General features: G+C 71.7%; 55 protein-coding genes and 1 pseudogene (1 of these 56 running past the window's edge). 30 read left to right on the forward strand and 26 right to left on the reverse strand.

Annotated elements, in window-relative coordinates; all coding sequences use genetic code 11:
• On the forward strand, positions 1-1152 hold a 1152-nt coding region (gene groEL / locus AB0J42_RS31760; protein WP_364300979.1), incomplete at its 5' end, for a chaperonin GroEL.
• Positions 1153-1316: 164 nt separating this feature from the next.
• Here the strand turns inward: groEL and AB0J42_RS31765 are convergent.
• The 3 genes from AB0J42_RS31765 to AB0J42_RS31775 form a co-directional block, all read right to left on the reverse strand.
• Positions 1317-1742 carry a GNAT family N-acetyltransferase gene (locus AB0J42_RS31765; RefSeq protein WP_364300981.1) on the reverse strand — a complete coding sequence of 142 codons (426 nt, stop codon included), beginning with the start codon at positions 1740-1742 and terminating at the stop codon, positions 1317-1319.
• 61 nt (positions 1743-1803) lie between these two features.
• Positions 1804-2334 (reverse strand): YbhB/YbcL family Raf kinase inhibitor-like protein, encoded by a 531-nt coding sequence (locus AB0J42_RS31770; RefSeq protein WP_364300983.1) that lies wholly within the window; start codon positions 2332-2334, stop codon positions 1804-1806.
• A 433-nt stretch (positions 2335-2767) separates the two neighbouring features.
• On the reverse strand, positions 2768-4765 hold the full coding sequence (locus tag AB0J42_RS31775) for an AAA family ATPase (protein WP_364300985.1): 1998 nt from the start codon (positions 4763-4765) through the stop codon (positions 2768-2770).
• A 120-nt stretch (positions 4766-4885) separates the two neighbouring features.
• Between AB0J42_RS31775 and AB0J42_RS31780 the strand changes: the two genes are divergently transcribed.
• Positions 4886-5209 carry a hypothetical protein gene (locus AB0J42_RS31780; RefSeq protein ID WP_364300987.1) on the forward strand — a complete coding sequence of 108 codons (324 nt, stop codon included), beginning with the start codon at positions 4886-4888 and terminating at the stop codon, positions 5207-5209.
• Positions 5210-5416: 207 nt separating this feature from the next.
• On the opposite strand, the gene AB0J42_RS31785 is transcribed toward AB0J42_RS31780, so the two are convergent.
• The 4 genes from AB0J42_RS31785 to AB0J42_RS31800 form a co-directional block, all read right to left on the reverse strand.
• Positions 5417-7069: a DNA repair helicase XPB gene (locus tag AB0J42_RS31785; RefSeq protein WP_364300989.1), complete on the reverse strand. Its 1653-nt coding sequence runs from the start codon at positions 7067-7069 to the stop codon at positions 5417-5419.
• A gap of 62 nt (positions 7070-7131) precedes the next feature.
• Entirely contained in the window at positions 7132-7470 is a 339-nt protein-coding gene (locus AB0J42_RS31790) for a hypothetical protein (protein WP_364300992.1), read from the reverse strand.
• A 60-nt stretch (positions 7471-7530) separates the two neighbouring features.
• Positions 7531-9012: an AMP-binding protein gene (locus AB0J42_RS31795; protein ID WP_364300994.1), complete on the reverse strand. Its 1482-nt coding sequence runs from the start codon at positions 9010-9012 to the stop codon at positions 7531-7533.
• Positions 9013-9106: 94 nt separating this feature from the next.
• On the reverse strand, positions 9107-11437 hold the full coding sequence (locus tag AB0J42_RS31800; RefSeq protein ID WP_364300996.1) for a helicase C-terminal domain-containing protein: 2331 nt from the start codon (positions 11435-11437) through the stop codon (positions 9107-9109).
• Between the two features lie 45 nt (positions 11438-11482).
• On the opposite strand from AB0J42_RS31800, the gene AB0J42_RS31805 reads away from it, so the two are divergent.
• Complete coding sequence (locus tag AB0J42_RS31805; RefSeq protein WP_364300998.1) at positions 11483-12253, forward strand: hypothetical protein; 771 nt, start codon at positions 11483-11485, stop codon at positions 12251-12253.
• On the opposite strand, the gene AB0J42_RS31810 is transcribed toward AB0J42_RS31805, so the two are convergent.
• Complete coding sequence (locus AB0J42_RS31810; RefSeq protein ID WP_364300999.1) at positions 12244-12912, reverse strand: TetR/AcrR family transcriptional regulator; 669 nt, start codon at positions 12910-12912, stop codon at positions 12244-12246. The genes AB0J42_RS31805 and AB0J42_RS31810 overlap by 10 nt on opposite strands.
• Positions 12913-13055: 143 nt before the next feature.
• Between AB0J42_RS31810 and AB0J42_RS31815 the strand changes: the two genes are divergently transcribed.
• Both AB0J42_RS31815 and AB0J42_RS31820 read left to right on the forward strand, forming a co-directional pair.
• Positions 13056-13676 carry an HAD family hydrolase gene (locus AB0J42_RS31815; RefSeq protein ID WP_364301001.1) on the forward strand — a complete coding sequence of 207 codons (621 nt, stop codon included), beginning with the start codon at positions 13056-13058 and terminating at the stop codon, positions 13674-13676.
• A gap of 90 nt (positions 13677-13766) precedes the next feature.
• Entirely contained in the window at positions 13767-14162 is a 396-nt protein-coding gene (locus AB0J42_RS31820) for a cold-shock protein (RefSeq protein ID WP_364301003.1), read from the forward strand.
• On the opposite strand, the gene AB0J42_RS31825 is transcribed toward AB0J42_RS31820, so the two are convergent.
• A complete protein-coding gene (locus tag AB0J42_RS31825; protein ID WP_364301005.1) occupies positions 14159-15685 on the reverse strand; it encodes an MFS transporter in 1527 nt (508 codons plus the stop codon). The genes AB0J42_RS31820 and AB0J42_RS31825 overlap by 4 nt on opposite strands.
• Positions 15686-16051: 366 nt before the next feature.
• Between AB0J42_RS31825 and AB0J42_RS31830 the strand changes: the two genes are divergently transcribed.
• Positions 16052-16852, forward strand: a complete 801-nt coding sequence (locus AB0J42_RS31830) for a DUF3027 domain-containing protein (RefSeq protein ID WP_364301007.1) — start codon at positions 16052-16054, stop codon at positions 16850-16852.
• 115 nt (positions 16853-16967) lie between these two features.
• On the forward strand, positions 16968-19997 hold the full coding sequence (locus tag AB0J42_RS31835) for a hypothetical protein (protein WP_364301009.1): 3030 nt from the start codon (positions 16968-16970) through the stop codon (positions 19995-19997).
• Positions 19998-20202: 205 nt separating this feature from the next.
• Here the strand turns inward: AB0J42_RS31835 and AB0J42_RS31840 are convergent, their stop codons facing one another.
• Positions 20203-21705: an alpha/beta hydrolase gene (locus tag AB0J42_RS31840; RefSeq protein ID WP_364301011.1), complete on the reverse strand. Its 1503-nt coding sequence runs from the start codon at positions 21703-21705 to the stop codon at positions 20203-20205.
• Between the two features lie 93 nt (positions 21706-21798).
• Positions 21799-22011: a DUF2530 domain-containing protein gene (locus tag AB0J42_RS31845; RefSeq protein WP_364301013.1), complete on the reverse strand. Its 213-nt coding sequence runs from the start codon at positions 22009-22011 to the stop codon at positions 21799-21801.
• Between the two features lie 84 nt (positions 22012-22095).
• Here AB0J42_RS31845 and AB0J42_RS31850 point away from each other — a divergent pair, with 84 nt between their 5' ends.
• From AB0J42_RS31850 to thpR, 4 genes are all read left to right on the forward strand, one after another.
• Positions 22096-23538 carry an NCS2 family permease gene (locus tag AB0J42_RS31850; protein WP_364301015.1) on the forward strand — a complete coding sequence of 481 codons (1443 nt, stop codon included), beginning with the start codon at positions 22096-22098 and terminating at the stop codon, positions 23536-23538.
• A gap of 142 nt (positions 23539-23680) precedes the next feature.
• Positions 23681-24109 (forward strand): MarR family transcriptional regulator, encoded by a 429-nt coding sequence (locus AB0J42_RS31855; protein WP_364301017.1) that lies wholly within the window; start codon positions 23681-23683, stop codon positions 24107-24109.
• 23 nt (positions 24110-24132) lie between these two features.
• Positions 24133-25365 carry an MFS transporter gene (locus tag AB0J42_RS31860; RefSeq protein ID WP_364301019.1) on the forward strand — a complete coding sequence of 411 codons (1233 nt, stop codon included), beginning with the start codon at positions 24133-24135 and terminating at the stop codon, positions 25363-25365.
• Between the two features lie 19 nt (positions 25366-25384).
• Positions 25385-25942, forward strand: a complete 558-nt coding sequence (gene thpR / locus AB0J42_RS31865) for an RNA 2',3'-cyclic phosphodiesterase (protein ID WP_364301021.1) — start codon at positions 25385-25387, stop codon at positions 25940-25942.
• A gap of 98 nt (positions 25943-26040) precedes the next feature.
• On the opposite strand, the gene AB0J42_RS31870 is transcribed toward thpR, so the two are convergent.
• Positions 26041-27009, reverse strand: a complete 969-nt coding sequence (locus tag AB0J42_RS31870) for an aldo/keto reductase (protein ID WP_364301023.1) — start codon at positions 27007-27009, stop codon at positions 26041-26043.
• A 50-nt stretch (positions 27010-27059) separates the two neighbouring features.
• Between AB0J42_RS31870 and AB0J42_RS31875 the strand changes: the two genes are divergently transcribed.
• From AB0J42_RS31875 to AB0J42_RS31895, 5 genes are all read left to right on the forward strand, one after another.
• A complete protein-coding gene (locus tag AB0J42_RS31875; protein WP_364301025.1) occupies positions 27060-27680 on the forward strand; it encodes a hypothetical protein in 621 nt (206 codons plus the stop codon).
• Between the two features lie 27 nt (positions 27681-27707).
• Entirely contained in the window at positions 27708-28037 is a 330-nt protein-coding gene (locus AB0J42_RS31880; protein WP_364301028.1) for a hypothetical protein, read from the forward strand.
• On the forward strand, positions 28034-28432 hold the full coding sequence (locus AB0J42_RS31885; protein WP_364301030.1) for a hypothetical protein: 399 nt from the start codon (positions 28034-28036) through the stop codon (positions 28430-28432). The genes AB0J42_RS31880 and AB0J42_RS31885 overlap by 4 nt, the downstream gene beginning before the upstream one ends.
• A 62-nt stretch (positions 28433-28494) precedes the next feature.
• Positions 28495-29043: a sigma-70 family RNA polymerase sigma factor gene (locus AB0J42_RS31890; RefSeq protein WP_364301032.1), complete on the forward strand. Its 549-nt coding sequence runs from the start codon at positions 28495-28497 to the stop codon at positions 29041-29043.
• Positions 29040-29939: a hypothetical protein gene (locus tag AB0J42_RS31895; RefSeq protein WP_364301034.1), complete on the forward strand. Its 900-nt coding sequence runs from the start codon at positions 29040-29042 to the stop codon at positions 29937-29939. Before AB0J42_RS31890 ends, AB0J42_RS31895 begins: the two co-directional genes overlap by 4 nt.
• Positions 29940-30029: 90 nt before the next feature.
• Here the strand turns inward: AB0J42_RS31895 and AB0J42_RS31900 are convergent, their stop codons facing one another.
• Positions 30030-30158: a hypothetical protein gene (locus AB0J42_RS31900; RefSeq protein WP_364301036.1), complete on the reverse strand. Its 129-nt coding sequence runs from the start codon at positions 30156-30158 to the stop codon at positions 30030-30032.
• Between the two features lie 44 nt (positions 30159-30202).
• Here AB0J42_RS31900 and AB0J42_RS31905 point away from each other — a divergent pair, with 44 nt between their 5' ends.
• Positions 30203-31180, forward strand: a complete 978-nt coding sequence (locus AB0J42_RS31905; protein WP_364301039.1) for a hypothetical protein — start codon at positions 30203-30205, stop codon at positions 31178-31180.
• Between the two features lie 2 nt (positions 31181-31182).
• Here AB0J42_RS31905 and AB0J42_RS31910 read toward each other — a convergent pair whose 3' ends face one another.
• Entirely contained in the window at positions 31183-31545 is a 363-nt protein-coding gene (locus AB0J42_RS31910) for a hypothetical protein (RefSeq protein ID WP_364301041.1), read from the reverse strand.
• 94 nt (positions 31546-31639) lie between these two features.
• Here AB0J42_RS31910 and lhgO point away from each other — a divergent pair, with 94 nt between their 5' ends.
• The 6 genes from lhgO (at position 31640) to AB0J42_RS31940 (ending at position 39261) form a co-directional block, all read left to right on the forward strand.
• A complete protein-coding gene (gene lhgO, locus AB0J42_RS31915; RefSeq protein WP_364301043.1) occupies positions 31640-32830 on the forward strand; it encodes an L-2-hydroxyglutarate oxidase in 1191 nt (396 codons plus the stop codon).
• Positions 32831-32844: 14 nt separating this feature from the next.
• The gene (locus AB0J42_RS31920) at positions 32845-33540 is read left to right on the forward strand and encodes a response regulator transcription factor (RefSeq protein WP_364301045.1); all 696 of its coding nucleotides are present in this window, start codon (positions 32845-32847) and stop codon (positions 33538-33540) included.
• A 38-nt stretch (positions 33541-33578) separates the two neighbouring features.
• A complete protein-coding gene (locus tag AB0J42_RS31925) occupies positions 33579-34970 on the forward strand; it encodes a HAMP domain-containing sensor histidine kinase (protein ID WP_364301047.1) in 1392 nt (463 codons plus the stop codon).
• A gap of 65 nt (positions 34971-35035) precedes the next feature.
• Complete coding sequence (locus AB0J42_RS31930) at positions 35036-35692, forward strand: response regulator transcription factor (RefSeq protein ID WP_364301093.1); 657 nt, start codon at positions 35036-35038, stop codon at positions 35690-35692.
• A 9-nt stretch (positions 35693-35701) separates the two neighbouring features.
• Complete coding sequence (locus AB0J42_RS31935) at positions 35702-37486, forward strand: ABC transporter (RefSeq protein ID WP_364301049.1); 1785 nt, start codon at positions 35702-35704, stop codon at positions 37484-37486.
• Positions 37483-39261: a GTPase gene (locus AB0J42_RS31940; RefSeq protein WP_364301051.1), complete on the forward strand. Its 1779-nt coding sequence runs from the start codon at positions 37483-37485 to the stop codon at positions 39259-39261. Before AB0J42_RS31935 ends, AB0J42_RS31940 begins: the two co-directional genes overlap by 4 nt.
• 10 nt (positions 39262-39271) lie before the next feature.
• Here the strand turns inward: AB0J42_RS31940 and AB0J42_RS31945 are convergent, their stop codons facing one another.
• Complete coding sequence (locus AB0J42_RS31945) at positions 39272-40189, reverse strand: LysR family transcriptional regulator (protein WP_364301053.1); 918 nt, start codon at positions 40187-40189, stop codon at positions 39272-39274.
• 97 nt (positions 40190-40286) lie between these two features.
• On the opposite strand from AB0J42_RS31945, the gene AB0J42_RS31950 reads away from it, so the two are divergent.
• Complete coding sequence (locus tag AB0J42_RS31950) at positions 40287-40856, forward strand: GNAT family N-acetyltransferase (protein ID WP_364301055.1); 570 nt, start codon at positions 40287-40289, stop codon at positions 40854-40856.
• Between the two features lie 79 nt (positions 40857-40935).
• On the opposite strand, the gene AB0J42_RS31955 is transcribed toward AB0J42_RS31950, so the two are convergent.
• Both AB0J42_RS31955 and tdh read right to left on the reverse strand, forming a co-directional pair.
• Positions 40936-42105, reverse strand: a complete 1170-nt coding sequence (locus AB0J42_RS31955; protein WP_364301095.1) for a glycine C-acetyltransferase — start codon at positions 42103-42105, stop codon at positions 40936-40938.
• Positions 42105-43136 (reverse strand): L-threonine 3-dehydrogenase, encoded by a 1032-nt coding sequence (tdh, locus tag AB0J42_RS31960; protein ID WP_364301057.1) that lies wholly within the window; start codon positions 43134-43136, stop codon positions 42105-42107. Before tdh ends, AB0J42_RS31955 begins: the two co-directional genes overlap by 1 nt.
• A 204-nt stretch (positions 43137-43340) precedes the next feature.
• On the opposite strand from tdh, the pseudogene AB0J42_RS31965 reads away from it, so the two are divergent.
• From AB0J42_RS31965 to AB0J42_RS31975, 3 genes and pseudogenes are all read left to right on the forward strand, one after another.
• Positions 43341-43442: pseudogene (locus AB0J42_RS31965) on the forward strand (Gfo/Idh/MocA family oxidoreductase); the annotation flags it as partial.
• 24 nt (positions 43443-43466) lie between these two features.
• Positions 43467-44066, forward strand: a complete 600-nt coding sequence (locus AB0J42_RS31970) for a hypothetical protein (RefSeq protein WP_364301060.1) — start codon at positions 43467-43469, stop codon at positions 44064-44066.
• 107 nt (positions 44067-44173) lie between these two features.
• Entirely contained in the window at positions 44174-44530 is a 357-nt protein-coding gene (locus AB0J42_RS31975; RefSeq protein ID WP_364301062.1) for a hypothetical protein, read from the forward strand.
• 36 nt (positions 44531-44566) lie between these two features.
• Here AB0J42_RS31975 and AB0J42_RS31980 read toward each other — a convergent pair whose 3' ends face one another.
• The 7 genes from AB0J42_RS31980 to AB0J42_RS32010 all read right to left on the reverse strand — a co-directional run bounded on the left by AB0J42_RS31980 (position 44567) and on the right by AB0J42_RS32010 (position 51124).
• Positions 44567-45640: an SPFH domain-containing protein gene (locus AB0J42_RS31980; protein WP_364301064.1), complete on the reverse strand. Its 1074-nt coding sequence runs from the start codon at positions 45638-45640 to the stop codon at positions 44567-44569.
• Positions 45641-45645: 5 nt separating this feature from the next.
• Positions 45646-46080 (reverse strand): NfeD family protein, encoded by a 435-nt coding sequence (locus tag AB0J42_RS31985; protein WP_364301067.1) that lies wholly within the window; start codon positions 46078-46080, stop codon positions 45646-45648.
• Between the two features lie 75 nt (positions 46081-46155).
• Positions 46156-47301, reverse strand: a complete 1146-nt coding sequence (locus AB0J42_RS31990; RefSeq protein ID WP_364301069.1) for an Ig-like domain-containing protein — start codon at positions 47299-47301, stop codon at positions 46156-46158.
• 74 nt (positions 47302-47375) lie between these two features.
• Positions 47376-48479, reverse strand: a complete 1104-nt coding sequence (gene fahA / locus AB0J42_RS31995; protein WP_364301071.1) for a fumarylacetoacetase — start codon at positions 48477-48479, stop codon at positions 47376-47378.
• Positions 48476-49249, reverse strand: coding sequence for a hypothetical protein (locus AB0J42_RS32000; RefSeq protein WP_364301073.1), 774 nt, complete (start codon positions 49247-49249; stop codon positions 48476-48478). Before AB0J42_RS32000 ends, fahA begins: the two co-directional genes overlap by 4 nt.
• A complete protein-coding gene (locus AB0J42_RS32005; protein ID WP_364301075.1) occupies positions 49246-50415 on the reverse strand; it encodes a homogentisate 1,2-dioxygenase domain-containing protein in 1170 nt (389 codons plus the stop codon). The genes AB0J42_RS32000 and AB0J42_RS32005 overlap by 4 nt, the downstream gene beginning before the upstream one ends.
• A gap of 79 nt (positions 50416-50494) precedes the next feature.
• Positions 50495-51124: a helix-turn-helix domain-containing protein gene (locus AB0J42_RS32010; protein ID WP_364301077.1), complete on the reverse strand. Its 630-nt coding sequence runs from the start codon at positions 51122-51124 to the stop codon at positions 50495-50497.
• Between the two features lie 92 nt (positions 51125-51216).
• Between AB0J42_RS32010 and AB0J42_RS32015 the strand changes: the two genes are divergently transcribed.
• Complete coding sequence (locus tag AB0J42_RS32015) at positions 51217-51846, forward strand: hypothetical protein (protein WP_364301079.1); 630 nt, start codon at positions 51217-51219, stop codon at positions 51844-51846.
• A 4-nt stretch (positions 51847-51850) separates the two neighbouring features.
• On the opposite strand, the gene AB0J42_RS32020 is transcribed toward AB0J42_RS32015, so the two are convergent.
• Complete coding sequence (locus tag AB0J42_RS32020) at positions 51851-53098, reverse strand: MFS transporter (protein ID WP_364301081.1); 1248 nt, start codon at positions 53096-53098, stop codon at positions 51851-51853.
• Positions 53099-53233: 135 nt separating this feature from the next.
• Here AB0J42_RS32020 and AB0J42_RS32025 point away from each other — a divergent pair, with 135 nt between their 5' ends.
• Positions 53234-54499, forward strand: a complete 1266-nt coding sequence (locus AB0J42_RS32025) for a hypothetical protein (RefSeq protein WP_364301083.1) — start codon at positions 53234-53236, stop codon at positions 54497-54499.
• A gap of 106 nt (positions 54500-54605) precedes the next feature.
• On the forward strand, positions 54606-54965 hold the full coding sequence (locus AB0J42_RS32030; RefSeq protein ID WP_364301097.1) for a phospholipase A2: 360 nt from the start codon (positions 54606-54608) through the stop codon (positions 54963-54965).
• 166 nt (positions 54966-55131) lie between these two features.
• Here the strand turns inward: AB0J42_RS32030 and AB0J42_RS32035 are convergent, their stop codons facing one another.
• Positions 55132-55598, reverse strand: the 3' portion of a protein-coding gene (locus AB0J42_RS32035) for an ATP-binding protein (protein ID WP_364301085.1). Its footprint extends 25 nt past the window's final position; the window shows 467 of its 492 coding nt (coding positions 26-492); the start codon falls outside the window, past its right edge; it ends in the stop codon at positions 55132-55134.

The following is a 55598-nucleotide window of genomic DNA, read 5'->3' on the forward strand; positions in this document are numbered from 1 at the left end:
CTCATCGCCGAGGCGATGGACAAGGTCGGCAAGGAAGGCGTCATCACCGTCGAGGAGAGCAACACCTTCGGCCTGGAGCTGGAGCTCACCGAGGGTATGCGCTTCGACAAGGGCATGACCTCGATGTACTTCGTCACGGACTCCGACCGCATGGAGGCCGTGCTCGAGGACCCGTACATCCTGATCGTCAACTCGAAGATCTCGGCCAACAAGGACCTGCTGCCGCTGCTCGACAAGGTCGTGCAGTCCGGCAAGCCGCTCCTGATCATCGCCGAGGACATCGAGGGCGAGGCCCTGGCCACCCTGGTGGTCAACAAGATCCGCGGCCTGTTCCGCTCGGTGGCCGTCAAGGCCCCCGGCTTCGGCGACCGCCGCAAGGCCATGCTGGCCGACATCGCGATCCTCACCGGCGGCCAGGTCATCGCCGAGGAGGTCGGCCTCAAGCTGGAGAACGCCACCCTCGACCTGCTGGGCCGGGCCCGCAAGGTGGTCGTCACCAAGGACGAGACCACGATCGTCGACGGCGCCGGTGACGCCGACGCGATCGCCGGCCGGGTCAACGAGATCCGCGCCGAGATCGAGCGTACCGACTCCGACTACGACCGCGAGAAGCTCCAGGAGCGGCTGGCCAAGCTGGCCGGCGGTGTGGCCGTCATCAAGGCCGGCGCCGCCACCGAGGTCGAGCTGAAGGAGCGCAAGCACCGCATCGAGGACGCCGTCCGCAACGCCAAGGCGGCCGTCGAGGAGGGCATCGTCCCCGGCGGTGGCGTGGCCCTGCTGCAGGCCGGCGCCAAGGCCTTCGACAAGCTGGAGCTGTCCGGCGACGAGGCCACCGGTGCCGCCATCGTCCGCAAGGCGCTGGAGGAGCCGCTCAAGCAGATCGCGGTCAACGCCGGCCTGGAGGGCGGCGTGATCGTCGAGCGCGTCCGCAACCTCACCCCGGGTGAGGGCCTCGACGCGGCCAGCGGCGAGTACGTCAACATGTTCGAGGCCGGCATCATCGACCCGGCCAAGGTGACGCGCTCCGCCCTGCAGAACGCCGCCTCGATCGCGGGCCTGTTCCTGACGACCGAGGCCGTCATCGCCGAGAAGCCGGAGAAGACCCCGGCTGCTCCCGCCGGTATGCCCGGCGGCGGCGACATGGACTTCTAATCGGGTCCGACGTTCGCGTAGAACGGCCCGTACCGGTGTTTCCGGTACGGGCCGTTCTGTTTTTTACGGGCGGCCTTTCCGCGGGCTGCCACTTTCCGTAGACGGCCGATAACGTTCCGATATACCCGACTCCGCAGAAAACGTATTCTGTTTGCCGGGCGGGGTCACTCCGAAAGGGGTTTGACCCACCGGGCCCATTGTGGTTGCGGCGCGTATCCGGCGGCGCCCCACACGCGGTGCGCGAGCGTGTTCTCGTGCAGCACCATCGCGTCCGCCCGGAAGGCCCCGAACGCGGCGAACCGCTCCCCGGCGGCGGCCAGTAACGCGGTCGCGATGCCCCTGCGGCGCAGGCGGGGATGCACGGCCAGGCGGTAGAGGTGGGCGCGCCACCCGTCCCATCCCGCGATCACGGTTCCGGCGAGCTCCCCCTCCAGCTCGGCCAGGAACAGCGCCTCCGGGTCCCGGTCTATCAGCGCCCGCACCTTCTCCGGCGAATCGTGGCGGTCGGTGCCCTCGGCTGCGTGCTGCCAGAACTCCAGGACGGCTCCGACGTCCTCTCGGCGCCCCGTACGGATCATGAGATCACTCACGGGCCGGAACCTACCCACCGCGGCACCGCCTCCCCGTGTGGGGAGGCGGTGCGCTCGCGGGTCACACTCCGAAGTGGGTGATGATGTGGCCGCGCGCCAGGGTGTTGGCGGTGATGTTGAAGCCCACCACGGCCGGGCTGGCGTCGGAGTCGACGCCCAGCGTGTCGACGCTGAGCGCGTGCACGGTGAACACGTAGCGGTGCGGGTCGCCCGGAGGGGGAGCGGAGCCGCCGTACGCCTTGACGCCGTAGTCGTTGCGGGCGTGCTTGGCGCCCTCCGGCAGGCCCTTGAAGTCCGGCGCGGTGCCGGCGCCCGTGGGCAGCTCGGTGACCGACGCCGGGATGTCGAACAGCACCCAGTGCCAGAAACCGCTGCCTGTCGGCGCGTCCGGGTCGAAGCACGTCACCGCGTAGCTCCGCGTCTCGGCCGGGGCGTCGGACCAGCGCAGGCTGGGGGACAGGTTCTGGCCCGTCATGCCCCAGTCGTTGAAGACGTGCAGGTCGCTGAGGCGCTCCCCGTCCTGGATGTCGTCGCTGCGGACCGTGAGCGCGGGAACCTGCGGCAGGTGTTCGTGTGGCAGCGGTGCTGGCACGGCATCCTCCTTGGTGAGACTTCTTTGAAGGTCATCCTAGAAGTCGACCCCTACCCCGCCACCGCCCGCTCACGACCCCAGCCGGGCGGGAGGGTGTGTGCCCGCTCACGTCGCGAACTGGGGTTGGGGGTTGTGCCCGCTCACGCCGCGAACTGGGGTGGGGGTTGTGCCCGCTCACGCCACGAGCTGCGTGGGAGGGGCTGTGCCCGTCCACGCCACGAGCCGCCGTGCGAGGGGTTGTGCCCGCCCACTCCGCGAGCTGGGTGGAAGGGCTTGCGCCCGTCCACGACGCGAGCTGGGGTGGGAGGGGTTGTGCCCATCCACGGCGTGAGTTGGCGTGCGAGAGGTTCGTGCCCGTTTACGAGGCGAGCTGCCGTGCGAGGGGGTGTGCCCGTTCGTGGTGTGAGTTGGCGTGCGAGGGGTTTGTGCACGCTTACGACGCGAGCTGGGGTGGGAGAGGTTTGTGGTGGAGGACCGTGAGCGAGGTGACGGCACGGGTGAGCGCCACATAGAGGCGGGCCAGGCCGCGGGGCTCGGCGGCGACGATGTCGGCCGGTTCGACGACGATGACGTGGTCGTACTCCAGGCCCTTGGCGAGGGTCGCCGGAACGATCAGGAGGCGGTGTTCCTGGACGGAGTCGGGGTCGAGGACGGCGTGCGCGACGCCGGCGAGCGACGCCGAGACCGCGGTGACGGCGGTCTCGGGGACGATGACGCCGATGGAGCCCTCGCGGCCGAGCGCGTCCAGGACCGCGTCGCGCAGGTCGCCGCTGGGGCGGACGGAGAGTGAGCCGGCGCCGGGCCGCAGGGACTGGGGCGCGGCGAGGCCGGGGGCGATCGCCGGCAGCAGGCGGGCGGCGTAGTCGAGGACTTCGCGGGGCACGCGGAAGCCCAGCGTCAGCTCGGTGACCTGGCCGTCCTGCCCCAGGTGGGTGAGGACGGACTGCCACGACGTGGTGGACCAGGGGGTGGTGCCCTGCGCCAGGTCGCCGAGGACGGTGGCGGAGCCGTTGCGGCAGCGCCGCCCGAGCGCGCGCAGCTGCATCTCCGACAGGTCCTGCGCCTCGTCCACCACGAGGTGGCCGAGTGAGGGCGTGCGCTCGATCAGGTCGCCCAGTTCGTCGAGGAGCGCCGCGTCGGCGGCGCTCCACTTGGCGGACTTCCAGCTCCGGTACGGTTTGCGCCAGATCAGGAGCCGCTGCTCGTCGGGCGTCAGGTCGGATCTGGCGGCCCTGGCGAGGAAGTCCTCGTCCGACAGCAGCCGGTAGAGCACCTGTTCGGGCACCAGCTTCGGCCAGACCGCGTCGACCAGCTGTTTGACGGGCTTGGACCGGGCCACCGCGTCCTGCACCCGGTCGTCGGGTGACTCTCCGCGCTGTTCCATCCGTACCAGCACCTGGTGTGCGAGACGCTGGGCGAGCGCGGCGCGGCCGGGAGCGTAGCGGGTGGTGCCGCGGAGCGAGGCGACGATCTCGCGCACCTCGTAGTCGGCGACCCGGTGGCGGTAGGAGCCCTTGGCGTAGACGAGCCCTTCCTCCGGTTTGACGACGTGCAGCCAGAGGGCGCGGTGCAGCACCTTGGCCATCCGGGCGTCGCCTTTGACGGCGGCCACCTCGGGGTCTTCCGGGGCGGCGTGGTCGCCGAGCAGGGCGGCCACGGTGGTCTGGTCGACCTTCACCTCGCCGAGCGCGGGCAGCACGGAGGAGATGTAGGAGAGGAAGGCCCGGTTCGGTCCGACGATCATGACGCCGCTCCTGGCCAGCCGCTCGCGGTGGGTGAAGAGCAGGTAGGCGGCCCGGTGCAGGCCGACCGCTGTCTTCCCGGTGCCCGGTGCGCCCTGGACGCAGACCGTACGGGCGAGCTCGGCGCGGACGATCTCGTCCTGGTCGGGCTGGATGGTGGCCACGATGTCGCGCATCGGGCCGGTGCGCGGGCGTTCGATCTCCTCGGTGAGGATGCGGGAGGGGCCGAGCTCGGTGGCCTGGTCCAGGCGTTCGTCCTCGTACGCGGTGAGCAGGCCGCCCCGGTAGCCGAAGCGGCGGCGGAGTGTGACGCCCATCGGGTCGGCGGGGCTGGCCTGGTAGAAGGCGCGGGACATGGGGGCGCGCCAGTCGATGACGAGGGGGCGGCTGTCGCCGTCGTGGACGTGGCGGCGGCCGACGTGGATGGTGGGCGGCAGGTCGTCGCCGGCGGCGCGGTCGAGGCGGCCGAAGAAGAGCGGCGTGTCGGGGTGGTCGGCGAGGGCGGCGACGCGCTGGTCGAGCAGCGACTGGAGGATCTGCTGCGACACCCAGTCGCCGGCGGCGTCGGCCGACAGGGACTGCGCGTGGGCGCGCATGGCGGCGAGCGCGGCTCTGGACGCGGCCAGATGGGCCTGTTCGGCGGCGAGGACGTCGGAGGGTATGTCGGGGGCCAGCTGGTCTGTGGGCATGCGGAAGCGCCTCCCGGTGGTCGGAGGTGGTGGTCAGAGGTAGCGAGCCGACCAGTTTAGTGCGGCTGTCAGGAGGGGCCAAAGCATTTAGCCGGTGCGGGGGAGGGGTAGGAAGTGCCCGTGCGCCTGGGTTTCTCGCCGGTTCTGCCCACCATCGCCAGCGTGCTGCTCGCCGTCCTCTGGGCGCTGTCGGTGTTCGCCGGGTGGGGTTTCGAGGCCTTCTGCTCCGGTGACGGGTCGGCGGCGTGTGTGCGGCGGCTCACCGCGTTCTCGTCGGTGTCGTGGCTGTTCGCGGCGGGTGGCGCCTTTCTGACGGTGGCCGCGTGGGTGCTGCCGGTGTCGCGGAACGACGAGCGGACGTTCACCCGGTTCCTGGTGATGGGCGTGGTGTCGTGGGTGGTCGCGGAAGGGGTGCTCTTCCTCGGCGGCCTGCTCGCTAAGTGAGCTTTTATCGCAAACGGCGGACATGTAACGAAATGCCGCAAAATCCGGGCATACCAGGTGGCTTTGCCGGATCATCGGGTATGTCGCAGCCGCACTTAGTAGCGGCGGTGTGAGGACGCAGTGAGGGGGGTGGTTCGTATGTCGGCGACCCGTGGGGTGTCGTGGACATAAGACCCGGCCGCCTGGCCGCTCCGCGAGCGGCCAGGCTCACACCCCGCCCAGCACGTCGTCCGCGTCGACGATCGAGTACGCGTACCCCTGCTCGGCCAGGAACCGCTGCCGGTGCGCCGCGAACTCCTGGTCCACCGTGTCGCGGCTGACCACGGTGTAGAACCGCGCCCCGCCCCCGTCGGCCTTGGGCCGCAGCACCCGCCCCAGCCGCTGCGCCTCCTCCTGCCGGGACCCGAACGTCCCCGACACCTGGATGGCCACGCTCGCCTCCGGCAGGTCGATGGAGAAGTTGGCCACCTTCGACACCACCAGGACCTGGATCTCCTTGTCGCGGAAGGCCTGGTAGAGCCGCTCACGCTCCTTGACCCGGGTCTCACCCTTGATCACCGGCGCGTTCAGGTGCTCGCCCAGCTCGTCGAGCTGGTCGATGTACTGGCCGATCACCAGCACCTGGTCGCCCAGGTGGCGGCGGACCAGCGCCGCGGTGACCCGCGTCTTGGACGGGGTGGTGGCGCAGAAGCGGTAGCGCTCATCGTCCCCGGCCATCGCGTACGCCAGCCGCTCCTCGTCGGTCAGCGTCACCCGCACCTCGACGCAGTCGGCCGGGGCGATCCAGCCCTGGTTCTCCATCTCCTTCCAGGGCGCGTCGTAGCGCTTGGGGCCGATCAGCGAGAACACGTCGCCCTCGCGGCCGTCCTCGCGCACCAGCGTCGCGGTCAGGCCGACACGCCGGCGGGCCTGCAGATCGGCCGTCATCCGGAAGATCGGCGCGGGCAGCAGGTGGACCTCGTCGTAGACGACCAGGCCCCAGTCGCGGGCGTCGAACAGCTCCAGATGGCTGTAGACGCCCTTCCGCCGGGCCGTCATGACCTGGTAGGTGGCGATGGTGACCGGGCGGATCTCCTTCTTGGCGCCGGAGTACTCGCCGATCTCGTCCTCGGTCAGCGAGGTGCGCTTGAGCAGCTCCTGCCGCCACTGGTGGGCGCTGACCGTGTTGGTGACCAGGATCAGCGTCGTCGCCTGGGCATGCGCCATCGCGGCCGCGCCGACGATGGTCTTGCCGGCGCCGCAGGGCAGCACGATCACCCCGGAGCCGCCGTGCCAGAACGCGTCGGCCGCGTCCCGCTGGTAGGGCCGGAGCTCCCAGTCTTCCTGGACGAGCTTGATCGGGTGGTGCTCGCCGTCGACGTAACCCGCCAGGTCCTCGGCGGGCCAGCCCAGCTTGAGCAGCGCCTGCTTGATGTTGCCGCGGTCGCTCGGGTGGACGATGACGGTGTCGTCGCCGACGCGCTCGCCCAGCATCGGCTTGATCTTCTTGGCGCGCAGCACCTCTTCGAGCACGGCCCGGTCGGTGGAGGTCAGCGTCAGCCCGTGGACGGGGTGCTTCTCCAGCCTGAGCCGGCCGTAGCGGGCCATGGTCTCGGCGACGTCCACGAGCAGGGCGTGCGGCACCGGATAGCGGCTGTAGCTGATCAGCGCGTCGACCACCTGCTCGGCGTCGTGCCCGGCGGCGCGGGCGTTCCACAGCGCCAGCGGCGTGACCCGGTAGGTGTGCACGTGTTCGGGCGCGCGTTCGAGCTCCGCGAACGGCGCGATCGCCTTGCGGCACTCGTCGGCCTTCTCGTGGTCGACTTCGAGCAGCAGCGTCTTGTCGGATTGGACGATGAGCGGGCCGTCGTTCACTGCCATCCCTTCGAGCGGTTGAGAACTATCCAACACGCCGGACGGCCGAAACAGTCCCTGAACAGGGGTCAGTCGTCGAATTCGCCGGTGACGCCGAGGTAGACGAAGAGTAAGGCCATCGCCGCGAAGCCCGCCACCATGACCACCCAGCTCGACCTGGTCAGCGTGCGGACCTTCGCCGGATCCTGCCCGCCGCGCAGGGACAGCCCGGCCAGGACCGCGCCGGCGATGCCGAGGACGTTGCAGCAGGAGACGATGCTGAGGAGGTTGAGCACGAGGGAGACGATGCCGCTGACGTTCGGGTCGTTGCGGGGCTGGGGCGGCGGGTAACCGTAGCCGTAGGACGGAGGCGGCTGCTGCCCGTACGGGGCTCCGTACGGCTGATAGGGGTAATCGTCCTGACCCATGCCACCTCCCTGACGGGTCAAGAAATATCACGGATCGGGAGGGTCCCGGTCCGGATCCCGTCAGCCGGTGAACCGCGCCCGCAGCGCCTTGCGGTCCAGCTTCAGCACACTGGTGAGCGGGATCGAGTCGACGAAGGTGATCTCGCGGGGGTACCTGACGCGGCCCACCCGCTGCCTGGCCCAGTCGATCAGCTCCTCGGCGGTGGTCGCGGCGCCGGGCGTGAGCTGGACGAACGCGACGACCTCCTCGCCCAGCCGGTCGTCGGGGCGGCCGACCACGCCCGACATCACCACGTCGGGGTGCTGGTCCAGCACGTCCTCCACGTCGCGGGGGAACACGTTGAACCCGCCCCTGATGATCAAATCTTTCTTCCTGTCGACCACGTACAGATAGCCGTCGTCGTCCAGGCAGCCGAGGTCGCCGGTGCGCAGCTCGCCGTCCACCAGCGCGGTGCCCTCGGGGTCGGGGTCGTGCTCGCCCCAGTAGCCCAGCATCAGCGCCTCGCCGGACACGCAGATCTCGCCCACGTCGCCCTGCTCCACCGGCTCGCCCGACGAGTCGCGGATCGTGATCGTGTAGCCGGGCAGCGGCAGGCCCACGCTGCCGGGCTTGCGCCGCGCCGGCGGGTTGAACGTGGTCACGGCGCTGGTCTCGGTCAGCCCGTACCCCTCCAGCACCGTCACGCCCGGCATCCGGCGCTCGAACTCCGTCAGCACGTCCCGGCCGAGCGGCGCCGCCCCGCAGGTGAGGAAGGCCAGGTCGGGCAGCGGATGCTCCTCCAGCGGCTCGGCCAGCAGCATCCGCAGCATGGCGGGCACCACCGTGCCGTACTGGACCCGCTGCTCCGCGGCGAGCCGGAGGAACAGCCCGGCATCGAACCAGCGCATCAGCACCGCCTGGGGCGGCTCGGCGGCGTGCATCGCCGCCACGGTGACGATCAGCCCGTACGCGTGAGAGAGCGGCACCGGCACGATCGCCCGGTTGATCCCTTCCTGGTGGGACAGCTCGTAGGCGCTCTTGCCTACCCGCCACAGGCCCGCGTGGCTGAGCATGACGCCCTTGGCCCGCCCGGTGGTGCCGCCCGTGTACATCAGCGCGGCCAGGTCGCCCGGGCCGCGCGCCACCGGGCCGTGCTCGGCGGCCCGCTCCAGCTCGGCGGTCCCGACGTACACGGGCACGTCAACCCCGGTCTCCCGTACGGTGTCCACCAGCTCCGGCGAGGTCACCACGGCGACGGCGCCGCTGTCGAGCAGGATGTGCCGCAGCTCGCCGGCGCCCACCAGGAACACCACGGGCGTCACCACCGCGCCCGCCGCCCACAGGGCCTGGCAGACGAGCGGGACCTCGGGGGAGGTGGCCATCATCACGACCACCCGGTCGCCGGGCCGGATCCCGGCCGCGACGAACCCTCCGCAGGCGCGCCGGGACCGCTCAGCCAGGTCGTGGCTGCGATGCCAGACGCCCTCGTAGAAGAGCGCGTCGTAGTCGCCGAACCTGCTCCACGACTCCTCGGCGAGGCCGCCCAGCGTCTGCTCGGTCACATCCCTAACCTCTGCGGCCCGCAGCTTGCCGTCAACCCCGATCAGATACGGGTGCAGGGTGAAGCGATGGATGGCGGCTCGGCGTCAAGGCCGGTCAGATGCCGGATACGCCGGTGATGCGGTGGAGGGCGAAGCGGTGGACGGCGGCCCGGGTCTCGTCGTAGGCGGTCAGGTAGCCGCCCTCCATCCGGGCCGGCTCCAGGATGCGGGAGGTGGCGTTGCCCTGGGAGTCGGTGTAGCCGATCCAGACCCGCTCGCCCTGCCGGATCGCGTCCTGCAGCCTGGTGATCGTGGCCGTCGCGGGGGTGCGGGGGACCTGGCCGTCCGGGGCGCCCACCGGCTCGCGGCGGGACAGGTGGGCCGCGTCGCCGGCGCGCAGCGCCCGCACGGCCGCCGCCGCCACCCCCGGGTCGGGGACGCCGGCCGAGGTCACCTGGCGGACCGGGGCGGGCCCCTCGGTGCGCCTGCTGTCGAGCTGGGAGATGATCACGTCGCCGTCCAGCGACTCCGGTACGGGCGCGTACCCCATGGCGCGGAGCGAGTCGACCAGCACCGCCCGCGACGAGCGGGAGGCGATCACGGTGGGCGCCAGCCTGCGCAGGCGGAGCGCCGCCGAGCGCCGGTCGGCGACGATCTGGTCGAGCATGGCGGGGTCGTCGCAGCGGATGTAGGCGCCGGCGGTGCCGACCCGGATCCGGCCGTGCCGCCGCGCCACGTCGGTGACGAGGTACGAGAGCGCCTGCGGGACCGGCGTGGCCGAGTGGCGCTCCAGCATGGCCAGCAGCTCCTCGGCGGCCTGACCGGCGTCCAGTGCGCGCCGGACCGAGCTCTCGCTGAACCGGTAGACGGTCGCGCCGCCTTTGGACTCCACGTCGGCGGCGAGCGTCATCCAGCGGTTCAGCTCGCTCGTCAGCGGCCCGGGCGCGACCGCGGTCAGGTCGGCCTGGAGCAGCACGTGATCGACCGGTTCGGGCAGCAGCGGGGCCAGCACCGGCGCGGCCTCCTGGCCGCCGGTCAGCGCCCGCCCGTGGCCCGACAGCGCGCCCAGCCCGGTGACGCCGAGCTGCTCGGCCTCCCGCAGCGCGAACTCCGTCAGTTGCTCGCGCAGCGGCCCCCGGCGGCGCGGCTGCTCCCAGGCGAGCCGTTCCAGCACCGAATCGCGCGAGGGCGCGAGCCCGGGCGCGGACGCCAGCACGCCCAGCGTGGCCGCCCGCACCCCGGCGGCCGACGAGCGGCGCAGGTCGGGATGGAGGGCGTTGACCGGCTTGTCACGGTCGTCGCGCTCGCCCACGAGGCCGGGCACCCGGTCCATCGTCAGCCAGGCCGCGGCCAGCGCCACCCACCGGTCGGCGGTCGGCCTGACCCGCCACAGGTCGTAGCCGGAGGTCGGCAGCCACTCGCCGTCGACGCTGCCGCCCGCCGCGATCAGCCCCGCCGCGTACGCGACCTCGACCACCAGCGCGGCCGCCCACTCGGGCAGGTCCAGCTCGGTCGCCGTGCGCTTCATGTCGCGCACGCCCAGACCTCCGGTACGGAGCACGCCCGGCGGGTCGATGCTCCACCGCTCGCACAGCTCCTCCACGGCCCGCACGAACGTGAACGCCTGCCCGGCCGCCGTCCGGTCGGCCAGCACCTGGTCGCGCGCGGTGCCCTCCAGCTCGGGCGGCAGCGCCACCAGGTCGCGGTGGACCTGGCCGCCGCGCAGGTGGAGGCCGACCTCGCGGGGGAGCGTCACGCTCTCGTCGCCGGTGGCCGCCAGCAGGCCGCGGGCCAGCAGCTCCTCGATCGGCGAGCGGGCGGAGGCGACGCTCACCTCGCGCCGGGCGTTCGGCAGCCGGCCGGTCGGCGGGCCCCACGCGAGCTGCTCCAGCGCGGCCCGCGCCTCCGGCGACACCTCGTCGATCAGCTTGCCCGGCTCGGCCAGCGCCGCCGCCAGGCGTTCCCTGCCACTGCCCGGTATACCCGGGGCGACGTCGTCGGCGATCTCGTCGAGCCGCTCCGCCGCATGGTGGCGGAAGGCCACGTCGGCCGGCGGGCCCAGCCCGGCCGGGTCCTCCAGCACCTTCCGTACGCCCGGGGCCGGCTCCAGGGCGGTGTCCGGCCCGTACACCAGCGCCAGGTCGCGCAGCCGGTCGAGGGCGGCCGTCAGGGCGGGCTCGGGCTTGCCCGCCGCGAGCGCCGCCCCGATCAGCTCGCGCAGCGCGGTCTTCCTGATCGGGCCGTCGCGCACGGCCAGCGTCTCGATCACGGCCAGCGTGAAGCGGTCGAGCCGGTCGAGCACCCGGGCGATGGCCGACGGGCTGCTCGCGCGGGCGGCCAGGCCCTCCAGATGCGCGGGCACAGGAGTGATCAGCTCGGGACGCGCGGTCACCAGCGCCCGCAACTGCTCGTCGGTGCGTCCCCTGATCCACTCCGTGAACTCCATCGTTGCCATGGTATGTCCCTGCTGATTGCGGCAGCATTGCCAGGCGTGATCGAGCGAGCCGACCAGATGATCCTCAACTACGTCAGCAAGGCGGCCGACGCGGCCCACGGCGTGCTGAGCCCGGAGCAGCGGGTCGACTTCGCCCGGCGGCTGCGGGCCAGGATCGAGGAGGAGCGGCGCGCCGGCGACGGCGCCGGGGACGTGGCCCGGTTGCTGGCCCGGTTCGGCGACCCGGTGCTGCTGGTGGAGCGCGAGGCCCGCCGGCTCGCCCAGGCCGCGCCCGTCCCCGCCGGGGCGGGAGCGTCAGGGGAGGAGGCGACCGCCGCGCACCCGCGGATCCGCGACGACGTGCCGGAGGACCGGCGGGAGCTCGGGATGCCGTTCGCGGGCCTGCGCAGGGCCGCCATGTCGGTGGCGAACCCGATGGTCACCGAAGGCAGTGACGCCAGGATCGCGGTCAAGCGGCATCCCCGGGAGGCCGCCGCCCTGGTGGTGCTCGCGGTGGCCGCGCTGCTGGTGCCCTTCGACCTGGCGCCGGTGGCCATCTTCCAGGTGCCGGTGATCGCCTGGGCGGCCGGTTCGGTGATGGTGATGGCGAGCGGCGCCTGGGCCCTGCGCGACCGGCTGATCGGCGTCTGCGCCCCCCTGCTCGGCTACACCGCGGGAGGGCTGATCGTGGGGGGTCTCCGGGTCGGCGGCGAGCCCGGTCTGGGGGCGTTCGTGGTCGAGTTCTTCAACGCCAGCGGCGTCATGTTCATGGTCGGCACCGGCGTCGGCGTGGCCTGGCTGGCCTACCGGCTGGTCGATCAGGAGTGAACCGGCGCGGGCGCCGGCAGCATCCCGACGGCCAGCCGCACCCAGGCGGCCACGAACCGGTCCCGCTCCGTGTGCCCGGGCGCGTCGCCCACAGTCTCCTGGAACAGCCCGTACTGCAGGACCGCGCCGCCGAGCACGGCGGCGACGCCCGGCCAGTCGACGTCCGCCGACCGGTACTCGGGCTGCTGCTCGAACCAGGTCACGAAGGCGTCGAACATCGGCTGCAGCAGCCCCTGCCGGACCACCGCCACCAGCTCGGGGAACTGGCTCAGATCACGGAAGAAGATCCGGGTCAGCTCCGACTCCTCGCGCACCTTGGCCAGGCCCGCCCGGCACAGGTGCGACAGCCGCTCCTCCAGGTCACTGGAGGACTCCATGGCGCTCAGCTCGGCGAGGCTCTCGGCGACCTGCCCGCGAGTCCTGGCGGCGTGCTCGTTGATCGCCGCCGACAGCACCTCGTACTTGGACTTGAAGTGCCGGTAGAGCCCGCCGGCGCCCGGCGAGAGGCCCGAGGCGGCCTCGATCTCCGCCACGGACGTGGCGGCGTAGCCGCGTTCGGCGAAGAGCCGCAGAGACTCGTGGATGATCCGCTCGCGGGTGTGGGTGGCGGCCTTGGCGGGCGGGCCACCTGTGGCTCCCGTGCTCGGCGATCTGGTCATGTCGTCTGAGATACCTCCGCAGTGGAGGGTAGCCGCCGGCCCGGTGAGGCCTGGACTGCCGGGGGGATGTGACCTTCCGGGGACTACGGTGCCACGACATCCGCCGTTACGCGTTGCCGAACGTTCTTTGGCATCCTTCGAGTGTGGCGACTTCGGTGGGTTTCGACCTGGACATGACACTTGCCGACACCCGGATCGGCATCGCGGCGGCGATGGACGAGCTGTCGGCGCGGCTCGGCGTGCCCATCGACAGCCAGGTGGTCGTCAGCAGGCTCGGCCCGCCGCTGGAGGCCGAACTGGCCAACTGGCTGCCGCCCGAGGAGATCCCGGCGGCGGCCGACCTTTACCGGGAGATCTATCCCGAGGTGGGGGTGCCGGTGCACGTCCCGATGGCCGGCGCGCACGAGGCCGTGGAGAGCGTCAAATCCCGCGGCGGCAAGGTCATCGTGGTGACGGGGAAGAACCCGCGCGACGCCAAGAGCACCGTGCGGCGGCTCGGGTTCGACGTGGACGAGGTGGTGGGCTCCGTTTTCGGCGCCGGCAAGGGAGCCGCGCTCAGCGCTTTCGGCGCCGCCGCGTACGTCGGGGATCACGTCGCGGACATCGAGGCGGCGCGGGCCGGCGGCGCCCTCAGCGTCACGGTCGCGACCGGCCCCTACACCGCCGGTGAGCTGCGAGAACACGGCGCCGACGTGGCCCTGGACGATCTGACGGAATTTGCCGATTGGTTCACAGATTGGCAACGACGTCACGAACTCGTGTAATTCACCGGCAATTACCTGGTCGCCCTGCCCCGCTACGGGGCATAACCTACTTCCATTCACCCAATCACGACGTTTGAACGAGGTCGTCCTGTGCCGACTGGCAAGGTCAAGTGGTACGACGCCGACAAGGGATTCGGCTTCCTCACCCGCGATGACGGCGGTGAGGTCTTCGTGCATTCCTCCGCGCTGCCGGCCGGTGCCGGGCCTCTCAAGCCTGGGCAGAAGGTCGAGTTCGGCGTCGCCGAGGGCAGGCGCGGTCAGCAGGCGCTCTCCGTGCGGATCCTGGAGCAGCCGCCCACGCTGGCCAAGGTCAAGCCCAAGGGCAGGCGGAAGAAGCCCGACGAGATGGTGGTGATCGTGGAGGACCTGATCAAGCTGCTCGACGGGCTGTCGACGTCCTACCGCCGGGGCAAGCATCCCGACGGCGCGCAGGCCAAGCAGGTGGCCGTGGTGCTCCGCGCGGTCGCCGACGACCTCGACGCCTAGGTCCAGGGCGGGTTCGTCAGGGGTTCGGTGCCGTCGACGGCCTCGGAGGGAGCGTACGGGGCCGTCTCGGCGTGCGCGGCGGCCTGCTGAGCGCGCACGTTGGCCGCCCGGACGCGGGCGCGGCGCCGCACGACCAGCCAGCCGAGCGTGAGCGTGAGCACCGAGGCCAGCGTGACCAGCCCGGCCGCGCTGCTCCCGGTCAGTGACAGCCCGAGCCCGATCAGGCCCCCGAACACCCAGGCGAGCTGCAGGAACGCCTCGACCACGCCGAACGTGGACGAGCGGACCTCCTCGCCGATCTCGCGCTGCACGATCGCGTCCAGCGCGAGCTTGCCGAGCTCCTGGGCGAACGCGGTGATCACTGAGATGGCCACCGCCGCCCAGAGCCCGAACAGGACCGCGGTCGTGACGGCCGTCGCCGCCGTCGTGGCGAGCGTGAGCAGGACGATCAGGCCCGGCGCGTGGTTGCGCGTCCAGTTGGCGATCACCGCGCCGATCAGGCCGCCAAGCCCGGCGGCGAGAGCCAGCAGCCCGATCGTCTTGGGCGTGTCGAAGAACGGGTCGGGCGCGGCCGGCGCCAGCCACGGCACCGCCTTGTCCTGCACCAGGAAGAGCAGGAAGAACAGCAGGAAGCCGGAGAACAGCCGGATGGCGACGTTCGCCCAGACGGCCTCGGCCACCGCCGGGCCCACCTGGAGCAGCGTCCGCCAGCGCGTCGCCCTGCCCTCCGCCGGGGCCTCCTCCTCCAGGTCGGGCGAGTCGACGTGGCGCGGCAGCCGCACCGCGAACACCCCCGCCGCGAAGAACACCACCATCGCCAGGCGCAGCATCGTGGCGCTGCCCAGCCAGAGCGTCAGCCCCGCCCCGATCGGCACCATCACGCCCGCCGTCACCAGCGAGAACAGCGCCACCCTGGCGTTCGCCGACACCAGCGTGATGTCGGCCGGCAGCACGCTCGGCATGATCGCGGCACGCGACACGTTGTACGCCTTCGACAGCACCAGCACGCCCAGCGCGCCCGCGAAGAGCGTCAGCAGGTCCTGCGGGCCGACCGCCGCCGCCATCGCGAAGCAGAGCAGGCCGCGGCCGAACAGCGTGCCCGCCATGACGTAGCGCCGGCCGGACCGGAACCGGTCGAGGATCGGCCCCACGAACGGCGCCAGCAGGGCGAACGGCAGCATCGTGATGACCAGGTAGAGCGCCACCGGGCCGCGGGCCTCGCCGACGGGCACCCCGAAGAAGACGGTGCCGGCCAGCGCGACCGTGACGAGAGTGTCACCGGCGCTGTGGCTCGCGGTGAGCTCGATCAGCCGGCCCAGGCCGGTGCGGTCGGCGCCGCCGGCGTGGGTGAGGCGGCGGGTGGCCCGGCCGACCGCGCGCGCCGCGCCCGCGGTGGCCTTCCCGGCGCGGACGGTGCCGCCCGCGGTCGCCTTGCCCGCGCGGGCGGCTGCCCGGCCCGCGTCGGCGACGCCGCGCCCCGCACGCCGGGAGAGGTCGCGTGCGCGCTCCCAGCCACCCTCCACGCCTACCAGTCTTACCCGATCGCCCCGCCAACCCTCACCCTGTGTTCTGCACCTCTTGTCGACATCTGTCCCTCGCGTACGTCGCCCCGGGAAACGGTCTGGTAGATCTCACGAGAGAGTGACAGGGGCGAGGTTCGCGTGCGGCGGTCTGGTAGACCCCGCCGGGGGTGACGGTGGCCAGGTTTCTGACCTGTCCCTCGCGTGCGGCGCTCGGGGAAACGGTCTGCAGATCTCGCGGGGAGGGTGACAGGGGCGAGGTTTCCTGGTGGACTTCGGGGGGAATGCCGCTTACTCGGCCCCGGCATGCACGGGCATGGGTGAGAATGAAAGCGTGAGCGAACAGCACCTTTCGGCGGAGGCAGGCCGATGAGCCGTGCCAGGACCCGCTCCGCAGCTCCCGACAAGGCATGCGCCGAAGCCGTAGACCTGGCTCGCGAGGCAGCCGAGGAGCTGGCGCGGCCGGGCGAGCCCGGCGAGCACCTGGGTTACGAGAGCGAGGGTGACCGGGTCGTCACCCACTACTTCGCCTGTCAGGACCGCGCCTACCGCGGCTGGCGGTGGGCCGTCACCGTCGTGCGGGCGTCGCGGGCACGGAAGGTGACGGTCAGCGAGGCGGTCCTGCTGCCAGGCCCCGGCGCGCTGCTCGCTCCCGAGTGGCTGCCCTGGAGCGAACGCCTGCGCCCCGGCGACCTGGGCGTCGGCGACCTGCTGCCCACCCCGGAGGACGACGACCGGCTGGTGCCGGGGTTCGTCGAGACCGACGACGAGGTGGAGCGGCAGACGATTTTCGAGTACGGCCTGGGCCGGGCCCGTGTGCTCTCGGCCATCGGCAGAGACCGGACGGCCAAACGCTGGCACTCCGGCGAGCACGGGCCGCACACGCCGATCGCACACGCCGCTCCCGCGCAGTGCTCCACCTGCGGCTTCTACTGGCTGCTGTCGGGTGGGCTCCGGCAGATGTTCGGAGTCTGCACTAACGAGTACGCGCCCGACGACGGCAAGGTGGTCTCCGCCGACCACGGGTGCGGCGCGCACTCGGAGGCCGCGGTGCTGCCGCCACCGGTCGAGCAGGCCGTGCCCATCCTCGACGACCTGGGCTTCGACCTGATGGAGGAGGAGGCCGGCTCGGTCGGGGAGGCCGACTCCGAGGAGCTGGGGCATTCCTGACGCGTTCCTGACCGTGGGGCCTCCGCCGGTGCGGTTCCCGACGGTGCCGTTCCTGACGGTGCGGGCCGCTAACCTACGGTGGCCCCCGTACCGTTCGACCCCAGGATCGTGACCGATGACCGACACCTTTGGCACCGACCGCATGCGAGCCGCCGTGCTCGCCGCGTGGACGGCGTCGCCCGCCAGGTTCCGTGAGGACGCCAACGCCGAGGAGGACTTCGCGCTCGGCGGCTACCACGACCGGCTGATCGTGGAGCTGGCGCAGAACGCCGCGGACGCGGCGCTGCGCGCGGGCGTGCCCGGGGTGCTGAGGCTGACGCTGCGCGGGTCCGTGCTGACGGCCGCCAACACCGGCGCGCCGCTCGACGCGACCGGCGTGGAGAGCCTGGCCACGCTCCGGGTGTCCGGCAAGCGCGACGAGACGGGCACCGCGGGCCGGTTCGGCGTCGGGTTCGCGGCGGTGGTGACGCTCTCCGACGAGCCGGCCATCGGCTCGCGCGACTCCGCCTCGGTGCGCTGGTCGCGGGCGGAGACGGCCGAGCTGGTCGCCGCCGTGCCGGAGCTCGCGGACGAGCTGGCCGCCCGCTCCGGTCACGTGCCGCTGCTGCGGCTGCCGTTCGCGTCCGAGCCGCTCGACGTGCCCGAGGGTTTCGACACCGTGGTGCGGCTCCCGCTGAAGGACGAGGAGACGGTCCGGGTCGTCCGGCGCCTGCTCGACGAGACGAGCCCGGCGCTGCCGCTGGGCATGCCCGCGCTGACCGCGATCGAGATCGACGTCGAGGGCGAGACCCGCACGGTCACCGACGACGGCTGGCACGTCGTCTCCGAGTCCGGGCGGTTCTCCAACGAGCAGGTGGCCGAGCTGTTCGCCGACCGGCCCACCGAGGAGCGGGCCCGCCCCTACTGGTCGGTCCGCTGGGCGGTCCCGGTGACCGAGACCGGCGAGCCGGGGCCGCTGCCCGGCGCGGTGCCGCCGGTCGTGCACGCCCCGACGCCCAGCGACGAGCCCGTCGACCTGCCCGCGCTGCTCATCGCGTCGTTCCCGATGGCCACCGACCGCCGCCACGCGGCCAAGGGGCCGCTCGCCGACTTCCTGGTGGATCGGGCCGCCGACGCCTACATCCGGCTGCTGAAGGAGCTGCCGCGCACGCCCAAGCTGCTCGACCTGGTCCCCTCGTACATGGGGAAGGGCGAGCTCGACGCGCGCGTCCGGCGCGCCATCCTGGAGCGGCTGCCTGACACGCCGCTGCTGCCCGCGCTGTCGGCGCCCGCGCCCGCCGTGCAGACGCCCTCGTTCGCCGACGCCGAGGTCTACGAGCCCGACGCCGAATGGCGGGTCGAGCATCCGCCGCAGGAGCCGGGGGAGGACGGCTGGGTGGTCGCGGGCCGCGAGGCCGCCGTGGTGTCCGGGTCGAGCGAGCTGCTCGGCGCGGTCGCCGCGTTCGTCCCCGGGCTGCTGCCCGCCGGCTGGCCGTCCCGCCACCCCGCGATGGCCTCGCTGGGCGTGCGCAGGGTCGAGCTGTCCGAGGTGGTCGACCTGCTGTCGGGAGAGGCGGTGGAGGGGCGCGAGCCGTCGTGGTGGCGCTCGCTGTACGAGGTGCTGCCCGCCGACGATCCCGAGTCGCTGGGGGCGCTGCCGGTGCCGCTGGCCGACGGGCGGCTGGTGCGCGGCCCGCGCGGCACGCTGATCATGACCGACGGCGGGTCCGGGCTCGACCTGACGCCGCTGGGGCTGCGCATCGTGCATCCGGAGGCCGCCCACCCGGCGCTGCTGCGGCTGGGCGCCGCCGAGGCCACCCCGCGCACCATCCTGGAGGACCCGACCACCAGGACCGCCGTCGCCCAGTCGCTCGACAGCCCCGACCCCGAGCCGGTCGCCCGCGCCGTGCTCTCCCTGGTCCAGGCGGCCGGGCTGGCGCCGGGCGAGGCGCCCTGGCTGGCCGAGCTGGCGCTGCCGGGCGCCGACGGCGAGCTCTACCCGGCGGGTGAGCTGATGCTGGCCGACGGGGCGCTGGCGGGGCTGCTGGAGCCCGACACCCATCTCGGGGTGGCCGCGCGCGAGCTGGAAGAGACGTACGGGCCGCGGGTGCTGGAGGCGGTCGGCGTGCTCGACGGGTTCGCCGTCGTGCACGACTCCGACGTGCTGCTCGACCGTGACGAGTGCGACCACGACCTCGACGGCGAGGAAGACTGGCTCGACTACGTGCTCGACCTGCTGCCCGACCTGGACGTGCCGCCGGTGGTGCCCGAGTTCACCGCGGTGCGCGACCTGGAGCTGGTCGCCGACTGGCCGGCGGCGCTGCGGCTGCTGACCCGGCCGCCGCTGCGGGCCGCGCTCCACCCGCTGCGGATCGAGGGCGTCGAGGTGCCCTCCTACACCGCCTGGTGGCTGTCCCACCACCCGGTGCTGGGCGGGCGCCGGCCGCTGGAGCTGCGGCTGCCGGGCGCCGACCCGCTGCTGCAGGGCCTGTACGAGGACGCGCCGGAAGGGCTCGACGAGGGGGCGCTGGCGATGCTGGGCGTGCGCAGCACGCTCACCGAGCTGCTCGACTCCCACGGCGGGCCGGAGGAACTGCTCGACCTCATGGCCGACGAGTCGATCGAGGTCGACCGGGCCCAGCTGCGGGCGCTGTGGATGGCGCTGGCGGCGGTCGACCCGGAGCGGGTGGCGCCGCCGTCCCGGGTGCGGGCCGTGCTCGGCGGCGACATCGTGGTGGCCGACGCCGAGGACGTCGTCGTGGTGGAGGCGCCCGACCTGCTGCAGCTGGTCACCGACCGGCCGCTGGTGCTCGCCCCGTACGACCTGGCGGAGGCGCTGTCGGAGCTGCTCGACCTGCCGCTCGCCGGCGAGGTGGCCGCGGGCGACGTCACCACCTCCGGCGAGGTCCGGCAGGTGCCGCCCCAGGTGCGTTCTCTCCTCCCGACCGCTCCCGAGACCTACGTCGAGCACGAGAAGCTGCTGGTCGACGGGGTGCCGTGCGCGTGGCGCTTCTACGAGGGGGCCGTCCACTGCACCGGCCTCGACGGGCTGGCCCGCGGTCTGGCCTGGGCCACCGGCCAGTGGAACGACCGGCTGGCGGTCGCCGCCATGCTCCACGACCCGTCGGCGGTCCCCCTCCTCCTGGCCGAAGCGGACCTGACCTGAGGGCTGAAGGCGGGTCTGTCTTGAGGTCCTGAACGGCGGGCGTGTGGCGACCGGACACACGCCCGCTACGGACCCTGTTCTCCGGAACTACGGCGGGTCGGGCAGGCCGAAGGCTTGCTAACGGCGCCCGGGCCCGAGGGGTTTCCCCAAAAGGCTTTCAGCTCTTAAGAGGAAGACCCGAGGACGATTCGGACGGAAAGCGACATCACGCCGCGGGGCAGCTCGCGCCCGACTCGGGGAGCGTGCCCTTGAGGAGGTAGGCGTCCACCATGCGCATGACGCACGCGCTGCCGCTCAGGTAGGCGCCGTGCCCCTCACCCTCGTACGTGACCAGGACACCGGTCTTGAGCCGCGCCGTCAGCGACTCCGCCCACTCGTAGGGGGTGGCGGGGTCGCCCTTGCCGCCGATGACGACGATGGGGTCGGAGCCGGTGGCGTCGATGTGCTTGGCCTGGTCGTCGCCCTCGGCGGGCCAGTGGGCGCAGGCGGTGGAGACGTCCTCGGCGGCCAGCATCGGGAAGATCTTCTTGATCTTCTCGTTGAGCGCGGCGGTGTCGGCGGCCGAGGGGCGCTCGGCGGTGTCGGCGCAGGTGATGGCCTGCTGGCTGGCCATGGCGGTCGAGTAGGTGCCGTCCGCGCGGCGGCCGGTGTAGGTGTCGGCCAGGGAGAGCAGGACGGTGCCGTCGCCCTTGACCGCGGCCGCGACGCCCTGCTCCAGCAGCGGCCAGGTGGCCTTGGCGTACAGCGGGGTGATCACGGCGAACTGGGCCAGGCCGTTGGTGAGCTGCCGGTCGCCGACCTTGAGTGGCTTGGACTGCAGGCCGTCGAGGAGCTTCTCGACCGTGTCGCGGACCGCGTCGGGGGTCTTGCCGAGGTCGCAGCCCTGGGCGACGCAGTTCTCGGCGAACGCGTCGAAGGCGTCGGCGAAGCCCTTGACCTGGGTGAGCGCCCGCTCTTCGAAGGTGACGTTCGGGTCGTAGGCGGCGTCGAGGACGAACCGGCCGACCTTGTCGGGGAACTTGGTGGCGTACACCGAGCCGAGGTGGGTGCCGTAGGAGAGCCCGAAGTAGTTGAGCTTGTCGTCGCCGAGGGCGTCGCGGATGCGGTCGAGGTCCTGGGCGGCGTCGAGGGTGCCGACGTGCGGGAGGACCTTGCCCGAGTCCTTCTCGCAGGCGGCGGCGAACTCGCGGGAGACCTTGTCGGGGTCTTCGCCGGAGGCCATCGAGAGCATTTCCTCGACCTTGCCGCCGCACTTGACGCCCGCGCTCCTGTCGACGCCGCGCGGGTCGAAGCTGACCAGGTCGTAGCTGCCGCCGAGGCCGGCGAAGGCCTGCCGGGCACGTCCCAGCGTGTCGACGCCGGACCCTCCGGGCCCGCCGAAGTTGAACACGAGCGAGCCGATCCGGTCGCCGGCGGCCTGGATCCGGATGAGCGCGAGGTCGATGGTCTCGCCGTCCGGTTGGTCGTAGTCGAGCGGCACGGTGAGGGTGCCGCATTCGAGGGCGGGGTCGGGGGGCATGGTGTTGCCGTCGGGGCCGATGAGGTCGGTGCACGCGGCCCAGGCCACCGCTCCGGTGTCGGTCGCGGCCGGCTCCGCGCTCGGCCCCCCGGTCGGCCCCCCGGTCAGCTCTGCCGCCGGCTGTTCGGCTCCGGCGCAGCCGGTCACCGCCAGGGCGAGCACGAGAGAGGTGAACAGGGTCTTCTTCATGTCCTCAAGCATGGGAGAGCGGGCGTCCGGCCAGATAGTGGAAGGAAACAGCAGTTAGAGGTGACTTCCGTGAAATCCGGAAGATGACAGATGTCAGGTGCGCTGCTGCCGCCGGACGACCAGCAGGCCGATGAGGCCGAAGCCCACGCCGGTCAGGCAGGTCCAGATCCACCAGGAGTTCTCCGGGGCGGGCGGGAAGATCAGGAGGGCGATCAGGGCGAGCGCCCACAGACCGGTGCCGACGGCGACGGCGGCGGTGTCGTTGGTCTTGATCGGCTCGGGGTCGGGGTGCCACTGCTGCGTCACAGCATCCAGCCTAGCTTCCAATCCCATCTCGATACGGTTACCAGCACTTTTGACAAATCATCACGAAGTGTCACAGTTCGCCACGTGAATGACTCTCGTACCGCTATAGATCGGTTTTTCTCCATCACCGAACGCGGCTCGACCATCTCGCGCGAGGTGCGCGGCGGCCTGGCCACGTTCTTCACCATGGCGTACATCGTGGTGCTGAACCCGATCATCATCGCCCACGGTAAGGACATCCAGGGCGAGGTGATCGGCGACGGCACCGAGCCCAAGGTGGCGCTGGTCGCCGCCGGCACGGCGTTCGTGGCCGGGCTCCTGACCATCCTGATGGGCGTGGTCGCCCGGGTGCCGTTCGCGCTGGCGGCCGGGCTCGGCCTGAACGCCTTCGTGACGTTCAACATCGCGCCGCTGATGACCTGGGAAGAGGCCATGGGCCTGATCTTCCTGGAGGGCATCGTGATCGGCATCCTGGTGCTGACAGGGCTCCGGGTGGCGGTCTTCCGGGCGATCCCGTCCCAGCTCAAGACCGCGATCAGCGTGGGCATCGGCCTGTTCATCGCGCTGATCGGCTTCGTGGACGCCGGCTTCGTGCGCCGGGTGGCCGCGGGCGCGCCGCTGGAGATGGGCATCGGGGGCAACCTGGCCTCCTGGCCGATCTTCGTGTTCGTCGTCGGCCTGCTCGCCACCGCCGCCATGGTGGCGCGCAAGGTCAAGGGCGCCATCCTGGTCGGCATCGTCGGCACCACCCTGCTGGGGATCGTCGTCGAGGCGCTCACCGGATCCGGCGCCGCCTCGGAGGAGAACCCGGGCGGCTGGCAGCTCAACGTCCCCGCCTGGCCCACTGAGATCTTCGGCTTCCACAACCCGCTCGTGCTGTTCACCGAGTTCGACCCGTTCGGCGCCTTCAGCTCGGCCGGGCTGCTGCTCGCCACGCTGTTCGTGTTCACGCTGCTCATCACCGACTTCTTCGACACGATGGGCACGATCGTGGGCGTCGGCCGCCAGGCGAACCTGGTCAAGGAGGACGGGACGCTGCCGCGTACCCGGGAGATCCTGCTCGTCGACTCGCTCGGCGCCGTCGTCGGCGGCGCGGGCTCGGTCTCGTCCAACACCACCTACGTCGAATCGGCCGCCGGCGTGGGGGAGGGCGCGCGGACGGGCCTGGCCAGCGTGGTGACCGGTGCGCTGTTCCTGGTGGCGGTCTTCTTCGCGCCGCTCGTGACGATCGTGCCGTACGAGGCGGCGGCGCCCGCCCTGGTGGTGGTCGGCTTCCTGATGATGACCTCGATCCGGGAGATCGACTGGAACGACTACGAGATCGCCATCCCGGCGTTCCTCACCATCGTGCTCATGCCGTTCACGTACTCGATCTCGAACGGTATCGGCGCCGGTTTCGTCGCGTACGTGCTCATCAAGGTCGTCCGCGGCAAGGCGCGGGAGATCCACCCGCTGATGTGGGCGGTCGCGGCGCTGTTCGTGCTCTACTTCGCGCTCGGCCCGATCAGGGTCATGCTCGGGCTCTGACAATCCCGGTACGGGCCGTCGTCCGCGAGGACGGCGGCCCGTCGGGTATCACCAGGTGAGACGACAGCCGGTTTGGAAATTCTTTGCCACTGGCTATAGTTAGCAAAGGTAATGACTCGTGCTAACAAGAACTCAGTATCAGATGGACCTGCGAAGCGACGCGGGTCTGGCTTCGGCGCTGCGCGTCTCCTTGGCCAGGCTCAACAGGCGGCTGCGAAGACAGGCGGCGGTTCACTCGCTGACCCCGACGCAGTTCGCGACCCTCGCCGCCGTGGATCGGCACGGTGGGATAACCCCTGGCGAACTGGCCGAGCTCGAAAAGGTGCAGCCGCCCTCGATGACGCGCGTGATCGCCGCGCTGGAGGAACGCGGACTGGTCTCGCGCAGCCCCCACCCGACCGACCGGCGCCAGGTGACCGTGACCGTGACCGAGGCCGCCAAGAAGCTCCTGAAAGAGGAGCGGGCGCGCAAGGAAGCGTGGCTGACCCGGCAGCTCAAGGAACTGTCGCCGGCGGAGCGGACGATTCTCCGTCAGGCGGCTCCGATTCTGGAGAAGCTCAGCCGGATCTAGAGCCCGACGAACCCAAGGCCGGGATGTTCCGGTCGCTCAAGATCCGCAACTACCGCATGTTCGCCATCGGCGGCGCGGTCTCCAACGTCGGAACCTGGCTGCAGCGCACCGCCCAGGACTGGCTGATCCTCGACCTGACCAACGGCAGCGCGGCTGCCCTCGGCACCGCGACCGCGCTGCAGTTCCTGCCGATGCTGCTGTTCGGCATGTTCGGCGGGGTGCTGGCCGACCGCTACCCGAAGCGCCCGCTGCTGATCACCGCGCAGACCCTGATGGCCACGCTGGCCCTGGCGATCGGCGTGCTCACGGTGACCGGTGCCGCCCAGGTGTGGCACGTCTACGTGATGGCCTTCACGCTCGGCATGATCTCCTGTGTCGAGGTGCCGACCCGGCAGGCGTTCGTGGTCGAGATGGTCGGCCGTGACGACCTGCCCAACGCGATCGCGCTCAACAGCTCCAGCTTCAACCTGGCCAGGGTCGTCGGCCCGGCCGTCGCCGGCATGCTCATCTACGTGCTCGGCGGCACCGGCCCGCTGTTCCTGATCAACGCGGCCACGTTCGCGGCGGTCATCTCCAGCCTGGTGTTCATGCGCAAGTCGGAGCTGTATCCGTCCGACCCGGTGCCCCGGGCCAAGGGGCAGCTCCGCGAGGGCCTGAAGTACGTGGCACGCCACGAGAAGCTGCTGATGCCGATCCTGCTGATCGCCTTCGTGTCGATGTTCTCGCAGGCGTTCTCCATGTCGATCGCGCTGATGGCCCGCGAGGAGTTCAAGGCGGGGGCGAGCTCGTTCGGACTGGCCTCCAGCATGTTCGCCGTCGGCGCGCTCGCCGGAGGGCTGCTGGCCGCGCGGCGGGTCTCGATCTCTCGCCGGACGCTGTTCGCCGGGGCGATCGGGTTCGGGCTGTTCCAGGTCGTGGCGGGGCTGGCGCCGTCCTACTTCGTCTACCTGGCGCTGCTGGTGCCCGCGGGCATCGCGCTGATCACGGTCAACACCGCGGCGAACGCCGCCGTCCAGCTCGCCACCTCGGCGGAGATGCGCGGCCGCGTCATGGGGATCTACGTGCTGGTCTTCGTCGGCGGCGCGCCCATCGGGGCGTCCCTGGTGGGCTGGCTGTCGGAGATCGGCGGGCCGAGAGCGGGCGCGGTCCTCACCGGCGTGTTCGTGCTCGCGGGCACGGCGCTGGCCGTCCTGGTCACCAGGCTGATAACCGGCCGGGTGGCGCGGCGGCGCAGGCCCGTTCCGGCCACCGTCTGAGTCGCGACAGACTGGGGGCATGAGGCTGTTCGCGGCGGTGGTGCCGCCCGACGAGGTGCTGGACGAGCTCGAACGCGCGATCGCCCCGTACGCCGGGCAGGTCCCGGGGCTGCGCTGGCCGGAGCGCGCCACCTGGCACGTCACGCTGGCCTTCTTCGGCGAGGTGCCCGAGCGGGCGCTACCTGATCTGTGCGCCCGCCTGGGCCGCGCCGCCCGCCGCCACCCCGTCCCGGCCCTGGCGTTCACGGGGTTCGGCGCGTTCTCGTCCGTGCGGCGGGCGCGGGTGTTCTGGGCGGGCCTGTCGGGCGACTCGATGGCCCGGCTGGCCGACTCCGTGAGGGCCGCCGGCCGCCGGGCAGGCGCCGCGCACACCGACGAGAAGCGCTTCCACGCCCACCTGACGCTCGCCAGGGCCAAGGCCGAGACCGACCTGCGCCCGCTGGTCGACGCGCTGGCCGGGTTCACCGGCTCGCCTTGGCGGGCGGAGACGATCGAGCTGTTCAAGAGCGAGCCGGGGCCGCGGGTGAGGTACGAGTCACTCGGCTCCTGGGCGCTCGCACCCGCCGAGCCGGGCTAGGCTCCAGGGCGTGGACCGTCCTCGTTCGTGGCTGTTGCCGCTGGTGCTCGGCCTGCTCATGCTCATCGTGATCGTCGGCGCGCTGGTGACCTGACCCCCTACCAGGCGTAGTCCTCCGGCGCGGTGCGGCGGCCCGGGAAGATCTCGTCCAGCTTGGCCAGCGCCTCGTCGTCCAGCTTGATCTCCAGGGTGCGCATGGTGCCGTCGAGCTGCTCCAGCGTGCGCGGGCCGATGATCGGCGCGGTGACCGCCGGCTGCTTGAGCAGCCAGGCCAGCCCGACGTGCGCGGGGTCCTCGCCCAGCTCGTCGCAGAGCTTCTCGTACCGCTCGATCTTGTCGCGGTGCTTCTCCAGCTCCGTGAGCATGCGGTCGGACGCCGAGCGGCCCTTGTCGATCTTACGGAGCACGCCGCCCAGCAGGCCGCCCGCGAGCGGACTCCAGGGGATGACGCCCAGGCCGTAGTCCTGGCAGGCGGGCAGCACCTCCAGCTCCACCGTCCTGGTCAGCAGGTTGTAGTGGCTCTGCTCGCTGACCAGGCCGAAGAAGCCGCGCCGGGCCGCCGACTCCTGCGCCTTGGCGATGTGCCAGCCGGCGAAGTTCGACGATCCCACGTACAGGATCTTGCCCTGCTGGCGCAGCACCTCCATCGCCTCCCAGAACTCGTCGAACGGCGTGTTCCGGTCGATGTGGTGCGCCTGGTAGATGTCGATGTAGTCGGTCTGCATCCGCTTGAGCGAGGCGTCGCAGGCGCGGCGGATGTGCAGCGCCGACAGCCTGCGCTCGTTGGGCCAGTCGCCCATGTCGCCGTAGACCTTGGTGGCGATGACCGTCCTCTCGCGCCGGCCGCCTCCCTGCGCGAACCACCGGCCGATGATGTTCTCGGTGAGGCCCTCGCCTTTCTTCCAGCCGTAGACGTCGGCCGTGTCGAAGAAGTTGAGACCGAGTTCGTGGGCCCTGTCCATGATCGCGAAAGAGTCTTCTTCCGACGTGTGCGGGCCGAAGTTCATCGTGCCGAGGCAGAGAGGGCTGACTTCGAGGCCACTGCGTCCGAGGTGCACATAGTCCATGGATTCACACTAAGGACCTGGAGTGTGCTCCAGGCCATAGGGTCGACATCGTGTTCTCGGGGCTGGTGCGCGCCTCCGCGCCGTTGTTCCTGTCCATGGTCACCACCCTGCTCGGGTCGCTGGTGGTCACCGCGATGCTCGGCCGGCACGCCACCGTCACCCTGGCCGCCTTCGCCGTCATGACCGCCGTGCTCAGCCCGGCCGCCACCGCCGTCGCGGGCGCGTTACGCGGGCTCGCGCCGTTCGTCGCCCCGCACCGCGACGATCCGGACGCGGTGCTGCCGGTGCTGCGGGACGCGCGCTGGCTGAGCCTGTTCGCGCTGGCGCTGCTGACGCTGGGCGGCCCGGTGCTGGGGCTGTTCACCGGCGATCCCGCCGTGCGGGCCGTGGCGCTGGCGCTCCTGCCGCTGATGCTGCTCGCCGCGCTGGCCGACGCCGTCCAGGCCGTGCAGGGGTTCGGGCTGACGGGGCTGAAGCGTACGGGGGCGAGCCTGGCGTATTTCGCCACCGGGTACGGGCTGCTCGCCCTGGCCGCCGTCCCCGTGGCCGCGACCTGGGGTGTCACCGGACTCTGGGCCGCAGTGCTGGCCGGGAACGGGCTGCTCGCCCTCCTCCAGGGCACGGGGTTTCATCGGCACAGTGCCCGGGTCGGTGTCGTTACCGGGGTATAGGCCCCCGGTGGCTGGGATCATCGGGATATGTCCCCGTACGAGCTTGTCACGCACCTGCGGTCGCTGCCGGACGAGTGGCTCATGTACCTGCTGCGGCAGGTCTTCGAGCAGCGGGGCGAGGAGCGCTACTTCATGGCCGTGTCCTCCCGCGAGCGTGACCCGGTCAGCGGGCAGTGGAGCGGCCGGACCGATTACACCGCCGTCGCCCACCCGGACCCCGAGCACTACGACGACCCGCTCGATGTCGACTGGGGACTGGTCCAGCACGGCTCCTGCGCGGGATGCCAGGTGTCCTTGGCAAGCAGCCGCAAGCACGTGCGCTGCCCGCTCTGCGGCGAGCCGGCGTACCTGACATGAGCGAAGAGACTCCGGAGGGGGAGCCTGCCCTGCGCGAGCTGCGCGACGCCGTCTCGCGTGCCACCGTCGACCGGCTTCTGCCGCACCTGCTGGCCCTGCCCGATGACCGGTTGCGGGACGTGCTGGCCGAGGTGCTGGCCGGGCGTTTCCCGTACGGGCACTCGGCGCGCGGCGAGGCGCGGTTGTTCCTCGCGGTGCCCGGCCCCGCCCCGAAGCGGAAGGCTCCCGCGTGGCGGCACCGGGCGGTGGCTCGCGTGCTGGGGGAGCGCAAGAAGCGTGGGCGGTTGGCGTTCGAAGGGCGGTGCGCGGTGTGTGAGACGCTGCTCTGCGCGGACGCGCCCCTCGTCGTCTGCCCGGTCTGCGGCGGGTCGGAGACGAGACTCGGGCGCTTGTGAGTATCGGGTGAAACGAAACGACTTATCCGGACATCTGCTGGGGTGTGTTCACCACTCGAAAAGTGCCTCCTGATCCCGAGCAGCGCTTCGAGGCGCTCTATCTGGATCACTACCAGGCCATCGCCACCTATGTGAAACGGCGGACCGACTCTCCCGACGACATCGCCGATGTGATCGCGGAGACGTTCACCGCCGCCTGGCGCCGCCTTCCCGAGGTGCCGCCGGGCGACGAGGCCAGGCTCTGGCTGTACGGCACGGCCCGGCGGGTCCTGGCCAACCACCACCGGGCGCAGGAGCGCCGCTCCGCCCTGGCCGCCAGGCTCCGCCACGAGGCCGCCACCTGGGCCGCCTCCGATACCGACCACACCGGGGACGCGGCCCACCAGGCGTTCCGGCGCCTCTCCAGCGACGACCGGGAACTGCTCGCGCTGGTCGGCTGGGAGGGGCTGAAGATCGCCGAGATCGTGACCGTGCTCGGCACGTCGCGCGGAGCCGTGCGCCTCCGCCTGCACCGCGCACGCAAGCGGCTGGCCCGCGAACTGGCCGCCGCCGACCTCGACCTGACCACGTACGGCGGGCGCGCCGTCGCCCTCGCGGAAGGACAGCGATGACCTCCACCAGCACCACCGACATCGACGCGATCGTCGCCCGGCTCGCTCCCGAGCCCGCCCCCGCCCCCGGTGAGGGCGCGCGCGACCTGATGCACCAGATCATGGCCACCTCGCCCGCTCCGGCGGCCCGGCGCCGGGTGACGCTGCCGCGGCTGCGTACCGCGGTGTCCACGATCGCCCTGGCCGGTGTCACGGTCGTCGCCCTGAACTCGGTGGTCCCCTCGGGCACCGGACCGGCGGTGGCGCAGGCCCTCGACATCAAGCGCGAGGCCGGCTACCACGTCATCAAGATCAACGACCTGTACGCCGACCCCGGCAAGTACGAGGCGCAACTGCGTGCTGCCGGGCTGGACATCAGCCTGCGCGTGGTGCCGGCCACCGCCGCCTTCGAGGGGCAGGTTCAGCCCACCGGCCCGGACAAGAAGTACCTCACCGATATCAAGGGAATCTACCCGCCCGGCCCGTGCGACCGGCTCGACGGCTGCGCCATCGGCGTGAAGATCCCGGTCGGCTTCCAGGGCACGGCCGACGTGACCGTCGGCCGCAAGGCCAGGCCCGGGGAGGAGTACATGAGCATCACCTCGATCGACGCCAAGGGCGAGCCCCTGCACTGCGTCCCCCACGTCAACAAGACCGTCGGAGAGATGCGGGCGCTGCTGCGGGAGCGTGAGGTGAACATCGGGAAGTTCGTCATCGAGGACCCCGGCGATGACCGCGACGGCGAGACGGTCGCGTCGGTGCCCGGCTCCTGGCATGTGATCGGCGGCTACATGTACGCTCCCGGCCTGGCGACGGTGGTCACGAGCAGCACCGCGATGGCCCCGGAAGAGGCCGAGGCGGCCCAGGACAAGACCGTGAAGCGGTGCGACCAATCCTCACTCAGCCCTCGCGAGTGACCTCGGGCTTGCCGATCAGGTGGCGGAGGGCGACCTCCGCCGGGCCTCGGCTGTCGCGCCGTTCGAGGGCTTAGGCGGCGATGACGGTGATCAGCCAGACCACGGGGGCGTCGGGACTGTCGAGCCTAACCCGGCCAGGTGTGCGGCCGTGAGGGCGACCAGCACCAGGACGAGGTAGCCGAGGCCGATGCCCGCTATCCAGGAAGTCAGCCGGAGCATCCCAGGGACTCCGCCTGAGAAGCCGGTGGGGCATGATGGCGGGCGTGGGGGGACTGCTGATCAGGGTGCTCGCGGTGGCGCTGGCCGCGCTGGCTCTGCTGCCGCCGTCGCCGGCCGCGGCCGACGACGCCGAGCTGCTGTTCAGGTTCCGCGATCCGGCCATCACCGAGTCCAGCGGCCTGGCCGTCTCGCCCACCCACGACGACATCTACTACACCCACAACGACAGCTCGGCCGAGCCGGTGTTCTACGCGGTCGGCGGCGACGGCCGGACGAAGGCGACCTTCCGGCTGGGGAACGCCGAGGCGCGCGACTGGGAGGCCATGGCGGCCGTCAAGGACCCCAAGACCGGGCGCGGGGTGCTCTGGTTCGCCGACATCGGCGACAACCTCGACGGGGCCTGGCCGGACATCTCCATCTACAAGGTGATGGAGCCGCGCAAGCTCGCCGACGCCACGCTCTCCGCCGTCCGCTACCGCTTCCGGTACGCCGACGGGGCCAGGAACGCCGAGGGCATCATGGTCCACCCCCGGACCGGGCGGCTCTACGTGGTGACCAAGGAGTTCGTCGGCTCGGTCTACGCCGCGCCGAAGAAGCTCCGTACCGACAGGATCAACACGCTGCGGCGGGTCGGCAGCGCGCCGATCATGGCCACCGACGCCGCCTACGCGCCCGACGGGTCGTCGTACGTGATCCGCACGTACTTCTCCGCGACCCTCTACAAGCCGTCCGGCGAGGTGATCGCCAAGGTGCGGATGCCGGAGCTCCAGCAGGCCGAGTCCATCGCGTACACCAGAGACGGCACGGCGCTGCTGACCGGGTCGGAGGGGGAGCGCAGCCCCGTCTACCGGGTGCCGCTGCCTACGCAGGAGACGCCGACGCCGTCGGCGCGGCCGGAGCCGGAGCGCACCGAGGCCGCCGCCGAGCCGCAGGGCCTGACGGGGCTGAACGTGCTGATCTGGCTGGGCGCGGCGGCGCTGGCGATCGGCGGCATCGTGTTCCTGGCCCGCATCACGCGCTGAGGCTAGCGGCGCGCGGTGAACAGGTCGCCGCGCAGGGCGCGCTCGACGGCCTCGATCGAGCGGGACAGGCGGACCAGGCGGGGGCCCTCCTGCCGGTAGGTGTCGAGGACCGCCTCGATCGCGTGCGGCGGCAGGTGGCCCTTGAGCTCGACCGCCGCCCCCCGGTAGCCGGCGCGGGCCGCCTCCACCGCGGAGTCGACGTGATGGCGGGCCATCCGGGCCAGCGCGACCGGGTGGCGTCTCAGCACCTGGTAGGCCCGGTAGTCGGGCGGGACCGCGTCGAGGAGCCAGGCGACGGCCGACCGCTCCCAGTCGGGCACGCTCGGCGGGCGCACCTCCGCGGGCCATTCGGGCGGGACGTACATGCTCCCTATCGTACTCACGTTCGATTGGCGGCCGAATGCCGAGGTGAGCGCCGCGCGATGGCGCCCGGGCTCCGGGAGTAGGCACACTGGCCTCGTGACGGAGAAGATCGGAATCGTGGGGGGCGGGATCGTCGGCCTGGCCGTCGCCCGCGAGCTGGCCGAGGCCAGGGGCGCCGAGGTGACCGTGCTGGAGAAGGAGGGCCGGGTCGGCGCCCACCAGACCGGCCACAACAGCGGCGTCGTGCACGCGGGCATCTACTACCCGCCCGGCTCGCTCAAGGCCAGGCTCTGCCGGGAGGGCGTGGCGCTGCTGAAGGAGTACTGCGCCCGGCACGCGCTCCCTTACGAGGAGGTCGGCAAGCTGGTGGTGGCCGCCACCGCCTCCGAGCGGCCCCGGCTGGCCGCGCTGGCCGAGCGGGCGAGGGCCAACGGAGTGCCCGGCATCACCGAGCTGGACGCGCTCGGGCTGCGCGAGGTGGAGCCGCACGCGGTCGGCGTGGCGGCGGTCCACTCGCCGCACACCGCGATCGCCGACTTCCCCGCGGTCGCGCGCCGGCTCGCGCTCGACGTGGCGGAGCTGGGTGGTTCGGTACGGGTGCGGCATCCGGTCAGGGGGATCCGGGAGACGTCCCGGGGGGTGGAGGTGGTGGCCGGGACGCGCCGGTTCGCCTTCGACCGGCTGGTGGTCTGCGCCGGGCTGGGCACCGACGCGGTGGCCGCGATGGCGGGCCGGCCGGGGGAGGTGCGGGTGGTGCCGTTCCGCGGCGAGTACTACGCGCTGGCCGGGGCGGCGCGGAAGCTGGTGCGCGGGCTCATCTATCCGGTGCCCGATCCGCGCTATCCGTTCCTCGGCGTGCACCTCACCCGGCGGGTCGACGGCGAGGTCCTGGTCGGGCCGAACGCGGTCCTGGCGGGCGCGTACGAGGGGTACAGCCGACGGAATTTCCGTGATTTTCACCGTATTCTCGCCTGGCCCGGCACGCTCCGGATGGCCCGCCGCCACTGGCGCACCGGCGTCCGGGAAGTCTACGGCTCGCTGGCCAAGAGCGCCTTCACCGCGGCCGCCCGCCGCTACGTGCCCGAGCTCACCGCCGATGACCTGCGCCGGGCCCCGGGCGGGGTGCGGGCGCAGGCGGTGGCGCGGGACGGTTCGCTGGTGGACGACTTCGCGGTGGACGTCCACGGTAACGTCGTCCTGGTACGGAACGCGCCCTCTCCGGCGGCCACCTCCAGTCTGGCCATAGCCAAGCACATTGCCGGAATTGTCCCAGCACTCTCCCGATGAGGGCATGCTTGATAATGATGGAAGCACGCCTGCTGATCGTTGAAGACGACCCGAACATCCTGGAGCTCCTCGCCGCGAGCCTGAGATTCGCGGGTTTCGACGTGTCCACCGCCAAGAGCGGGGCCGACACCGTCGCCGCGGTCCAACGGCAACGCCCCGACCTCGTGGTGCTGGACGTCATGCTGCCCGACGTGGACGGCTTCGAGATCGTCCGGCGGATGCGGAGCGGCGGCATGCACACTCCCGTGGTGTTCCTGACGGCCCGAGACGAGACCGAGGACAAGATCCGCGGGCTGACCATCGGCGGCGACGACTACGTGACCAAGCCGTTCAGCCTGGAGGAGGTCGTCGCCAGGATCCACGCGGTGCTCCGCCGCACCGGCGGGGACGCCCAGCCGCCCCCGCCCAGGCTGACGTTCGCCGACATAGAGCTGGACGAGGAGAGCCACGAGGTGTGGCGCGGCGGCCACCCGATCGCGCTGTCGCCGACCGAGTTCAAGCTGCTGCGCTACTTCATGACGAACCCCGGCCGGGTGCTGTCCAAGCCGCAGATCCTCGACCACGTGTGGGACTACGACTTCCGGGGCGAGGTCGGCATCGTCGAGTCCTACGTGTCGGTGCTCCGCCGCAAGATCGACAACCGCAGCCCCCGGCTCATCCACACCCTGCGCGGTGTCGGGTACGTCCTGCGACTGCCACCGGGCGGGTAGCGGTGATGGCGGGCAGGTTGCCGCTCAGGGTCAAGCTCATGACGTCGATGCTGGCGCTCCTCGGCATCGGCATGTCGTTCATCGGCGTGGTGAGCGTCTCGGTCCTGCACGGCTACCTCATGGACCGGGTCGACAGCCAGGTCGGCCTGATCTCCGTACGGGTGCAGAAACGGCTGGTCAACGACGCCGAGCGGCGCGAGCGCGGCTGGCCCACGGCCGACAAGCCGCTGCTCATCGAGTCGGACACGATCGTGCTGATCAGGGAGCCGTCCGGGAAGCTCACCCCCACCCAGAGCGAGCGCGACGTCGACCTGAAGCCCGGACCCCGGCTGGAGGACTCCCCGGGCCCGGGTACGTACACCGCGCCCGCCGTCAGCGGCGACGGCGAGTGGCGGGTGCGTGAGACCACCACCCCCTACGGCACGTTCGTGGTCGCCACCGACCTGACCGAGGTCAACGAGATCACCCGGCGGCTCGTCCTCATCGAACTGCTGGGCGGCGGCGGCATCGTGCTCATCCTGGCCGTGGTGGGCGTCACCCTCGTGCGGCGCAGCCTCCGGCCGCTGGTCGAGATCGAGCGCACGGCCGGCACCATCGCCGCGGGCGAACTGGGCCGCCGGGTGCCCGACGGCGACCCCCGTACCGAGGTCGGACGGCTGGCGGCGGCGCTCAACGGGATGCTCGCGCAGATCGAGAGCGCGTTCGCGGCCCGGTCCGCCTCCGAGGAGGCCGCCAGGCGCTCCGAGGACCGGATGCGGCAGTTCGTCACCGACGCCTCGCACGAGCTGCGCACCCCGCTCACCTCGATCCGCGGCTTCGCCGAGTACGCCCGCCAGAACCCCGGCGCCGACCCCGCCGAGTTGATGCAGCGGGTCGAGAACGCGGCCGGGCGGATGAGCCTGCTCGTGGACGACCTGCTGCTGCTCGCCCAGGTGGACCAGCAGCGCCCACTCAAGATGCGCCCCGTCGACATGCTCGCGCTCGCCGCCGACGCCGTGCAGGAGGCGCGCATCCTCGCCCCCGACCGGCAGATCGACCTGGACGTGGTCGGCGGCGCCGCGCTCATCGTCTCCGGCGACGAGGTGCGGCTGCGCCAGGTGGTCGGCAACCTGACCTCCAACGCGCTCATCCACACCGACGAGGGCACTCCGATCACGGTACGGGTCGGCGCCGACGACGAGACCGTCTTCCTGGAGGTGGCCGACAAGGGGCCCGGGCTCAGCCCCGACCAGGTGGACCGGGTCTTCGAACGCTTCTACCGGGCCGACTCCGCCCGATCCCGCAGCCGCTCGGGCGAGGACGGCGGCAGCGGCCTCGGCCTGGCCATCGTGCAGGCGCTCGTGCAGGCGCACGGCGGCACCGTCGTCGCCAGGAGCGCCCCGGGCGAGGGCGCCACCTTCCGCATCGAACTCCCACTCGCCCTGGAGTGAGCGTTCAGGGTTTCCTCAGGTAGCTGGGTCACTCTAGGTATGTGAGCAAACCCGAGGCGCTGATCATGGTGGTGGACGACGAGCCCAGCATCAGGGACCTGCTCTCGGCGAGCCTGCGGTTCTCCGGATTCGAGGTGATCACCGCGGCCGACGGCAAGGAGGCCGTCGAGGTCGCCAAGCGGGCCGGGCCCGATCTGGTGGTGCTCGACGTCATGCTGCCCGACCTCGACGGGTTCGAGGTGGCCCGGCGCATCGACGCGCCGGTGCTTTTCCTGACCGCCCGCGACGCCACCGAAGACAAGATCGCCGGGCTGCGGGTGGGCGACGACTACGTGACCAAGCCGTTCAGCCTGGAGGAGGTCCAGGCGCGCATCCGCGCCGTGCTGCGCCGCACCCAGGGCGAGGGCGTGCCCGCGCGCCGGCTCAAGGTGGCCGACCTGGAGCTGGACGAGGAGACCCGCGAGGTGTGGCGGGCCGGCCGCCAGGTGCGGCTCTCGCCGACCGAGTACAAGCTGCTGCACTACTTCATGGCCAACGCCGGCCGGGTGGTGTCGAAGGCGCAGATCCTCGACCACGTGTGGAACTACGACTTCGGCGGCGACGCCGGGGTGGTCGAATCGTACGTGTCCTACCTGCGGCGCAAGGTCGACGACGTGGAGCCGCGGCTCATCCACACGCTGCGCAGCGTCGGGTACGTGTTAAGGGAGCCGCCTGCGGGCTAGCTACACCGTGTGGACCTGTTGAGCGCGCTCCAGAGGTTGCGCGGGTCGCTGGACCGGGACCTGTTCCCGCTGGCGATCGGCGAGGCGGCCGGCGACCGGCGCGCGCTGAAGGAGCTGACCGGCCAGCTCGACGACTACCTGCTGCCCCGGCTGCGCGCCATCGACGCGCCGCTCCTCGCCGTCGTCGGCGGCTCCACCGGCGCGGGCAAGTCGACGCTGGTCAACTCCCTCGTCGGGGCCGACGTGACCGAGCCGGGCGTGCTGCGGCCCACCACGCTGGTGCCGACGCTGGTCGCCGATCCGGCCGACCGCGACTGGTTCATGGGCCAGAACGTGCTGCCCGGCCTCTCCCGCGCCACCGGCTCCGGCCCCGGCGACCTGCGGATCGTGACGTCCGGCGCGCTCGGCCCCGGCCTGGCGCTGCTGGACGCGCCCGACATCGACTCCGTCGTGGCCGCCAACCGTGAGCTGGCCGCCCAGCTCCTCGCCGCCGCAGACCTCTGGCTCTTCGTCACCACCGCCGCCCGCTACGCCGACGAGGTGCCGTGGAGCTTCCTGCGTACCGCCCGCGAACGCAGCACCGCCCTCTCCCTCGTGCTCGACCGCGTGCCGCCCGAGGCCGCCGAGCCCGTCACCCGCGACCTGGAACGCCTGCTCGCCGAGAACGGGCTCGCCGGCACCCGCCTGTTCACCGTGCCCGAGGCGGCGCTGCCCACCGAACAGGCCCGCCTGCCCGCCGGCACCGTCGCCCCGATCGGCGCCTGGCTCGCCGGGCTCGCCGCCGACGCCGCCGCCCGCTCCCGTGTCGTACGGAAGACGCTGTCGGGCGCGCTCGACAGCCTCGCCACCCGCGTCCCGGCGCTGGCCGGGGCGGTCGAGCGGCAGGAAGCCGGGTTCGGCACCCTGCGCGAGGTGGTGTCGGGCGCGTACGCGGGCGGGATGGCCGACTTCGACGAAGGCATGCGCGACGGGTCGCTGCTCCGCGGCGAGGTGCTGGCCCGCTGGCAGGACTTCATCGGCACCGGCGACCTCATGCGCTCCCTGGAGAGCCGGGTCGGCTGGCTCCGCGACCGGATCGTCGGCTTCTTCACCGGACAGGCCCCCGAGGCCCGGCTCAGGGACGCCCTGGAGACCGGCGTCGAAGCCCTCATCAGAGGCTCCGCCGACGCCGCCGCCGAACGGGCACTCGAAGGCTGGTCCGCCGCGCCCGGCGGCGCCGTCCTCCTCGACCGGCTCGGCGCCATGGAGGCCGCCCGGCTCGGCCGCGCCGCGTCCGACCTGGGCAAGCGGGCCGAGACCGAGGTGCGGGGCTGGCAGGGGTACGTGCTCGACCTCGTACGGGAAGAAGGCGCGGAACGGCGGACCACGGCGCGGGTGGCGTCCTTCGGGGTGAACGGGGCGGGGCTGCTGCTGATGCTGACCGTGTTCGCCTCGACGGGCGGGCTGACCGGGATCGAGGTGGGGATCGCGGGCGGCACCACCGTGCTGTCGCAGAAGCTGCTGGAGGCCATCTTCGGCGACCAGGCGGTGCGTATCCTCACCCTCCGCGCCCGGGAGGACCTGCGGGAGCGGGTACGGCGGCTGATGGACGAGGAGGCGGCCCGCTTCCTGGCCGTCCTGGAGCCCTTGGAACCGCCGCCCGGCACGGCCACCGCCCTCCGCGACGCGGCCCGTACGATCCGCGACCACCAGACGGAGCTTCCCCCGGACCGGACCGCCGTCCTCCGTGAACTGCACGCCGAGACCCGCGCCGCCGACGGCGGGCGCGGCACCTCTCCGGACGGTGGGTCGTGAAGCTGCTGCGGAGGAAGGAGCGGGTGTCGCTGGATTCCCGGCTGGACGCGCTGGTGGAGGCGGCCTCGCTGGGGGAGGGGCGGGTGGCCTCGGAGACGGTCGCGGCGGCGCGGGCCGTGGCCGAGCGGGCGGGGGTGCGGCGGCGGTTGTCCGTGGAGCACACGGTGGTCGCGCTCGCGGGGGCCACCGGTAGCGGGAAGTCTTCATTGTTCAACGTCATCGCCGGGGAGGGGTTGGCCGCTGTCGGGGTCACCCGGCCCACCACCGCCACTGCTCAGGCTGCTCTCTGGGACGGTGCGGGGGCCGGGCCGCTGCTCGACTGGCTCGACGTGCCGCACCGGCGCTCGGCCTCGGCCGGGGACGGGCTGAACGGGCTGGTCCTGCTCGACCTGCCCGACCACGACTCGATCCGGCTGTCGCACCGGCTGGAGGTGGACCGGCTGGTGGAGCTGGTCGATCTGCTGGTGTGGGTGCTGGATCCGCAGAAGTACGCCGACGCCGCGGTCCACGAACGCTACCTGCGACCGCTGGCGGGGCACCGGGACGTGACGGTGGTGGTGCTCAACCAGATCGACCGTCTCCCCGCCGGCGCCGTGGACCGCTGCCTGGCTGATCTGCGCCGCCTGCTCGACGACGACGGGCTGGCGGGCGTCCCGGTCCTCGGCGTCTCGGCCCGGACCGGCGCGGGGCTGGCCGAGTTGCGTGCCCTGCTGGCCGAGCGGGTCGCCGACCGCGCCTCCTGGTCCGCCCGCCTCGCCGCCGACGTCACCGCAGCCGCCCACCACCTGGTCACCGCCTCCGCCACACCGCCTCGTACCGAAGAACCGCGCGTCTCTTCTACCGCCGCCTCCGCCACTCCGCTCCGCGCTGAAGAGACACTCCTCGTTCCAGGAGAAGCCGCGCGCGTCCCTTCGACCACCGCCTCCGCCACTCCGTCAGCCCTCGTTCCACGCGTCCCTGCCGGAGGCGGGGATGTCCCGGCGGCGCTGCCGGCCATCGACGGGCAGGTGGCAGGGCTGGAAGGGCCGCTGGTGAAGGCGTTGTCGCGGGCGGCAGGGGTGCCGATCGTGGTGGAGGCTGTGGCGAAGGGGCACCGGCACCGGGCCGTGGTCGCCACCGGCTGGCCCGTCACCCGGTGGGTGCGGCGGTTGCGCCCGGACCCGCTGCGGCGGCTGCGGCTGGCCAAGGACCGGGAAGCCATCGGTCGTACCTCCGTACCCGAACCGTCCGCCGCGCAACGAGCACAGGTCGACACCGCGATCAGAGACGTCGGCGAAGCAGCGGCGGTGGGCCTGCCCGGCGCGTGGGCGGCGGCGGTGCGGCAGGCGGCCCGCTCACGTTCGGCGGAGCTGGCCGACGCCGTGGACAAGGCGGTGGCCCGGACCTCCCTGGGGGCGACCCGCCGTCCCCGGTGGTGGCGCGCGGTGAACGTGCTGCAATGGCTGGTGTTCGCGGCCCTGCTGGCGGGGGCGCTCTGGCTGGGCGGCCTGTTCGCCCTGAGTTACCTGCGCCTGCCCGAGCCGCCCCTCCCGACCGCCGGCGAGGTGCCCTGGCCGACCGTGCTGCTGCTCGGCGGCGCGCTGTCCGGCATCCTCATCGCCCTGCTGTCCCGCCTCGCCGCCTGGCTGGGCGGCCGCCGCCGCGCCCGCCGGGCCTCTCGTGCGTTGCGCGAGGCCATCCGCGCGGTGGGTCAGGAGTACGTACTCCAGCCCGTCGAGGACGAACGCGCCCGCTACACCCGCTTCACCGACGCCCTCACCCGAGCGAGCGCGTAGCGGGCCCCGGTCAGGTGGGGGTGCGATCGCTCAGGTCGCGGAGGGTCGTCAGAAGCGGGCGGAGCAGGGGGTGGGACTCGGCGCCGCGGCGGACGGCGGCGAAGACGTGGCGTTCCGGTCCCGGCACGTTGCGGACCACGACGCCCTGGAGGTTCATGTCGCGCAGGGCCAGGCGGGGGACCAGGGCGACACCGGCACCGGCCGCCACCAGGGCTACCACCGCGCGGAAGTCGTCCGAGCAGTGGGCGAAACGGGGGGTGAAGCCCGCCTGCTCGCACGCGAAGGCGATCACGTCGTGCACGGGGTTTCCGGGGTACGGGCCGATCCAGGTCTCGTCGGCGAGAGCGGCCAGCGAGGCGGTCGGCGGGTGCGGTGGCTCCGCGGCCAAGGGGTGGGTCTGGGGGAGGACGAGGTCGAAGGGCTCGGCGTAGAGGGGGACGCGGTGGAGGCGGCGGTCGGCGGGGTCGGGGGCGCCTCGGTAGTCGACGGTGATGGCGACGTCGGCTTCGCTGTCGAGGAGCATGGTCAGCGACTGGTCGCCTTCGGCGTCTCGTACGCGGATCTGGAGGCCGGGGGCGGAGGCGCGCAGGGCCGTGATGGCGGGGGCGAGCACGGCGCTGATGGCCGTGGCGAAGCAGGCGACGGTGATCTCGCCCGCCGCGCCGGTGGTGTAGTCGGCGACTTCGGCGCGGGCGCGTTCGAGCTGGGCCAGGACCTCGTTGGCGTGGCCGAGCATGATCTTGCCGACCGCGGTGAGGTGGACACCGCGGCCGTCGCGGACGAGGAGCCGGTGGCCGACCTCGTGCTCCAGCGCGGCGAGCTGCTGGGAGACGGCGGACGGGGTGAGGTGGAGAGCCGCCGCGGCGGCGGTGACCGTGCCGTGGTCGGCCACCGCCTGGAGGGTGCGCAGCCGCCGGGTGTCAATCACGCCGCGAGGATACGCCCTCGGCGGCGGCCGGACGCGGGAGGCACCCGGGGCGAAATGGTGATGCGGGGCACGTCCGTCGGTGCCTAGGGTTGCGCGCATGTCGATGTATCCCCCGCTGAACGTGCAGGTGCACACGCCCCGCCTGTCCTTGCTGGGCGCGTCGGACGAACGGCTGGAGCGCCTGCTTCCGACGGTTCGCAAGGGCGTGGTCACGGAGCCTCCGTGGCCCTTCGACGATCCGATGTCGCTGTACGAGGACAGCCCGGAGCGCGAGTGGGGCTGGTTGCGGGGAGTGTGGCGGGGCCGGGGCCGGGTGAGCGAGAGCTTCTGGCGTCTGTACTTCGTCGTGGTCGTCGGCGGCGAGCCGGTCGGCATGCAGGACCTGATCGGCGCCGACTTCGCCGCGTTCGGCACGGTCACCACCTTCTCCTGGCTCAGCCCGCACGTGCGGGGCGGCGGGCTGGGCAAGGAGATGCGGCAGGCGGTGCTGCATCTGGCCTTCGAGGGGCTGGGGGCCCGGGAGGCGAGCAGCGACGCCTTCCGCGACAACCACGCCTCCAACCGCATCTCGCAAGCCCTGGGGTATGTGCCGAACGGCGTCACCTGGGACACCCGGCGCGGCGAACCGGCGCAGATCCAGCAGTGGCGGCTGACTCGTGAGCGGTAGGCCGAGCGGCGGCGGGACGACATTGAGCTCGTCGCCGTCGACGCCTGTCTGCCGGTCCTCGGGCTCGACCGCGCGCGGGTCAGCCGCGGGCCTGGATGAAGGCGTCCACGGCGCGGTCCACGTCCTCCTGTGAGTGGGCGGCCGAGAGCTGGACGCGGATGCGGGCCTGGCCGTGCGGCACCACCGGGTAGGAGAAGCCGATGACGTAGATGCCCAGCTCCAGCAGGCGCTCGGCCATCGCGCCCGCCTCGGCGGCGTCGCCGATCATCACGGGGACGATCGGGTGGTCGCCGGGCAGGATGTCGAACCCGGCCTCGGTCATCCGGCGGCGGAACCGCTCGGTGTTGGCCCGCAGCCGTTCGCGTGCCTCGCTGGTGGTCTCCAGCAGGTCGAGGATGCGCAGCGAGGTGGCGGCGATGGCGGGGGCGAGCGAGTTGGAGAACAGGTACGGGCGGGAGCGCTGGCGCAGCAGCTCGCAGATCTCCTTGCGGCCCGACACGTAGCCGCCGGACGCGCCGCCGAGCGCCTTGCCGAGGGTGCCGGTGATGATGTCGATCCGGTCGGTCACGCCGTGCAGTTCGGGGGTGCCGCGCCCGGTGGCGCCGACGAAGCCGACCGCGTGGGAGTCGTCGACCATGACCATCGCCTCGTACCGCTCGGCGAGGTCGCAGATCTCGCGCAGCGGCGCGACGTAGCCGTCCATGGAGAACACGCCGTCGGTGACGATCAGCCGCCGGCGGGCGTCCGCCGTCTCCTTGAGCCTGGCCTCCAGTTCGGCCATGTCGCGGTTGGCGTAGCGGTAGCGGCGGGCCTTGGACAGGCGGATGCCGTCGATGATGCTGGCGTGGTTGAGCGCGTCGGAGATGACCGCGTCCTGGCCGTCGAGCAGGGTTTCGAAGACGCCGCCGTTGGCGTCGAAGCACGAGCTGTAGAGGACGGTGTCTTCCATGCCGAGGAAGTCCGACAGGCGGGCTTCGAGCTCTTTGTGCACCTCCTGGGTGCCGCAGATGAAGCGCACCGACGCCATGCCGAACCCCCACCTGTCGAGGGCCTGCTTGGCGGCCTCGATCACCTCGGGGTGGTCGGCCAGGCCCAGGTAGTTGTTGGCGCAGAAGTTCAGCACCTCCTGGCCCGCCACGCTCACCTGCGCGCTCTGCGGGGTGCTGATGACGCGCTCGGGCTTGTGCAGCCCGGCCTCGGTGATCTCGTCGAGCGTCGCACGCAGCTCGTCTCGTACGGTCGTGAACATCAGGCTGCGCTCCAATCGAGGATGACCTTGCCGGTGCGGCCGCTTCCGGCCGTCTCGAAGGCGGCCTCGTAGTCGCGGTACGGGAAACGGTCGGTGATCACGGGGGTGAGGTCGAGGCCCTTCTCGATCAGGACCGACATGTTGTACCAGGTCTCGAACATCTCCCGGCCGTACACGCCCTTGATGGTCAGCATCGAGGTGACCACGGTGGACCAGTCGACGGCGAACTCCTCGGCGGGCAGCCCGAGCATGGCGATCTTCCCGCCGTGGGTCATCGCGGCGATCATCTCGCGCAGCGCCGCGGGGCTGCCGGACATCTCCAGGCCCACGTCGAAGCCCTCCTTCATGCCGAGCTGGCGCATGCCGTCGGCGAGGGAGGCGCGGGAGACGTTCAGCGCCAGTGAGACGCCGAGCTTGCCGGCCAGGTCGAGCCGTTCGTCGCTGACGTCGGTGATGACCACGTTGCGGGCGCCGACGTGGGTGGCGACGGCGGCGGCCATGAGGCCGATCGGGCCCGCGCCGGTGATCAGCACGTCCTCGCCGACCAGCGGGAACGACAGCGCGGTGTGGACGGCGTTGCCGAACGGGTCGAAGATGGCCGCCACGTCGGGGTGGACGGGCACCCGGTGCACCCAGACGTTGGTCGCGGGCAGCGTCACGTACTCGGCGAACGCGCCGTCGCGCTGCACGCCCAGGCCGACGGTGCGGCGGCACAGGTGGCGGCGGCCGGCCATGCAGTTGCGGCACTTGCCGCAGACCAGGTGGCCCTCGCCGCTGACCAGGTCGCCGACGGCGATGTCCTCGACGCCGGGCGCGACCTCGACGACGTGGCCGGAGAACTCGTGTCCGACGATGAGCGGCGGATTCAGGGTGTGTCGCGCCCATTCGTCAAATTTCTGGATGTGCAGGTCGGTGCCGCAGATGCCGGTCCTGAGCACCCTGATCTTCACCTCGCCCGGCCCCACCTCCGGCTCGGGCACCTCGACCAGTGACAGGCCCGGCTCGGCCCTCTCCTTGACCAGCGCTTTCATCGCGAGCACCACCCCTCTCGAACGTAACGCACTGTGCCCGCTCACCGCCGGACGTGTCCATCGAGGAGTTCTTAAGTGCCCCCACAGTTTCGCTTCACGCCGCAGGTGGGAGGCGATCGCGCTGTACTCTGCTCGTGTTTGCGCATATTTCCGGTTTTGTACGCATGAATGCTCACGACCCACGAATAGCTCGCCGTCGAGTGCCTTCAGGCGGGCAAGCCGCTCTACCTGGAGAAACCGCTGGCCATCACCGTCGAGGGCTGCGACGCCATCCTGCGCGCCGCCCGCGACACCGGCACCCGGCTGTACGTCGGCCACAACATGCGTCACATGGGCGTCGTCCGGCTGATGCGCGACATCATCCGCCGCGGCGACATCGCCCTGTACGGCGGGCTACCGCGCCGGGAGCCCGGCACGCCGCGCCCCGAAGGCTGGCTGCGCGACTACACCTGGCCGCCCACCGCCCACCGCGACCTCCACCACGTGGTCGACGTCGAGGACGTGTCGGTCATGAACATGCTGCTCGACAACGGCGTCATCGCCGCCTACCAGCAGTGTCACTTCACCCCCGACTACTGGCGCAACTACACCGTCATCGGCACCGAGGGCCGCCTGGAGAACTTCGGCGACCAGCCCGGCGACACCGTCAAGGTCTGGAACACCGGCCCCGCCGGCTACCGCCCCGACCCCGACATCACCTACCGGGTGCCCGCCGCCACCGGCTACCACGGCGGCGCCGACGAACGCATCATCACGGAGTTCACCCGCTTCGTCCGCGAAGGCGGCCCCACGGACACCTCCCCGGTAGCGGCCCGCATGAGCGTCGCGGCCGGCTACCTGGCCACCCTCTCTCTTCGCTCCGCCGGCACCCCCTACGACATCCCGCCCTTGGACCCCACCCTCCTCACCTACTTCGACGCCCAAAGCTGACCGGAAGAAAGCGGGGGCTCCAGGTTCGGGAGCAACGTTCTCACCGTGCGGCGATGTTGCAGAGTGAGAAGAGGATCAAGGGATCCCGCCGGGCAGGAGGAGAACTCATGACCACGTGGGAGTTCCAGATCAGCCTGAACCGGGAGCCGAGTGACGAGGAGTACGACCGGCTCGTCGAAGCGGGGATGGGCGACTGCGCGCTGGTGAGAGGCGACTCCGCCTGCCTCAGGTGCGACCGGGAGGCCGCCACCCTGATCGAGGCGATCACCTCCGTACTTCTGCAGATCCGCACCGTCGACGGCCTCTGGGGCACCGGCGTCGCGCGGGCAGACGGGGCGACGCCGGGCGACACGGCCCTTGACAGGACGCTGGCGCTGGCCGACCAGGCGGTGAGGCTGGCCGGCCGGGCCAGGACGCAGGCGCGGCGGGACCTCGCGGGCGGGCCTACGACGCAGAACCGGTGACGGCGACCGCCCCCGAGGAGCGGTCGCCGTGCGGGGTCAGCGTTCGGCCTGGTCGGGCTGGCGGTCGAGGTCGGGGAACGGGGACGGCTGCCTGACGCCCTCGGTGAGCTGGCGGGGGCCGGCGGCCGGTTCGGCGCTCTGGGCGTCGGCGACCGCCTCGGCCGCCGCCTCCTCCGCCTTGGCTATCTCGGAGTCCACCTCGGACGGCTTGGGCACCTCGCGGGTGGCCTCCGACCGCGGCAGGGACTCGGTGAAGGCCTTGGAGACGCCCTGGAGGGCCGAGGTGACCTCGCTGGGGATGACCCAGAACGTGTTGCCCTCGCCCTGGGCGAGCTGCGGCAGCACCTGGAGGTACTGGTAGGCGAGCAGCTTGGGGTCGGGGTCGTTGCGGTGGACCGCCTGGAACACCTGGTCGATCGCCTGCGACTGGCCCTCGGCCTCCAGGATGGCGGCGGAGCGGGCGCCCTCGGCGCGCAGGATGCGGCTCTGCTTCTCACCTTCGGCGGTGAGGATCTGCGACTGGCGCTGGCCCTCGGCGGTGAGGATGGCGGCGCGCTTGTCACGCTCGGCCCGCATCTGCTTCTCCATCGCGTCCTTGATGGTCTTCGGCGGGTCGATCGCCTTGATCTCGACCCGGTTGACCCGGATGCCCCACTTGCCGGTGGCCTCGTCGAGGACGCCGCGCAGCTGGCTGTTGATGGTGTCGCGGGAGGTGAGCGTGCTCTCCAGGTCCATCGAGCCGACGACGTTCCGCAGCGTGGTCACGGTCAGCTGCTCGACGGCCTGGATGTAGTTGGCGATCTCGTAGGCGGCCGCGCGCGGGTCGGTGACCTGGAAGTAGAGCACGGTGTCGATCTCGACGACCAGGTTGTCCTCGGTGATCACCGGCTGCGGGCGGAAGGAGACGACCTGCTCACGCAGGTCGATCATCGGGTAGACGCGGTCGATGTACGGGATGACGAAGTTCAGCCCGGGTTTGAGCGTACGGTGATAACGGCCGAGCCGTTCCACGTTGCGCGCTCTCGCCTGGGGCACGATGCGCACCGCTCTCAGCACGGTGAACACCGCGAACAGTATGACGAAGACCCCTACCAGCAGCAGCGCATCCATATTTTTTACTCCCGGGGATAAACGAGGGCGGTGGCCCCGTCGATTTCGATGACGTCGACGGTGGTCCCGGTGGGGATCACGAGTGTCTCGTCATATGCCCGCGCTGACCACTCCTCGCCCGCGAGCCGTATCCGGCCGTCGTGTCCTGTCACCTCGGACAGCACGTAGGCGGGCTTGCCGACGAGCGCCTCCACCCCGAAGCGGGCGGGCGGCGGCTGGCGGATGGCGTTCCGTTTGACCAGTGGGCGGATGACCACCAGCCCGGCTGTGGACGTCACCGCGAAGACGAGCAGCTGCAGCGGCACGGGCAGGCCGATGGCGGCGGTCGCGGCGGTCAGCAGGGAGGCGATTCCGAGAAGGCCGAGCGCGGCGGTGAGCGTGAAGATCTCGGCCACACCGAGGACGACTGCGAGGATTACCCAGATGACCCATTCATCCATGCTCCGCCTCCTATAAGCAACAACGGGCCTAGAGGCGCCATCGTTCCCCCCACTACCGTAATCCCGGAAATGCTCTTATGGCAGAGGCGCGGACGATCTAAGAGCGCTTCCGGCCCGCCATTTCTCCCAGGGGAGTTGCCAGAAACCCCACCCGTTGTCCCATTCGAGCGGCCGGTCGGTGCCCGTGATGACGACGGGGTCGCCGCGGAGCGAGTGGCGGTAGAACCAGGCGGCCTGGTCGGGGCGGGCGTTGACGCAGCCGTGGCTGACGTTCCGGCGGCCCTGGGCCCACACGTTGTCCTTGGCGTGCACGTACTCGCCGCTGTCGGAGATGCGGACGGCGTGGTCGATCATCACGTCGTAGTAGCCGGGGTCGCCCTCGGCCCGGCCTGGGGAGATCATGCGGACCGGGTGGCCCTTGTCCATGGTCAGGTGGACGCCGCTGGTGGTGGTGTATTCGCGGGTGGTGGCCATGCCCGCGCTGATCGCCATGTGCTGCACGGCCCGGCCGTCGCGGCGGACCGTCATGCGGTGGGTGCGGGTGTCGATCTCGCTGGTCTGGTCGCGGCCGACGGTGAAGGCGAACGTCCGGTCGGTCGTGCCGTGGAGGCCGGGAGCTGCCCGCACGCCGGCCAGGTGGGCGGTGACGGTGACCTGCTGCCGGGCGGGCCAGAACCGCCGGGTGCGGTAGACCACCCGGGTGTCGCCGATCCACCGCCAGGCGCCCTCGACCGGCCGCCCGGCCCGGACCTCCAGCGCGCGCTCCACGGCGGCCTTGTCGCGCACCGGGGTGTCGAAGTCGAGGATGACCGGCATGCCGACGCCCACGGTCTCGCCCGGCAGCGGGGCCGTGGCCGCCACCTGGAGCGTGCGCCGGGCGGGTCGGGTGCGGAAGCGGCCCTGGGTCACGGTGCGGCCCGCCGCCGTCACGGTCACCGTGTAGTCGGCGCCGGGCTTCAGCGCCCAGTGGGAGCGCCAGGTGGTGCCCGCCGTATCGAGGCTCCCTCGTACGGGAACGCCGCCGGTGCGGGCGTCCACCCGCTCCAGCGGACCGCCCCGGGCCCGCACCACGAGCCCCAGGTCGGGGCGGGCCCGCTCGGCGCCCAGCGGCGGGAAGACCCGCACGGCGGGCGGCGGCGGAGGCGGAGCCGGAGGCGTCGAGCAGCCGCCCGCGAGGGCGAGGAGGGCGGCCAGGCGGATCGTCGCGGCACGCCGCAGCATGTCACTCCTGACATTCCTGGGGAAGGGGAGACCCAAGGGTAGCGAGGAGTCACAGCGCAAGCACGCGGAGTCGCCTATCCGACTTTTCCGGTGACCTCCCCGAGGCTGACGCCGCCCGCGGTCGCGCGGATCGTGACCGTGTCGCCGTCCTGGAGGAACGTCCTGGTCTCGCCGCTGCTCAGCTTGAGGGGGTCCGCGCCGTTCCAGGTGAGCTCGATCAGCGAGCCGCGTTCCTCGCGCTGCTCGCCGGAGACGGTGCCGCTGGCGAACAGGTCGCCGGTGCGGAGCGAGGCGCCGTTCACGGTGAGGTGGGCGAGCATCTGGTCCGGCGTCCAGTACATGCTCCGGTACGGGGGACGGGAGACGACCTCGCCGTTGAGCTCGATCTCCAGGGTGATGTCCAGCCCCCAGTCGTCCTTCCTGCGCAGGTAGTCGATGGGCTCCGGGTCCTGGGCGCGGCCCGGCACCCGGGGCAGGGCCTCCAGCGGCGTCACCCACGGCGAGATCGAGGTCGCGAACGACTTGCCCAGGAACGGCCCGAGCGGCACGTACTCGAAAGCCTGGATGTCGCGCGCGCTCCAGTCGTTGACCAGCGTCACCCCGAACACGTGGTCCTCGAACGCGCCCGCCGGAGAGCCCAGCTCGGACGGCGCGCCCACCACGAACCCCAGCTCGGCCTCGATGTCGAGCTTCGCCGTCGGCCCGAACACCCCGGCCCGGAGCTGCCCGTGCGGGCGCCTGATCGGCGTGCCGGAGAGCACGACCGTGCCGGCCCGGCCGTGGTAGCCGACCGGCAGGTGACGCCAGTTCGGCTTGAGCGGCTCGCCGTCGGGGCGGAAGATCCGGCCGACGTTGCTCGCGTGCTCCAGCGAGCAGTAGAAGTCGACGTAGTCGGCCACCTCGAAGGGCAGGTGCAGCCGTACCTGGTCCAGCGGGATCAGGTGCGGTTCGGCGATCGAGAAGTCGTCGCTCAGCTTGGCCCTGATCAGCCGGCGGGTGTCGTGCCAGGCCGTGCGGCCGCGCGCCATGAACGGGTTGAGCGAGGGCGCGGCGAACACCTCGTCGTGCAGCGCCCCGGCCAGGTCCAGCACGTGGTCCCCGTAGCGGACGCCCACCCGGGGCGCCTCACCCCGCCGGGAGAAGACCCCGTACGGCAGGTTGTCCAGACCCCAGCTCACTCGTCCTCCTCGATCAGTCCCAGTGCCCGCAGGTCGTCCAGCGGCGTGGTGGTGCTGCAGGAGCCGTAGCTGACCAGGACCTGCCTGGCCCGCTTGGCGGCCTGCTCGGGGACGGCCCGCGCCAACCGGACCAGCTCCCCGACGTCGGTGGTGCGCAGGACGGGCACCGGGTCGCGGCCCTCGACGGCCTCGCACACGGCCAGCAGCAGGTTGAGGAAGCCGTGCCGGTCCACGCCCAGCGCCGGGTCGAAGTGGCGCACCGCGTGGTGCAGCCCCGCCGTGGCCTTGAACGGGATGTCGCCGGCCACGCAGAACCGGATGAACGCGCCGAGCTGCTCCACGTGCGGGAACGCCTCGGGCTGCTCCCCGCCGCAGCGCACCTTCAGGGCCACGCCCTCCGGCACGTCGGGCACGTACTTCGCGGGCGGCACCTCGACGAAGAGCCGCACCCCGCCGGGCAGCAGGCCCAGCAGTTCGCTCGCCAGCTCCGCGAGCCGCCGGTCGGCCGGCAGCCTGGTCTCGGCGAAGTCGACCGGCAGGCCGGACAGGTCCGGCGGTTCCGGCGTGTCGAGGATGACCCCGACGCGGCGCGGCGTATACGACTCCGAGCGCAGGCGGTGCAGCCGGCTGGCCGGGCAGAGGAAGCGGTGCGTCAGCACCCGGCTGCCCTCTTCCTGGTGGCGCCGGTGGCGGTCGAGCGCGTCGGACATGTGCAGCGACGTCGGCGGGAACAGTCCCGCGTCGTCGACGAGAGCGGTGTAGAGCGTCATCGTGACCAGGTCCAGGCGTATCCGGGGTCCTCGCAGGCGAGCGCGCCCTGCCCGAGGTCGAGCGGGCGGAAGGTGTCGACCATCACCGCCATCTCGCTGGTGGTGGTGACCCCCTTGGCGACGGCGTCGATCACCGCCTCGACCGCGCCGGGCTGCGGCCCGTGCGTGAAACCGGCCGGGTGCAGCGAGATCGAGCCCACGTCGATGCCCGACCCCTTGCGCGCCGAGTAGTCGCCGCCCACGTAGAACATGAACTCGTCGGAGTCGACGTTGTGGTGGTTGTACGGGATCGGCACCGATTCGGGGTGGAAGTCCAGCGGTCGGGGGCAGAACGAGCAGATCACGAAGCCCGGCCCCTCGAACGTCTGGTGCACGGGCGGCGGCGCGTGCGTCTTCTTCACGATCGGTTCGAAGTCGTCGATGTTGAACGCGTACGGGTAGAGGTAGCCGTCCCAGCCGACCACGTCGAACGGGTGGTTGCGGTAGACCAGCCGGGTCAGTCCGCCTCTCGTACGGACGAGCACCGGCACTTCCTCGCCCTCGACGAGCAGCGGCTCGGCGGGTGCCCGCAGGTCGCGCTCGCAGTAGGGGGCGTGCTCCAGGAACTGGCCGTACTGCGACAGGTAGCGCTTGGGCGGCCTGATGTGCCCGGACGCCTCGATGACGAGCGCGTCGACCCGCCCCTGCGGCACCCAGCGGTGGATGGTGCCGGTCGGGATGACCACGTAGTCGCCGGGACCGGCCTCGATCACCCCGTACGTGGACTCGAACCGGGCGCTGCCCTCCTGGACGTACACGCACTCGTCGCCCATCGAGTTGCGGTAGAGCTCGCTGGGCTGGTCGGTGGTGGCGTACGACAACCGGACGTCGCCGTTGCCCGCCAGCAGGATCCGCCCGGACACCAGGTCGCCGGCGCTGGTGAGCTGGGTGGTGCGGAAGTGGCGGGGCGACAGCGGCAGGTTGGGCTCCAGGCGCGTGTCGGTGGCGGGTTCGACGGCCTCGGCCTTGACGATCGCGGTCGGCAGGTGACGGTGGTACAGCAGGGACGAGTCGGACGAGAAGCCCTCCTCGCCCATCAGCTCCTCGGCGTACAGGCCGCCGTCGGGCCGCCTGAACTGCACGTGACGCTTCCGGGGCAGCTCACCCACGGCGCGGTAGTACGGCATCCGCCCCTCCCGGTCCGTCCGATAATCGGACGTGTATGTCCTTTATTCGTGACAACCGTCCGTCATCGCCGGGCGGATGTCAAGCCAGGGCCTCGGCCAGCTCGGCGGCGGCCGTGACCACGCGGGGCCCGGTGGACTCCGCGAGCGGCCCGAACGTGACGACCCCGACCGAGGCCTCCAGCCACGGCAGCCCCAGGACGGGCGCCGCCACCCCCCGGGCCCCCTCTTGCAACTGCCCCTCGGTCGCCAGATATGCGGCCCCGCCCTCCCGCCCGGCCAGGATCGCCCGCCCGGCCGCGCCTTTCTCCAGCGGATGGCGGGCACCCTCCCGGTAGGCCACGTGCATGCTCGTCCACGACGGCTCGACCACCGCCACGGCCAGCGCGTCGTCGCCGTCGGCCACCGTGAGGTGCGCGGTCGCGCCCACCTCCTCGGCCAGCCGCCGCAGCGTGGGCACCGCCGCCGCCCGCAGCAGCGGCTGCACGGCCTGGGCCAGCGCCAGCAGCCCGAACCCCAGGTGCACCCGGCCCTCGCTGTCGCGTCGTACGAACCCCTCGTTGAGCAGGGTGTTGAGCAGCCGGTAGACGACCGGCCGGCTCAGCGACAGCTCCGTGCTCAGCTCGGTCGGGGTCCGTCCGCCCTTCCCGTCGGAGAGCAGCCTGAGCAGGCGGAGCCCGCGTTCCAATGTCTGAGCGGATTCAGCGGCCATGCAGCGATTATCCAGCGCCTCTCCAGAGGCTCCGGTGACTGTATGCGATTAAAGGGGTACGTAGGGGGAGCAGAACCGCCAGGGGGGTAAAGATGCGGCAAACATGGACACTCCTGGTTGCCGGACTGGGCATGTGCGCCGTCCTGCCCGCGCTCCCCTCCGTGGGCACGCCCGCGACCCACATGACGGGGGCGGCACCCGTGGCCACCCCGTCCGGCCGCCTCGTGGAGGACACCTTCTACCTGACCGTCGGCATCGAGGTCGAGCAGCGGCTCATGCCCACCGAGAAGGGCGTCACCATCCGCCCACGCCCGCGGCTCGCGCCCGGCATAGGCGTGGACGAGACCGGCAGCTTCTACGGCAGACCGGAACGGCCGGGCACCTACGCGGCCCCCGTCCAGGTCTGCCGCGGCCAGGAGTGCACCGAGGAGCGGGTCACGCTCGTCGTGCTGCGCAACGTGCCGTGGGCTCCCGCCTCACTCACCTTCCTCGGCAGGGCCGGAGAGGAGTTGTACGGGAACATCCAGATCAGAGGCGGGCCCGCGGGCGTCCCCGCGACGTTCACCGTGACGAACCAGGAGGCGCTGCCCACCGGCGTCACCATCGGCCCGGACGGGCGCGTCGCCGGGGCGCCCGCGGAGGCCGGGGTCTCCCGGGTGCCGGTGCGCATCTGCGTGGCGGGCAACTGTGCGGGCGTGGTCGTGACGCTGATCGTGGCCTGAACCCTCAGGCCGACACGGGCTCCAGCCGGGCCGGGGCGCGCAGGTTGCGCACGCCGGGGGAGAGTAGCGCCGCGCAGGTGGCCACCAGCACCAGGGCGCCGCAGGCCAGCAGCGCGTTCCCCACCCCCAGCAGCGCCGCCGCCGGGGCCGCCAGCATCAGCCCGATCGGGCCGAACATCAACGAGCCCAGCGCATCGTACGAACTCACCCGCGACAGCGACTCCGGCGGGATCTCCCGCTGCATGGTCGTCATCCACAGCACGCCGAACACGTCGAAACAGACGCCCAGCACGAACGCGCCCGCCACCGTCACCCAGAGCGGCGCACCCGCCCCCAGCAGGAAGTACGGCAGCGCGGCGGGCAGGCAGAGCAGCGCGCCCACCAGGATCGGCCGGCGCGGCCGGACCCGCAGCGACACCACCACGCCCGCGATCGTGCCGATCGCCTCGCCCGCCAGGAACGCCGACCACGCAGCCGGGCCGCCCAGACTCTCCTTGGCCAGCAGCGGCCCGAGCACCCCGTGACCGGCCTGGATCGCCATCACCAGGATCGAGAACTGGGCGACCACCACCCAGATCCACTGCCGGGAGCTGAACTCGCGCCAGCCCTCCCGCAGGTCCCGCAGCACCGAGTGCCGCTCGCCCTGCCCGGCCGCCAGCGGCGTGGGCCGCAGCAGGGAGATCAGCACGCCCGCCGTGAGGAACAGGACGCCGCTGACCGCCAGCGCCCAGCCGCCGCCCAGGAACACCACCGCGGCGCCGCCGAGCACCGCCCCGGCCATCCGGGCGACGTTCGCGCCCAGGCCGAGCAGCGCGTTGCCCGCCTGCAGCCGTTCGGGCGGCACCACCTCGGGGATGATCCCGGTCAGCGCCGGATAGAGCGCCGCCACGGCCACGCCGCTGCAGGCCGCCGCGGTCGCCAGGCTCCACAGCGGGGTCCAGCCGGACAGCAGCATCGCGGCCAGCGCGAAGTAGGCCAGGGCGTTCGCGGACTCGCCGGCCATCATCACCCGCTGCCGCGGGAACCGGTCCGCCAGCACCCCCGCGAAGAGCATGAACAGCACCATCGGCAGCGCCTGCGCGGTCAGCACCACCGACAGGGTCGTGGCGGTCGCACCGGGCAGGTCGAGGATGCCGAAGGCCAGGGCCACCGGGGCGAACGCGGCGCCGAGCATCGAGAGGGTCCGGGCCGAGAACAGCAGGGCGAAGCGCCCGTCCCGGAACAGCCCGAGATCGCCGAGGATTTCACGCACGCTCAAGTGTGCCTGGCCGGAAGCGGCGCTGTCGTCCGAATATTCACAGGAACGGAGACAACCGGTAGAGATCGACCGTTGATGTCGATATCGTGCGAGATGCCAGGCGATCACCCCCCGGAAGTTAAGGCGCCAATGAGACTGCGGCAGCTCCTCGTCATCGCCCTCTCGCTCTCACTCCTCGGCATCAGCGCCCCCGCCTGGTCCCAGGCCGACTCCGACGACTGCAGAGACCTCATGGCGGCCGACACCCCCGCGTACGTGGTCTGCCGCTGGATGGCCACCCCCGAAGAGGCCGCCGACATCGCCCGCTTCTGGCTCGACGACGACGGCCGCAACATGCGCGACGCCGGGCCGATGGACCCCATCGGCGTCGACTGCCGCGAACCCGGCAACGAATGTCCCACCGACCTCGAAGGCGACGGCGAGCTGCACGACGTCGGCAGCCCCGACGTCGAAGGCGCCGAAGACGGCGGGCAGCCCGAATGCGAGACCGCCGAACCCTGCTACGTCGACCCCGACGCGGTCACCGGCGTCACCCTGTCCGGGATCACCCCTTCGGCCCAGGCCGTGAAGACCGCCGCCGCCCGCGGCGTGCGCGTCTGGATCGACACCGAACTCGCCGACGACCACCAGGCCGGCAAGCTCGCCGAAGCCGCCAAGAAGGTCGCCGCCCTGGCCGCCCAGCCCGGCGTCGCCGGCATCCGGTTCAGCACCGGCCTCGGCCAGGACCAGCGGTTCGCCACCGCCGACGAGCTCGACGCCTTCGTGACCGCCGCCTCCGCCGAACTTCGCAAGGTCGCCCCCGGCAAGAAGCTCGCCGTGCACACCTCCGTGCCCGCCCTCGGCTGCGGCGCCGTCGCCGAATGCACCAAGACCCTCACCGAGCAGCAGCCGCTGCTCGACCCCGACCGCATCGGCGGCTGGCTCGCCCAGGGCCTCGTCGACCAGCTCATCCTCGACAGCGGCCACCTCGCCACCGCCTACACCCCCTGGCAGATCGACGCCGCCACCGCCCGGCGCAACCAGTCCATCCAGGTCCGCGCCCGCGCCTGGGACGCCTACGCCCAGCTCGCCGCCGAAGAAACCGGCTTCACCGCCGCCGAGCTGACCGCCGAACAGGCCACCCAGGCCATCACCGACCGCATCGCCGCCCCGCTCCAGGACGCCGCCGCCGCGACCGTCCTCGTCCAGACCCGCTGGCGGGACGACCAGGGCCGGATCACTCGCGCGTACGGCGAGCAGTGGGCGGCGAGCCCCGCCTGGGACCAGCTCAAGAAGCTCACCGCCATCCGCCCCCGCCTGGCCACCCTGTACGACCCCGCCACGCCGGAGGTGGACGTGGCCACAGACGTGCGGCAGCTCTCCGAAGTCTTCGGCCAGCTCTACATCCGGGCCTGACCCGCGGTATATCGGCGGTATATCCGGCGCCTGTTTCCCGGCTGCTTTCTTGAGCCTCAACAGGCGCCGCTGACAATCTTTCCCGGGCCCAGATAAGGCCAAGGCGATCACCAAGAACACGAAGAAAAGCTTCGACGAGTGGGCCGTCATGAAGAAGAACAGGAGCAAGACCTGGGTCCAGCAGTACAACTTCAACTGGAAGACCGACGGCTGCGACAAGAGCCCGGACAAGCCCGGGGGCTTCGACTTCCGCACCCCCTGCGCACGCCACGACTTCGGTTACGCCAACATCAAGCACCTCGTCGGCGCCACCCAGTGGAAGAACACCTACAAACTGCAGGTGGACAACGCCTTCCTCTACGACATGCTCGTAGTGTGCGGCAAGGAATCGTCATCGCTGAAGAAGAAGGCCTGCCAGGGTTTCGCGGCAACGTACTACAAGGCCGTCAGAGCGACCAACGCGTGATCCCCTGAAAAGCAAGGTCTTCACCGGGGCAAGGCGCTGCGCGCCCGAGAGCTCAGGCTGTGCATTGTGGGGGCACGCCCCCACACCCCCGGCGAGGGGGCTCACCCCCTCGCGCTCCCCCGGGCGGGGTGGGCCGTCTGGTCAACTCTGAGTTGGTTTGCCGTGGTTACCGGGATGGGACGAGAGCCCAGACGACTCGCTCGTTCTGGACGTTGTAGTAGTGGCCCCACGAGCCGGCGGTGATGCTGTGCACGATATGCAGGCCACGGCCGGTCTCGATCGCCGTGTCGTCATCGTCGGGGCCGGGATCGTTCACGGGATGGCCCAGTTGGGGGAAGGTCCCGGAGTGGCCGGGGTCGGTCACTGTGAGGCGGATGAAGCTTGCTTCGTGCTCCACCCTCATGCGTATCCATCGGGTCGTCGGCATGGACCCGAGCCCGTGGCTGACTGCGTTGGTGATCAGTTCCGTGGCGAGGGTCTGAAGGTCGTACGTCCGGGGGTGGTTCTCGCCCATCCACAACCTGATGATCTGGCGCGCTCTCGCCGGGACTTTCTGCGGGCTCAGGTCGTTCATTGTGAATGTATGAGTCTGGGCTACTGATTGGCTCGGATTTTCGTGGGTTTGTCTGATTT

The sequence above is a fragment of the Nonomuraea sp. NPDC049649 genome, assembly GCF_040675175.1.
In the GTDB taxonomy this organism is placed as follows: Bacteria; Actinomycetota; Actinomycetes; order Streptosporangiales; family Streptosporangiaceae; genus Nonomuraea.

Bases quoted from the DNA above. Each gene is read 5' to 3' on its own strand.
- AB0J42_RS31775 (WP_364300985.1), bottom strand. From the start codon at position 4,765: ATGCCCACAGACCAGCTGGCCCCCGACATACCCTCCGACGTCCTCGCC.
- AB0J42_RS31785 (WP_364300989.1), bottom strand. From the start codon at position 7,069: ATGGCAGTGAACGACGGCCCGCTCATCGTCCAATCCGACAAGACGCTG.
- AB0J42_RS31790 (WP_364300992.1), bottom strand. From the start codon at position 7,470: ATGGGTCAGGACGATTACCCCTATCAGCCGTACGGAGCCCCGTACGGG.
- AB0J42_RS31800 (WP_364300996.1), bottom strand. From the start codon at position 11,437: ATGGAGTTCACGGAGTGGATCAGGGGACGCACCGACGAGCAGTTGCGG.
- AB0J42_RS31810 (WP_364300999.1), bottom strand. From the start codon at position 12,912: ATGACCAGATCGCCGAGCACGGGAGCCACAGGTGGCCCGCCCGCCAAG.
- AB0J42_RS31830 (WP_364301007.1), top strand. From the start codon at position 16,052: ATGAGCCGTGCCAGGACCCGCTCCGCAGCTCCCGACAAGGCATGCGCC.
- AB0J42_RS31835 (WP_364301009.1), top strand. From the start codon at position 16,968: ATGACCGACACCTTTGGCACCGACCGCATGCGAGCCGCCGTGCTCGCC.
- AB0J42_RS31840 (WP_364301011.1), bottom strand. From the start codon at position 21,705: ATGAAGAAGACCCTGTTCACCTCTCTCGTGCTCGCCCTGGCGGTGACC.
- AB0J42_RS31855 (WP_364301017.1), top strand. From the start codon at position 23,681: ATGGACCTGCGAAGCGACGCGGGTCTGGCTTCGGCGCTGCGCGTCTCC.
- AB0J42_RS31860 (WP_364301019.1), top strand. From the start codon at position 24,133: ATGTTCCGGTCGCTCAAGATCCGCAACTACCGCATGTTCGCCATCGGC.
- thpR (WP_364301021.1), top strand. From the start codon at position 25,385: ATGAGGCTGTTCGCGGCGGTGGTGCCGCCCGACGAGGTGCTGGACGAG.
- AB0J42_RS31870 (WP_364301023.1), bottom strand. From the start codon at position 27,009: ATGGACTATGTGCACCTCGGACGCAGTGGCCTCGAAGTCAGCCCTCTC.
- AB0J42_RS31880 (WP_364301028.1), top strand. From the start codon at position 27,708: ATGTCCCCGTACGAGCTTGTCACGCACCTGCGGTCGCTGCCGGACGAG.
- AB0J42_RS31885 (WP_364301030.1), top strand. From the start codon at position 28,034: ATGAGCGAAGAGACTCCGGAGGGGGAGCCTGCCCTGCGCGAGCTGCGC.
- AB0J42_RS31895 (WP_364301034.1), top strand. From the start codon at position 29,040: ATGACCTCCACCAGCACCACCGACATCGACGCGATCGTCGCCCGGCTC.
- AB0J42_RS31900 (WP_364301036.1), bottom strand. From the start codon at position 30,158: ATGCTCCGGCTGACTTCCTGGATAGCGGGCATCGGCCTCGGCTACCTC.
- AB0J42_RS31910 (WP_364301041.1), bottom strand. From the start codon at position 31,545: ATGTACGTCCCGCCCGAATGGCCCGCGGAGGTGCGCCCGCCGAGCGTG.
- AB0J42_RS31920 (WP_364301045.1), top strand. From the start codon at position 32,845: ATGATGGAAGCACGCCTGCTGATCGTTGAAGACGACCCGAACATCCTG.
- AB0J42_RS31925 (WP_364301047.1), top strand. From the start codon at position 33,579: ATGACGTCGATGCTGGCGCTCCTCGGCATCGGCATGTCGTTCATCGGC.
- AB0J42_RS31930 (WP_364301093.1), top strand. From the start codon at position 35,036: ATGGTGGTGGACGACGAGCCCAGCATCAGGGACCTGCTCTCGGCGAGC.
- AB0J42_RS31950 (WP_364301055.1), top strand. From the start codon at position 40,287: ATGTCGATGTATCCCCCGCTGAACGTGCAGGTGCACACGCCCCGCCTG.
- AB0J42_RS31955 (WP_364301095.1), bottom strand. From the start codon at position 42,105: ATGTTCACGACCGTACGAGACGAGCTGCGTGCGACGCTCGACGAGATC.
- tdh (WP_364301057.1), bottom strand. From the start codon at position 43,136: ATGAAAGCGCTGGTCAAGGAGAGGGCCGAGCCGGGCCTGTCACTGGTC.
- AB0J42_RS31970 (WP_364301060.1), top strand. From the start codon at position 43,467: ATGGGCGTCGTCCGGCTGATGCGCGACATCATCCGCCGCGGCGACATC.
- AB0J42_RS31975 (WP_364301062.1), top strand. From the start codon at position 44,174: ATGACCACGTGGGAGTTCCAGATCAGCCTGAACCGGGAGCCGAGTGAC.
- AB0J42_RS31980 (WP_364301064.1), bottom strand. From the start codon at position 45,640: ATGGATGCGCTGCTGCTGGTAGGGGTCTTCGTCATACTGTTCGCGGTG.
- AB0J42_RS31985 (WP_364301067.1), bottom strand. From the start codon at position 46,080: ATGGATGAATGGGTCATCTGGGTAATCCTCGCAGTCGTCCTCGGTGTG.
- AB0J42_RS31990 (WP_364301069.1), bottom strand. From the start codon at position 47,301: ATGCTGCGGCGTGCCGCGACGATCCGCCTGGCCGCCCTCCTCGCCCTC.
- AB0J42_RS32000 (WP_364301073.1), bottom strand. From the start codon at position 49,249: ATGACGCTCTACACCGCTCTCGTCGACGACGCGGGACTGTTCCCGCCG.
- AB0J42_RS32005 (WP_364301075.1), bottom strand. From the start codon at position 50,415: ATGCCGTACTACCGCGCCGTGGGTGAGCTGCCCCGGAAGCGTCACGTG.
- AB0J42_RS32010 (WP_364301077.1), bottom strand. From the start codon at position 51,124: ATGGCCGCTGAATCCGCTCAGACATTGGAACGCGGGCTCCGCCTGCTC.
- AB0J42_RS32015 (WP_364301079.1), top strand. From the start codon at position 51,217: ATGCGGCAAACATGGACACTCCTGGTTGCCGGACTGGGCATGTGCGCC.
- AB0J42_RS32025 (WP_364301083.1), top strand. From the start codon at position 53,234: ATGAGACTGCGGCAGCTCCTCGTCATCGCCCTCTCGCTCTCACTCCTC.